This window comes from Vibrio cyclitrophicus (genome assembly GCA_023206055.1).
GTDB lineage: Bacteria > Pseudomonadota > Gammaproteobacteria > Enterobacterales > Vibrionaceae > Vibrio > Vibrio cyclitrophicus_A.
The window spans coordinates 1,614,801-1,672,471 of sequence record CP065366.1; the positions used below are offsets into that span (position 1 = coordinate 1,614,801).

A 57,671-nucleotide genomic window follows, 5' to 3' on the forward strand; every position below is an offset into this window, starting at 1 on the left:
ACTGGTCGACGTATCGTTCTGGCAACCAACGTGGCAGAAACCTCGTTAACCGTTCCGGGCATCAAGTATGTAATCGACCCGGGTACGGCGCGTATTAGCCGTTACAGCTACCGCACCAAAGTACAACGCCTACCGATCGAGCCAGTGTCTCAAGCGAGTGCCAACCAACGTAAAGGTCGTTGTGGTCGTGTTGCGGAAGGTATCTGTATTCGTCTGTATTCTGAGGAAGATTTCGAATCACGCCCAGAGTTTACTGACCCTGAGATCCTTCGTACTAACCTAGCATCTGTAATTCTTCAGATGACAGCGCTAGGCCTAGGCGACATTCAAGCATTCCCATTTGTTGAAGCGCCCGATAAGCGCAATATTCAAGATGGTGTAAGGCTGCTTGAAGAGCTTGGTGCGATCGCGACTGTCGAACCGTCTGCGAACAAAAACAAGAACCATGGCGACGACAAGAAGAAGCTAACGGCAATTGGTCGTAAGCTTGCTAAGCTGCCGATTGATCCACGTTTAGCGCGGATGGTGATTGAAGCGCCAAGCAACCGCTGTCTACACGAAGTGATGGTGATTGCGTCTGCATTGTCGATTCAAGATCCGCGTGAGCGTCCGTCAGACAAACAACAATCGTCTGATGATAAGCACAAGCGCTTCTTCGATAAAGAGTCAGATTTTATTACGTTTGTGAACCTATGGGATTACGTTAAGCAGCAGCAAAAAGCGCTGTCGAGTAACCAGTTCCGCAAACAGTGTAAGCAAGATTACCTGAACTACTTACGTATCCGTGAATGGCAAGATGTGTACTTCCAAATTCACCAAGCAATGCGTGAATTGGACACTAAGCTGAATACGGAACCGGGCAGCTACGATGGCATTCACATGTCTCTGCTATCAGGTCTGCTTTCACACATCGGTATGAAAGACCAAGAGAAGAATGAGTATCAAGGTGCCCGTAATGCGCGCTTCCATATCTTCCCTGCGTCTGGCCTATTTAAAAAACAGCCTAAGTGGATCATGTCTGCTGAGCTGGTGGAAACCTCAAAGCTTTGGGGCCGTGTTATCGCCAAGATTCAACCGGAATGGATTGAACCGCTAGCGAAACACCTGATTAAACGCAGCTACAGCGAACCACATTGGTCGAAGAAGCAAGCGGCAGTAATGGCACATGAAAAAGTGATGCTTTACGGAATCCCAATCGTACCTAAGCGCCTTGTGAACTACGGCGCGATCGATGCCACCGTCAGCCGTGAGTTGTTTGTACGCAGTGCATTAGTAGAAGGTGAGTGGGAAACGAAACACGCTTTCTTCAAGCAGAACCGTAAGCTTCTACAAGAAGTCGAAGAGCTAGAACATAAATCGCGTCGTCGCGACATCTTGATCGACGATGATGAACTGTTCGACTTCTATGACCAGCGTGTTGGCGAAGAGGCGGTTTCAGGCCGTCACTTCGATACATGGTGGAAGAAGACCAGCCAGAAAACACCTGAACTGCTTAACTTCGAAAAGTCGATGCTGTTCCGAGGTGATGCTAGTCACGTTACTGATTTGGATTACCCGAACTTCTGGCACCAAAATGGTATCAAGCTAAAGCTGAGCTACCAATTTGAGCCGGGCGACGACAACGATGGTGTAACGGTACACATTCCGCTGCCTATCTTGAACCAAATCGACCAGAACGGTTTTGATTGGCAGATCCCAGGCCTACGTCAGGAGCTGGTGATTAGCCTAATTAAGTCGCTCCCTAAAACGCTACGCCGTAACTTTGTGCCTGCGCCAAACTACGCGGATGCGTTCTTAGCTCGTGTGACACCGTTAGAAGCACCGTTGTTGGATTCTCTTGAGAAAGAACTGCGCCGCATGACAGGTGTTGAAGTGGTACGTGATGACTGGAAGTTAGACCAGATCCCTGAGCACTTAAAGGTAACATTCCGCGCTGTAGATCATCGTAAGCGTAAGCTGAAAGAACAGAAAGACTTACATGAACTGAAAGAAAGCCTGAAAGACAAGGTTCAAGAAACGCTTTCTAAGGTTGCAGACGATGATATCGAACAACAGAACCTGCATACGTGGAGCTTTGGTGAGTTACCAAAAGTCTACCAACAGAAGCGTGGCGGCTACGATGTTAAAGCGTTCCCAGCGTTGGTGGATTCTAAAGACAGCGTAGAGATCAAACTGTTCGAAACCGAGCAAGAGCAGATCTCAGCAATGAAATCGGGTCAGCGTCGTTTAATCTTGTTGAACGTACCATCGCCGATCAAATACTTGCACTCTAACTTGCCGAACAAATCGAAACTTGGCTTGTATTTCAACCCATACGGACAGGTACTCGACCTTATCGATGACTGTATCGCTTGTGGTATTGATAAGCTAATTGAAGAGAAGGGCGGTTTAGTTTGGGAGCCAGAGCAGTTTGAAGCACTGAAAGAACACGTGCGTGCAGAGTTGGGTGACAGCGTAGTTGAGATTGCTCAACAGGTTGAAACCATCTTAACCACGGCATTCAGCATCAGTAAAAAGCTGAAAGGACGTGTTGATCTTTCTATGGCATTTGCGCTTTCAGACATCAAAGCTCAGGTAGAAGGTTTGATTTTTAAGGGGTTTGCCACAGAATGCGGGTGGAAACGTCTGCCGGATATTCTACGCTATATGAAAGCCATTGAGCGTCGAATGGAAAAACTGCCGATTGACCCGAACAAAGATCGTCTTCATATGATCAAAGTTGAGTCAGTAATGAACGATTACAAAGAGCTGCTGAATAAGATTCAAAAAGGGATCGCGGTTCCAGAAAATGTAAAAGAGGTGCGTTGGATGATAGAAGAGCTTCGTGTAAGCTTCTTCGCACAGCAGCTCGGTACGCCTTACCCAGTTTCAGATAAGCGTGTTAAAAACGCTATTGATGCTTGCTAAAGGAATAAAGCTAGACGCAATGGCAAGGTTTGGGTATAAATCTTGCTTATTGCATTACTAATTAAATAGTTACTACAAAAAGGGCGACTTGGTGGCAATTTATTACCACGCAAGGCCTGCCACTAGGACGAAAAGGTCGAATATGAAAAAAACGTTATTGGCACTAGCACTGCTAGGTGCATCTTCAACAGCAATGGCTGATTCTTGGTTGTACGGCGGTGTAATGGGTGGTCAAAACTCATTAGGCAATAAAGAAGAGACAGCGATGGGTATCCACGTGGGTACAGGCATCCTGCCACTAATCGGTATTGAAGCGGGTTACTGGGATCTAGGTTCTTTCGACAGCGTTAAGTACGGCAACCGTGACCTAACAAACCTAGATGCAAGCACAGCTTACCTAGCAATCAAACCAAGCATCGACTTTGGCCCTCTTCATGTATACGCGAAGGCTGGTATTCACTCTTACGATCTTAAAGGCGACGGCTTCAAGCAATCAAGTGAAGATGTAATGTACGGTGTAGGCGCAGAATACTTCATCTTTGGTCCACTATCTGTAGGCGCTAGCTACCAAAACTTCAAAATGAAAGATGACGACTCTGGCGTATTCACGCTAAACGCAACTATCCACCTACTGTAATTAATCAGTAAGGCGATCGTAAATAACGGTCGGATAGCCGTTAAAGAGTTCGTAGAATTCATAAAAAATGCCAGCTTGATAGCTGGCATTTTTGTATCTGTTAACCGTGTAATCGCTACTCTGCTTTCTTGTGACAGATAGCGGGCAGACGGCTACTTTTTACTGTTTAGAATCTTCTGGATTCTTGGGTTAATCGCTTTGCCGTGTTGACTTTCGTACTCTTCACGTTTCAAATCATTCAAGTTCTTCACTGAGTTAGCGGCAAGCAGGAATTGCGGCAATTCCGTTTCTAACATGCCTTTCTCATCTAAACGCTTTGCTTCCAAGTAGTATTTCTTAAACAGGCCATCAAGCTTGTTTTCAGCCGTACGCTTTAAGTCGTACAGTTTGTTTTGGATTAACCACTTCTCAATCTTGTTCACGGCAGTGCGCGACAACACACGAATACGGCTATCTAGCAACTCTTCTTCAGTCAAAGAGTCTTTCAGGATCCAAAGCTCACCCATTTGTGGTGGCCAACTGTTGCCCAGTTGAATACGCTCATGACAGTGCATTAGCACACGGTTTAGGCCGTCTGAATCAACAGAGTGGGCAAATTCAATGAACTTACCACTTGGCTCACTACCGTATTGGTATTCCCACTGTGTTTCGTAAACGCTCAGGAAAGAACCGAACACATGGATACACCAATCGGTCAGTTCTAATTCAGCTGGATCTTGATCAACAACAGGCACTTGTTGAGACGCACCAGAGCCCGCAGCGTTTGGTGTCGCTACTTTTACTTCGGTACTTTGCGCTTCAATAACGTCAGGTACTACGGCATCTTTAGGCAGTACATCAGGAACAACAGGTGAAGCTGACTCAGAAGGTTGGCTTTTTGCCTTTCTGAATGAGCTGCTGCCTGAAGCGTTCAGATGGGCTAAGCTTTTGTCGATACCCATTTCCTTGAGCTTGTCCTGCATTTCCTGAATATTGAGAGGTCTTCTGCTGTTGTTGTCTTTCATTTTGCTTCTCGTTAACTAACCAGTACTGCAACTTAGATTCGATGCGTGATATTGGCATTAGTTCATTGGCTTTGGCTTTATACCAGAGGACAAATTTCTTCCATATTAAACTATGGTCACCAGCTAGGCCGGAGAATTTAAACGCACGTTCCGCCCATGTTGGAATGATCTCTTCATCCAAATCATGCGTTGAAACGGTGTTGCTGTTCATTGAGCCTCGGCCTTGTGGGCGAGGGGCCTGCTGCATGTGTTGCATTGGCGCCGGAGCAGGCTGAAACTTAGGTGCAGGTGCAGGTGCAGGTGCAGGTGCAGGTGCAGGTGCAGGTGCAGGTGCAGTAGAGTAGACCGGAATACTATTGGTCGGTTGAACCTCAACGTGCGGCGCAGCTTGCTCTTGCTCAATGAGCATTTTGAAAACGTGAATCTCTTTCTTATCTCGATAGTCTACTTTCACCTTATCGAGAAAACCTTGGTCGACTAAACACTTAAGGCAGTCGGCTAAACCAAACGTAGAGAGAGCACAAAGCTGACCTGCCGTTTGCAGGCATACATTGGTGTAACCGAGTTCATCAGCACCATCTGCAAGCATCAATAAAACCAGCTTTTCTGCTGGGCTAGAAGTATTCACTTGCCAAGCTAAATAAGAATATTTGGCGCTCAATATTGTGTTCTCAAAAAAGGTAAGTCGTTGTCACTATTGTAAGTCACCCCTTACCGAATTTATAGCAACTTAACAGAAAACGGCATTAGTAAGCCAAATATTGACCATAAGGAGAGGTCTGCTCCAGAAAGTAAGCCGACAGTCATTCATTCTTGTGGTTTACGCTAGGAATCATTGGGCATGAATACGCATAGCCGCTTAAAGTGACGACATTCTTTGTAAGGTTAAGAGTGACCAATTCGCTTTCACATTCTGTTGGTCAAATACAGGTCTTCTTTTAAGGTCGACTATTGATGATTGTCTAATCGACTCCCCATCCACTTATCTATCAATTCATAAACTGCATTTAATTTATAAAACACCTTGATATGATCAATATTTGCGCTATTATGACGATAAGTCAGAAATGACGAAGCGTCACAAAATGGTTAACTACATGAATTTACTATTCGTGTTAATATATTGGATAGGAGTGTTTTAAATACTGGCGAAGCTTAGATGATAGCTAAGCTAAAATACGGACTGAGAAATTATGTTTGGCTTTGGTTGTAAAGGCGATAAACAAGGTATCTTTGGTTGCAAAGGCGTGTTGTCTAAAAAGCAGCAGTCTATCGCAGACCGAGAAGTAGAGTTGATGTTGTTAGCAAAAGATCTGGTTCGAGAACAAGGGTTCGGAAACCTTACGATGGATAAGCTAACGGCCGCGAGCTCTTATTCGAAAGGTACAATATACAATCACTTTTGCAGCAAAGAAGACGTAGTTTTAGCCTTGTGTATTCACTCTTTAAAGGCCGAAGCATTAATGTTTGCTCGTTCTGGAGAGTTTGAAGGCAACTCACGCGAAAAGGTCGTTGCACTGCACGTTGCTTACCGAATCTATGTTCGCATGGAGCCGGTGCTATCAACCTGTGCGATCATGGCAAAAAGCCCGTGGGTACTAGAGAAAGCGTCTAGTGCACGCGTAGCCGAGATGAATGAACTGGAAGAATTGGTGATTGAACAAGCTGATTTAATGGTTAACCAAGCAGTTGATGCTGGTGACTTAAAGTTCCCTTTCGGTATGGGTTCAGACGCCATCGTGTTTGCAAACTGGTCAATCGCATTTGGTTCAAATGCCTTGTCACAGAACGCATCCAACAGTCATTGTATTAAGCGGTTACAAGACCCGTATTCAGTATTATACAACGCGAACATGCTACTAGACGGCCTCAACTGGCAGCCTCTTTCTACTGATTGGGACTACCGCAAAACTTGGCGTCGAGTAGAACAAGAACTGTTCAGCGAAGAGATTGCCTACTTAGAATCTGTAGGTCGATAGCTTCCATTAAGCCCACTCATGTGGGTTTATTAATAACCATTTATGACGATTCGTCACAAACTTAAGTTTAGCCGAATGTGGTTTAGGCTTTCTTGAGTATATGACTAAGAATTGTGTTTTTGTCAGCTTCGGCTGGCTTTTTAAGACACAACTATGACGAATCGTCACAAATGGAGACTGTGATGGAACATGACAGCCAGAAGCTCGCTTTCGATCACCAAAATCGAGATAACCGTAACGTCGATAGCGGGGATCTAAATAACAGTTGGCACTCAATACCGACCAAGCGTTCGTTTATCGTTCTGCTGGTGGTTTTTTCAATCATCATTCTCTCTGCATTAGGGGCAAAGAACCTCTACTTTAGAGGGGACTACAACATCTTCTTCGAAGGCACCAACAAACAGTTGATGGCGTTCGACGAAATTCAAACTACCTTTGCAAAAACCGATAACCTCGCGATTGTTGTCGCGCCTGAAGATGGCAATGTCTTCACCCCAGAAACCCTCACCCTAATTCAAAACCTCACGGTCGATGCGTGGCAGATCCCGTACTCAAGCCGTGTCGATTCGCTTGCCAATTATCAGCATACCGAAGCGGTTGAAGATGACCTCTTAGTGGAAGACTTGCTGTACGAAGAATACGAGCACACGCCAGAGCGGATCGCCAAAGTAAAACAGATCGCGCTCAACGAACCACTGCTTAAGAATGCTTTAGTATCGGCCTCTGGCGACGTGACCATTGTGAACGTGACCGTGCAATTGCCTGAAGTGGATAAAACCGCCGAAGTGCAAGAAGTCATTGCAGCAATCAACACCATGATCGCTAAGTATCAAGCCGATTATCCGAATGTCGAATTCCATAAAGCGGGCATCATTGCCATGAACAACGCGTTTATGATGTCGGCTCAAGAAGACAGTTCAACGCTGGTTCCGTTAATGCTGTTGGTGGTGTTGGTGTTCCTGACCTTTATGTTGCGCTCATTCTTTAGTGTGGTGGCTACCTTAGTTGTGATTATCTCGTCGATTGTCGCGACCATGGGTTTGTCTGGCTGGGCTGGGATGTTCCTCAGCACCGCGACGGTTAACGTTCCAACCTTAGTATTAACCCTTGCTGTTGCCGATTGTGTTCACGTGATTGTGACCATGAGACAAGCGATGCAACGCGGGATGGAGAAAGCACAAGCCATTCAATACAGCATCAAGCTTAATGCGATGCCGATCTTAATTACTTCTGTCACCACCGCGATTGGTTTCTTGATGATGAACATGTCGGATTCTCCCGTATTGCGAGACTTCGGTAACTTGTCGGCATTGGGCGTGATCATCGCGTGTTTTCTCTCTGTGACTATGCTTCCTGCGCTGTTAAAACTCTTGCCAGTTAAGAGCTTGCCAGCAAATCCATTAGCGGCAGATAAAGTGACCTTCATGGATAAGCTCGGTGACTTTGTCGTGACCAATCGTAAAGCATTGCTGCCTATTTCTACTCTTGTGATTGTGGGTGCTGCCGCGTTAATTCCACTCAACAAAGTGAATGATGAATCGGTGAAGTATTTCGATACATCAAGTGAGTTCAGACAAGCAGCCGATTTCATGGAAGAGACCGTAAGCGGCATGACCACCATCAGCATCGCAGTCAAAACCAACGAATCTCAAGCGATTGCTGATCCTGTGTTCTTACAAGCGATTGGCGACTTTACTGAGTGGCTACGCGTTCAACCAGAAACCGACCATGTGGCCACGCTTTCCGATGTTTACATGCGTTTGAATAAGAACATGCATGGCGATGATGACAGTTACTACCAACTGCCACTTAACCGTGAACTTGCCGCGCAATACCTACTGCTATATGAGATGTCTCTGCCTTATGGGTTGGACCTAAACAACCAGATCAACGTCGATAAGTCATCGATCAAAATGGTACTTACGGTAGACAACCTAGGCAGTGTGGAATTGGTGGAACTCGAAGAGCGCATCTACTCATGGTTTGCCGCTAATGCATCTCAGTATGAAGTGGTCGCGTCGAGCCCATCACTGATGTTTGCTCACATTGGCGAAACCAACATGGCGAGCATGCTATCGACACTGCCTATCACCTTAGTGCTTATTTCTGGCTTGATGATCTTTGCATTGCGCTCGGTTCGCTTAGGCATCATCAGCCTAGTGCCAAACATTGCCCCAGCGATTATCGGCTTTGGTTTATGGGCGTTTATTTCGGGCGAAATCAACTTGGGTTTGTCAGTCGTTGTCACCCTTACATTGGGTATCGTGGTCGATGATGCGGTGCATTTCTTGAGTAAATACCAACGCGCCAGAATGGAAGGTAAATCAGCAGAAGAAGCGGTTCGTTACGCCTTCCACACTGTTGGTCGCGCATTGTGGATCACCACTGTCGTACTTGTGGCTGGTTTCTCTGTACTGGCGATGTCGAGCTTCAGACTTAACTCCGACATGGGCTTACTCAGCGCGATCGTGATTTTCATTGCGCTGGTGGTCGACTTCATCTTGCTACCAAGTTTACTGATGATCTTCGACAAACAGACTCACTACTCAGATAAACCTCAGCACGAATCAAAGCCACTTAAAGCCGAGTTAACTACAGCAGAGCAATCTAGCCCAGCTGGCGAACTGTCTACTTCGACTAAATAAGGAATCGTCAGCCTGCTGCGGTGGGCTGACTCAAGGAGAAATTTATGAAAAGCGTTAAACCATCATTCGTTACTACATTATTTGCAGTGAGCACGTTAAGCATCAGCACATTCGCCGCTTTCCCTGCGTTAGCCGATCCAGCGAAAGGCCTAGAGATTGCCGAACAACGTAAAGCCGTTGATATGGGGTGGGGCGATTCTGTCGCGACCATGGAAATGCTACTTCGCAATAAACAAGGCGAAAGCAGCACACGCCTAATGCGATTGAAATCGTTAGAAGTGGATGACGATGGTGATAAAGGCCTAACTATTTTTGATGAGCCACGCGACGTAAAAGGCACGGCTTTCTTAAACCATTCACACATCACTAAGTCTGATGATCAATGGTTGTATCTGCCTGCATTGAAACGTGTAAAACGCATCTCTTCACGCAACAAATCTGGCCCGTTTATGGGCAGTGAATTTGCTTACGAAGACTTGAGCTCGTTCGAGTTAGGAAAGTACACCTTCAACTACATTGAAGACGCCAAAATTGAAGGCGTGGATACCTTTGTATTGGAGCAAGTTCCGACCGATAAAAACTCCGGCTACACCATGCAAAAAGTATGGCTAGACCAACAATATTACCGCCCAGTTCAAGTGGAGTTTTACGACCGTAAAGGCGCATTGCTCAAAACCCTATCGTTCCAAGATTACAAACAATACCTAAACCAATACTGGCGCGCGCACACTATGTCGATGCAAAACCACCAAACAGGCAAGAGTACGGTATTAACCACGACAGATTTAGCGTTCCAGACCGGTCTTAAGGACAAGGATTTTCAAAAAAACACACTTAAACGTGCAAAGTAAGGCAAGAATATGAAAAGGATTGTGTTAACAGGAACGCAGTTATCTTTAACTTTGGCAGCGACAGTTGGGCTTATGCAGGTGTCGTTGCCATGTGTGGCAGCAGGTTTTAGCTCTGAGTTCGTAGAACAGGTCACCCCACAGCTAGCAGGGCAGGTAAACCTTGAACACAGGCAGTTCTTTAGTGACGGCTTACAAGGGCAGGATAAAGGGCAAAGCTCACTGGTGTTGCAACCGGAGTTTTACTGGGAGCAACAAGAGGGCAATGGCAGCTTTACCTTCACGCCGTTTTATCGCCTAGACAGCGAAGACGATGAGCGAACCCATGGTGACGTTCGTGAAGCTTTGTATCTTACCTACTGGGATGATTACGAACTGCGAGCGGGTGTCGGCAAGGTGTTCTGGGGCGTGACCGAATCAGCGCACTTAGTGGACGTAGTAAACCAAACCGATGCTATTGAATCGGTCGATGGTGAATCCAAGTTAGGTCAGCCTATGGTGCACTTCACGTCGATCAAAGACTGGGGAACCATTGATGCCATGTTATTGCCGTATTTTCGTGAGCGTACCTTTGCAGGGGAAGACGGTCGATTAAGGCCGACTGTACCTGTATCGGACGATGCACTTTACGAATCTTCGAGAGAAGAAAAGCACGTCGATGTGGCATTGCGTTATAGCCAAATGTACGGCGATTGGGATGTGGGATTAAGCTACTTAGGCGGCACCAATCGCGACCCTTATTATCGTGTAGAAGGCAATCAGCTAAAGCCGTATTACGCGCAAATGCAGCACTTCGGACTCGATGTGCAAGGCATTATCGGCGACTGGTTATGGAAGCTTGAAAGCATTTATCGCGATAGCTACGACAACCACACTGGTGTCGCGACAGGCTTTGAATACACATGGGTTGGGGCGCTTGAATCATACTGGGACATCGGCTTCATTGCTGAATATCTGTATGACAGCCGAGGTAATAACGCCCAAACCATCGGTCAAAACGATGTGTTCCTCGGGGCGCGTTTCGCCTTGAACGATGAAGACGGGACCGAGGTGCTAACGGGCATTACTCAAGATTTAGATAACAGCGATGTCTACAGCGCAAAGCTCGAAGCATCTAGCCGTATTAACAATAACCTCAAGTGGCGACTGAACGCTTGGTTGTTTGAGAACGAAACCCCGGAGGATTTGTTGTTCTTTGCTCGCAAGGACGATTTTGTTGAGGTGGCGTTGGAGTATTACTTCTAAAGGCTCGATGTTTTAGCTTCAATTGTTAAGTTTTAAATTCAGATTATTCTACGAATAAACCAAAGAGCGGTGGTCTTAAACCTCGCTCCTTGGTTTCAATTCTCAATCTCAATCTCACTCTTCTACTGATCTCTTTCTAACACCACGCCTCAAACAAGGTTCTGTGAATGTAATCAAACTGTCTCACTTGGTGACGTTTTTGTATCGGTTTCTCTTTGATTTCATCGATTTCAATGAAATTCTGTTTTCTAACGTTAAATTTGCCGTGTTTTTAGTCAATAACTTGTTCTTTTAGCGATTCAATTTGGCATTGGTAGCGTGTTTGATTACTATGTGTAGCTATCTAAAAAAACTAATCATCCGATACGGACACTACCAACTGGTAGATGAGGAAATGATGCAACATCTAGAAGAGATCATTGCTAATGCAACGACTGCTATTGATACAGCAGATTCGTTAGTCGCACTTGATGAAGTGCGAGTTCAGTATTTAGGTAAGAAGGGTGAACTAACCCTTCAACTACAAAGCCTAGGTAAACTTCCACCTGAAGAGCGTCGCACTGCTGGTCAAGAGATCAACAAAGCGAAAGGTGCTGTTCAACAAGCGATCGCAGCTCGCAAAGACGCACTACAACGTGCAGAGCTTGAAGCGAAACTAGCTGAAGAAACTATCGATGTGAGCCTACCAGGTCGTCGCATTGAGAACGGTGGTATTCACCCAGTGACTCGTACAGTTGAGCGTATCGAACAGTTCTTTGGTGAGCTTGGCTTTAGCACTGAGTCTGGCCCTGAGATTGAAGATGCATTCCACAACTTTGATGCACTAAACATCGCAGACGATCACCCAGCTCGTACTGATCACGATACTTTCTTCTTCAACCCTGATCTAATGCTACGTACGCACACTTCTGGTGTTCAAATCCGTACGATGGAAAACGGCAAACCGCCATTCCGCTTCATTGCTCCGGGTCGTGTTTACCGTAACGACTACGATCAAACTCACACGCCAATGTTCCACCAAGTGGAAGGTATGTTAGTTGATGAGAACGTAAACTTCGCACAACTTAAAGGCATTCTTAACGATTTCCTTTGTAACTTCTTTGAAGAAGAAGTTGAAGTGCGTTTCCGTCCTTCATTCTTCCCGTTCACAGAGCCTTCAGCTGAAGTCGACGTGAAACGTAAAGATGGCAAATGGCTAGAAGTTCTAGGCTGTGGCATGGTTCACCCTAACGTACTTCGCTCTGTTGGCATCGACCCTGAGAAATACTCTGGTTTTGCATTCGGTATGGGTGTAGAGCGTCTAACGATGCTTCGTTACGGCGTAAATGACCTTCGTGCGTTCTTCGAGAACGACCTTCGTTTCCTTAAACAATTCAAGTAATCCGGGGCAGTCAAAACTATGAAATTCAGTGAATCTTGGCTACGCGAGTGGGTTAAACCTGCAATTAACAGCGAAGAGCTAGCTCACCAAATCACTATGGCTGGTTTGGAAGTTGACGATGTAGAACCTGTTGCTGGTGAATTCACCGGCGTTAAAGTAGGTAAAGTGGTTGAGTGCGGTCAGCACCCAGACGCAGACAAACTACAAGTTACAAAAATTGATATCGGCGAAGAAGAGCTGTTAGACATCGTTTGTGGTGCATCTAACTGTCGTCTTGGCCTAACTGTAGCAGTAGCAACAGTTGGCGCAGTACTTCCTGGTGACTTCAAAATCAAGAAAGCAAAACTACGTGGCGTTCCATCGCACGGCATGCTTTGTTCTTTCTCTGAACTAGGTATCGACGTAGAGTCTGACGGCATCCTTGAGCTGCCTGAAGGCACAACGCTAGGTATGGACGTACGTGAGCTTCTTGAGCTTAACGACGTAACTATCGACGTAGACCTAACAGCAAACCGCGCAGACTGCTTCAGCATCCGCGGCCTTGCTCGTGAAGTTGGCGTACTAAACCGCGCAGACGTTACAGAGCCAACAGTTGACGCTGTTGCAACAAGCATTGAAGACACAGTATCTGTTGAAATCAAAGCAACGGATGCTTGTCCACGTTACCTTGGCCGTGTGGTTAAGAACGTAAACGTGAAAGCGGAATCTCCAATCTGGATGCAAGAAAAACTGCGCCGTTGTGGTATCCGTTCTATCGACCCAGTTGTAGACATCACAAACTACGTGATGCTAGAGCAAGGCCAACCAATGCACGCATTTGATCTTGCTAAGATCGAAGGCGGTATCGTGGTTCGTCTAGCAGAGCAGGGCGAAAAACTAACACTTCTAGATGGCAACGAAGCTGAACTAAACAGCAACACACTTGTTATCGCAGACCAAAACAAAGCACTAGCAATCGCTGGTATCTTTGGCGGTCAAGATTCAGGTGTTACTACTGAAACGACTGACGTACTTCTTGAAGCTGCATTCTTCGCACCGGATCACATCCGTGGTCGCGCACGTGCTTACGGCCTTCACACAGATTCTTCTCTACGTTTCGAACGTGGTGTTGATTCAACGCTACAAGCAGCAGCAATGGAGCGTGCAACACAGCTTCTAGTTGAAATCTGCGGTGGTGAAGTTGCGCCAGTAAACGGCAGCGAATCTGAAGCTGATCTTCCTAAAGCAAACGTAGTTGCTCTACGTCGCGCTAAGCTAGACAGCCTACTAGGTCACGAAATCCCATCTACAGACGTAGTGGAAATTCTTACTCGCCTAGGTTGTACTGTTTCTGTTGTAGAAGATACGGAGACGACAGAAGCTGGTTGGACGGCAACGTCTCCATCTTGGCGTTTTGATATCGCAATCGAGCAAGACCTAATTGAAGAAGTAGGTCGTATCTACGGTTACGATAACATTCCAAACCAAGCGCCTAAAGCGGCACTTAAAATGAATGACCACAAAGAAGCTAACCAACCGCTTAAGCGCGTTCGTGACCTTCTTGTAGACCGTGGCTACCACGAAGCAATCACATACAGCTTCGTAGAACCAGAACAGCAAAAGCTTGTTGTACCTGGTGTTGAGCCGCTAATCCTGCCATTCCCAATCTCTGCGGACATGTCAGCAATGCGTCTTGGCCTAATCCAAGGTCTACTAAACACAGTTGTTCACAACCAGAAGCGTCAACAGTCTCGCGTTCGTCTATTCGAATCAGGCCTACGTTTCATCCCTGAAGCAACTGCTGAAAACGGCATGCGCCAAGAAATGATGCTTGCGGGCGTTATCTCTGGTACTCGTGGCGAAGAGCACTGGGACATTGCAACTAACACTGTAGATTTCTTCGATCTTAAAGGTGACTTAGAAGCCGTTCTTGAGCTTTCTGCAAACGAAATCGCATACAGCTTCAAATCTGCTAAGCACCCAGCACTTCACCCAGGTCAAACTGCGGCTATCGTAGTAGACGGCAAAGAAGTGGGTATCATTGGTACTGTTCACCCAGAACTAGAGCGTAAGTTTGGTCTTAACGGCCGTACTATTGTATTCGAAATCGAATGGGCAGCTATCAACACTCGCGTGCTTCCAGAAGCAGTAGCAGTATCTAAGTTCCCTGCAAACCGTCGTGATATCGCAGTAGTTGTTGACGAAGCAGTAGCTTCTGGCGACATCGTTGAAGCGTGTATCGCTGCTGGTGGCGAATTCCTAACAGGCGCTAAACTGTTCGACGTATACGTTGGCCAAGGCGTTGAAGAAGGTAAGAAGAGCCTAGCAATCGCACTTAGCCTACAGTCTGTAGAGCGCACACTTGAAGATGCAGACATCGCTGGTTCAGTAGATGCTATCGTAGCTTCAATCTCAGAGAAATTCGGCGCAGCACTTCGCGACTAATCTCTTCTGATAGATAGAAAATCAAAGGCCTCGCAATTGCGAGGCCTTTTTGTTTTGGCAAAAATTGAAGGTTCGATAGTTGTAAGTTAGAAGACACATGTGTATCTAATGTTGTAAATTAGATACACATAATAATTTCAGTTTGAATTTTACTTATCTGCTAACTCTAATATTCTGTTAAACGGCTTACAATGTTCCTCAGATTTAGTACCGCAGGTTAAAAAGCTAAACGATTTCTTTGGAAGGGATTGGTACCTAGCAACAACGTTCATCTTATTGACTTCATTTTCATCTTTATACTTAGTATATGTACCTGCGTGGGATAAATGATCGTACAGGTCAGATAAAGCGAATTCATCAAGCAGCAAATTTGTGAAAATTGACTTCTCATGTTGATTTATCTTAGTTGTACTACCAAAAAACGCATTGTCACCAATGTCTCTTCCGTTTTCGACATTTACTTTTATTTGAGTCCCGAGGATTCCTTGTAGTGTCTCTTGTATTTTTATGATTGCTTGTTCGGTATAAAGAACAGTGCAAATATTAAGCACTTCAAGCTTCGAGAATATACTAAATAGGTTAGTATGATCTTCTTCAGTAAATTCAAAATAGTTGTCGTTCGGCCTGCTACCTTTGCCTTTTAAATAGAACTCCAACGCTCTCTTCACCTGAGAACCTGTTAGGACAAGATCTGTAATAAGGGTAGCTTGTTTTGAGTCGTTGGTAAGTGAACGTGGGGTAAATGTAGCAACCCCTCTGCCAATATCTTTATCGCGATATAGGATCCTGTGTGTACCGTTGTAATCGGCTACTTCTTTGATCAAAAAGAGGTTGCTGTTTGGTGTATCTAGTTCTTTTACTTTGTGAATGAATTTTTGTATTTCACTTTCTAGCATGCATTCATGTGAACTAATCAAAGTAATTAATGGTTGATGGAACTTCTGAGGTAGGTGGTGTAGCCATTTTGTTAGTAGATTTTCTGCTTCTGATATCGAGATACCATTGTGATGTTTCACGACAACTGAAGCGTCATCAAAACCATTTAATGAGGTTATATCACTTGCTGACAATGTAATAATAGGGTAACTATATTTAAGTTTCTGCTTTTCAATTAGAATGTTATAACGCTCTCGAAGAGTTGAGTACATAACACTTAAACAGTTAGCTAGTGAAATAATATATACAGTTTCGCCATTTTGATAAGAATAAATATGTTCAGAACCATTAATCAAGGCGAGATGTTTCATTTCAAATGAAACGACTTCTTTGAGCTTAGGGTTTACTATCAGTACATCGTTGAACGCATAACTTTTGTTATCAATTCTTACTGTTCTCGATGTCAAGAAAGCGTTGACTTGAGATATCTTAAAGTCTTTGAGCGTAATATTGTCTTTTTCAAGCTGACTACTAGAAATTTGTTCTTCAATTATTTTTATGTAAGTTAAAATATCCTCATGAAGATGAAAAGGAATTGTAACTAAAAGATTTTTATTAATTTTAGAAAGTGAGTTTTGGATGCAAAATAATACTGAATGAAGGTTAGAGTCGTCGATGTTCATATCATCTTCAACAATGAAAATATCCTGATTACTCACTTCGTTGTGAAAAATTGAGTATTGTTTTGAAAACCTTTCCAGACGTGTTATTGAATCAAGATTTGAAAGGTATATATAGAGAGAGGTTGCCATCGCGATATCAAAGAAAAAATCAGAATTATCACATGATTCATTTGTTATTTGTGAATAGAATTTAATAAGGAACTGAACCTTATCAATATCCATATCCAAATTATTAATATACTTTTCCTTCAATTTCTTCGTAGTTGGGTCACTTTCAGAAATATAAGATAAAAATGAGTTTATGAAGCTATCTACTGAGTTCTCATATGAAGAAACATTTCCTACTTCATCATGTGAAATGATCTTTGAATGATAACAAAACTCTTTAGAAAAAACCGAAACGGCATCTGGTGTTATTACTCTCTCAGGACAAAATACACTAGGGATATTTTCTCCTTCTTGTATATTCTTAAGAAATATTGTTAGAAGCTTAAATCTTGCTCTTATGTCAATATCATCTATATGGCGGCGGAATGTTGTCAGCCTTTCTCTATTATATTCGACTATAATTTCAGAAAATCCATTGCTGTGCTCTAAGTCCTTCTTGTTAGAAGTAAATAATGAGCTAGGTTTTCTGATGAGAATTTCATTGCCTTTACGTAGAGTTGTTGTACCGTTTTCTATTATATTTCTTTCAAACCATTTCTTATTATTTTGGGGGAAAATAGAAACACCTTCGTTTACTATAAGCCAATCATAGAAAGTTGATTTAGTCTTTAATTCATTGAGTTTGCTCGTAATTGTATCTTTGTTCCAATTTCTATTATCTATTGATAAATATACTAATAATGCATTGTGGTACTGCTCGAATATCTTTTTGTCATCAGGAAGTCCTCTAAAAAGGTTTCCATCTACAATTGAAGATATTACCCAATTTGCAGTAGCATTATCAATTTCAACTTTATCTAACTTTTCCAACCAGTTAGGAGCAAAGAAATTACCATTGTAATTAGAAAGAGAGTTAAATAAAAATACACAATATTTCCACATAGATTCGATTAAATCGGTAGAAAGAATCGATTTAGATACAGAGAACAGACAAAGAAGGTAATAAAACTTCTTAGTTGTAATCGGATCTAAAGTAGAAATATCAATATCTGATAAAGAGAAAGTATTATATTTTTCCTCTACTGACATTTTGGCAAAGAACAAAGATGCGATTTTACTTAGATCAACTTCGTTATCATTAAAACAGAAGATATAAATAACCTTAATGACATTCTTAAAAGATTTTATATCATTTATATAGATGTCTAAATGTGCTATCAATTCATCTACCGCATTTACCTTACTATAATCAGATATGGATGTTAATGCTGAAATATAATGCTCTGGTTCAATCTTAGTTATTTCTATATTTATACTAAAGCTTGTGATTAAGTAAGCTATATGTTCACAAACAATTCTTGAGTATGTGAGTTTAGGTTCGACAGCTTCAATGATTTTTTTTAGCGTCTCTCTATTATCTTTATTTGTTTCAATAGCGTTTATTATGCATGAAGTCAATACTTCAGACTGTAAAGTATCAAACTTGTCAATTGTATAAATTACTTCCCATCCGTCGTTTAGCTCAAACAGGAAATTAAACAAATTCTTGAACAAGCTTCCTCTCCCTATAGCTCTTTCAAGAGCAGGAAGAATCTGTTCTGTCTTTATTGCATTTAGCTCTGGAACTCCATCGAGATGTGAGAAGATGAAAGATAGATCATCTTGACAAGAATCAGACTGAACAAGCGTTACGAACTCATTGATAGCATTGTTTTTTTGTTTTTCACTTGATGTAACAAATGTTTTTGATACCTGATCTACCGCATATTTCGACTGAGATCTATATTTATCGAATTTATTATGAAAAGACGATATTTTAGAAACTACGGTTTTATCGCTATTAAGAGTTAGGTTTAAAAGCCCTAGGTTATTGCTAATCTCATTTAAAAGATTATCAGCCTCGTCTTTTGATTTTGTTACAAAAAATATATCATCAACATATCTTTCATATAAAAGTATATCACTGTTCGATAACTTGTTTTTAAAACTTATGTCAATCTCAGATAAGTATAACTCTGCAAAGAAACGAGCATATGCAGGCCCTTGAGGTAAACCTTTGCTGCCACCAACAATTTCCTGTGTCATATTGAATATAGAATTAAGACATTTTTTGTATCTATTGCTTGTTTCGTTTCTCATTGACTCTACTTTATACTTTATTGCAGAGTCACCATCACCTAGTAATAATCTTTTAAGTCTGTCATGCGAAATGTTATCATAGAAGCCGCTTATATCTGTCTTAACAATATAAAAATCTTTGTATGCTTCATTTTCAATAGCATCTGTGATATTCGAAATAAACTTAAGCCACAAGTAGAGCCATGGTTTGAAAATATATCCACCGTCAAAACCTTTGTTTATCTGATAACCGTGAGAATTGTTATCAGACTTAATGTCAAGGTAGTAAGCGATTTGCTTAAGAATACAAGAAGTCATAACTCTAGTGCTTGAGTTTAATGTAACAAGCTCTCGTGTTTTATCTTCTTCATTCCTTACATGTTTATAATAGCCCCAGTTATTTGATCCATTTATAAACGCTTCCAATTCCGCTAAAAATTCACGATTATCTTTTGAAGAAAGCTCTTCAATTACTATCTTAGACTGAACCTCATCGTTCATAAATAAGTAATTCAACTCGGCAGCTCGTGTGATCTCTATGTCTTTATTTGAGAACTCAAAATTGGCCTCTGTATATTCAAGGAAGTTTGGAATACAGAGTTTTATTAGCTCTTCAACGGAGAGTGAATCATCAAATTTGCAAGATAGTGTACTTTCTATCTTATCTTGAATAGGGAAATTGAAATTTTTTAGAGCTTGTACCGCTGATTCAGTAACCTTTTCATCATAATTATCTAGCTTACTAAAAATTTCGTGTAAGATAATGTTGCTTAAATTAGGTTCATCTTTACATTCCAAATTACACAATAAACCTACTATTAATACACGCTCTTGATGCGTTAAACTCTCTCCAAACTCAATTTTTTGAGCTAGTTTCTTAAGAGGTTTAACATCACTCCATAAATCCAGCAGAGCTTGTAGATTGAATGGCTTTCTTTGAACCTTGATGCTTTTTATTCTGTTGTACTGGACATTCTCTGATTCATAGCTCTCAAAAAATGTACCGAGACACTTCTCTAATGCAGATCTGTTGGTTGAGGTATGATTTTCTAAAATATTTATATTTTCGGATAACATTGCATCAGATAGGGTATCGATTTTCTGAACTTTTTCGACTTCTTTCCTGTTGGGTAATAGGTAAGAATAACATCCCGACTTTTTGTGCTTCGATAACGGTATTTTTACGCCCAGACCAACTCCTCCTGTTGGTGTTGCGGAGTGAGGAAATAAATCAATACCAATTAAACTACTATCAAAATTTAGATTAACATCTTGTAAGATTGCCTGCTGTATATCAAACCCAGATCTGTAATTTAATGCTTCGTCAAAAGTAATCCATACATGGAAACCACGGTTTCCTGAGTACTCAAGTAAAAATGGGATCTCATTTTGTTCAAGAGTGTTGCAAAAGACATCAATTGTTTTCTTTAGTTCTTTCTCTCCTCGGGCAACTAAGCCGGAATCGATACATGATTTTAAAATATCAAAATCAAAGCATATCCATTTTATCGTTAAGTCACTGTTTTTTTGATATATTGCTATTGATTTTTGGTTGAGAAGAACTTGTTTGATTAGTTCAGAGTTGACCACGCCAGCTTTTTTTCTGTATGTACCATCATCTTGCTGGTCAACATAGTGGCTTTGGTCAGTAGCCAATAAATTAGTAATTAACTTGCCATATTTTCTGTACACTTTTGTCGGCTCCGTCGATTAAAAGCATTGTTTGATCGGGATGGTGATGCTCTGTTCTAGAGTATGGTATCCGATGCGCAAATAATATCATACACATACGTTACTTCCATCGAAAGATAAATAGGGTCAATTTCTATTGTCCAAAAGATTCACTCTATAATGTTGAATTCAGGAAGTTGAGTAACACTTTTTTTATGTTCTTGGTGCTTCAATATCAACTCTATTACTCTGCGACCCCTGACCAGTCTACAACTTCGATCTTTTTGTTGGTAATGGAAAGGGGAGGAACTGAATACCGATCGCTACATGTGCTGCTATATGTTCAGCGGCAAAGAATGTTCTCCCCCTCATTCATATATCTCAAGAGATCGAGTCACTCCATTCGAGGGGGAGCTAGAGGGGGAGGCTTTAGTCTACTAGCACCATTCACACAATGATGATGAAAGCCGTGGAGTCAGTGAAGTAGGGCGCTGTAATCGTTGATAGATAAAACTAAGGCCTCGTGTGTGCGAGGCCTTTTTGTGAGTTGGAGGTTTTGCTAGCTACATTCATTTCAATTTGCGAGTGATGATCGCATCGTTCACTCGTTTATGGTCCTTAAACGACGGCCTCATAGTTATATAAATGCTCTATCAACCACTCCTAGATACGTAAGTAGCACCACTGTTATTAGTAGGGGCTGACCGAATCTAGGAGGTGCTTTCTACTGATAATAATTTTAACTATGTGTTTAGGACGTCCTGCTATGGCTAAGAAAATAATATTCATTCACGGTCGCGCTCAAAAGCCCGATAAAGATTCCCTTCAATCACTTTGGTACGAGGCTATAGAACATGGCTTGCAGCGAGATTGTGGAGACTCAAGTTCATTACAAGCCTTTAAAGATGTCGATAAACGCTTTGTTTATTACGGTGAACTATCAAACACATTGTTAGACAAACCAACGGAAGACCCTGCAAGTCGACAGCAAGCGCTGTCTGAACTCAAAAAGTACAAGACAAGCCAGTTCAATAAAACAACGTATAACAAGGTATCTAAAATTGGTTTTCTAAAAGAGGCGTTAGCAGATACTTTTTCATCGCTATTTGGAAAGCTAGGAGTGGCTGAGACACTCATAACGAAGGTCGCGCCGGATATGGCGCACTATTGGAATGAAGATACCTATTTTGGTAGCGATGTCAGGCACAGGCTAATGGTTGAACTGAAGGAAGCGCTTGATAATCAAGATGATGTGATGATTGTATCGCACAGTCTCGGGTCGATAATTAGCTATGACGTGTTATGGAAGTTGTCTCATTACGGAGAGTATAGACACGACTATGGTGCGGATAAGAAGGTCAACTTATTGCTCACGCTCGGGTCACCGTTAGGCGATGAAAACGTAAAAGATAGGCTAAAGGGCAGCCGCTTGAAAGATGAGAAGAAGTACCCGTTAAACATTCAGCAATGGATAAACATATCGGCAGAAGATGATTTTATCTCTCATGACAGCAAAATTAAAAATGACTTTAAAGATATGCTCGAACTGGATCTGATACCCGGCGGAATGAAAGACATCCACCCGATTTATAACCTCAATATTCGCAACGGGAAAAGCAATCCCCATGCTTCCATCGGTTATCTCATCAACCCTAAATTCATCAAAGTGTTGGATGAATGGCTCTCTAGTTGATTTGGTTTACCATCTCAAATTGCTTCGCTGCTTGTTCGTTGGAACACAGATAAAACAAGGCCTCGCGATTGCGAAGCCTTTTTTGTTCTGTAGTTTGAGTGAATCGACTTGGGCGGATGCATGTGAGAATCCGCTACAAATCCCCTCCTAGCCTCCCCTTGGTTTACATCTCCAATCCCTTGTTGGTAACGGGAAAGGGGAGGAACTGAATACCGCTCGTGACAAGTGCAGTTATACGTACAGCGGCAAAGAATGTTCTCCCCCTCGATCGTTCATCTAAAGAGATCGGTGAACTCCATTTGAGGGGAGTGTTGTATGCTTCATACAAACCAAGTACCTAACATACGAAATATTTATATCTTCATCGTTAAATATACAACAGGTGTCACACTTGTCTGTAAATGGCTAATCTAACCTGTAATGACCTCTTTACTGATAAAAATAATTTTAACAGCACCTTTCATCATGTGGGGAGGCTTTAAACTCAACGTCAGATAAAGAGATTTCTTATGTATAAGTATCTAACACTAATCGTTTTATTACTCGCTGGATGTGTGTCTACAAACGAAGTTGCAGACAAATCTTGGTGCCAACCTTACAACGACCAACTTACTGAAGTTTTTAGCAACGAACTTACGTTAGGCGCGAGAGCCCTAGATACCGTTATCGGGTGTGCTCCAAGGCCTTTACCTAAATTTGTACAAGGAGACGTGCTAACTAACTCAACACTTATGTCCGATTTTCAAGTGAAACAAGTCACTGATATTAAAGAAGTGTACGCCAACACCAAGCCTAATGCGGACGATATCATCAACTTTGTTATTTCACCGCAAGCAAAACAATTAGCATTGAGCAGGGCATTGCGCCTCAATGAGCTTTCATACTCAATTATTGCGCAATCGCAGAAAGACAAATCTAAACTAATAAAAAACAATACCTTTGAATTACTTAATGGATTTACGAAAGGTAATATTGATAAGCTCAACGAGGCCGTAGAAGAAACCAGTTACGATAGGTATCAGAAACAGGTGCATCGTATTCAGCGTGATTACTATGACATTTTGTATCAAATTACTCTCGGTGGGGCTGATAAGGATGGACTACAGTCAATAGCATATGACCCGAAAGATATCGCAAAGCTGCTCACTAAGGCTGTTAAGGTCTATGCTGATCAACAGGCTATTAGGTCAAACTTTTTATTAATGCGCGATCAGTATTTCGCAACTATCAACAGTAATTCACTTCCATCTTTTGATCAGCAGTGGGATAACCAGATAACAGACATTAAAGAGCAATGTAAGCTTGCTGCAAAAGGGCTTGGTTTAGATGAAACCAAGTGTGATGTTATATCGAAGTAAATATATCTCTAATGAACTAAGGCCTCGCGTGTGCGAGGCCTTTTTGCGTTCTTATTAAAACTAAATATTAATCGAGCTTAACGAAAGCTCGGGATAATCGCCGGAATCCCCGGTAGAAGGCCAACCAGCGCCATTACACCACTTAGCACAATAAACATAATGCCAGGCAACACCCAACGGCTCATTTTACTCAGTTCACTACTACGCTCTTTACAACCGACTAAGCCTAAGTTATCCAACAGCATGGTGAGAGCCCAACCAAATGCTGGGTTAACCAGTGCTGAAGAAAATACAACAATCGCTGCTGATTGTGTGGTTTTTCCTTCACGAGTCATTTCCATTCCCGCTTCTAGCAATGGAACAAATACCCCAACAATAAGCGCAACGCACAATACAGGTTGCCAGATAGCTAGATCCATCGGGTAACCCCAAACCGCGGCGATAATACAGAATAGAGCTGTGAGCAAAGCGCCAGCAGGAATAGGGCGCTTAGCTATCGCCGCCGGCACGATGTAAGTACCCCATGAAGATGTAAAGTTAGTACCACCAAGCAGAGAACCGAACGTTTGACGAATTGAAGCCGTGGTCATGGTGTCGTCAATGTTCATGTGTACTTTTTCGGTACGTTCTGGGTAGCTGATCTTTTGAAATACTTGATGCCCTAAGAAATCTGGTGACCACATTGCTACGGCTAGAATCGCAAACGGCAATACCACCATGAAGTGTTCAATCGTTGGTAGGCCTAGCATCCAACCTGTATCTTCTCCCCACCAATACATAGGGTTCATGTTGGGCAAGCCTGGCTCTGTGTGGAAAGCAAATGGGGCACCCATGGCAAATGCAATCGTACCACCCAGTAAACAACTAAGAGGTACGGCTAGCCAGCGCTTACGGAAATGTTCTAATAACGCGTACAAAATGATGGTGCAGAAGATCACGACAAACGCGATGTGGCTCATGCCGATTCCTTCAGCCCAAGCGAACAGTTTCTTAACTTGAGAGGCGGTTCCAACAAAGCCAAGGTAGAGCAACAAGCCGCCACACACGCCTTTACTGGTGAGGTTAGCCAACATGCTGCCACCTTTACTGATGGCTAAGATGAGGCCAAAAGCGCCAATCAGCAATCCAAACGCCATAGGGTGACCGCCTGCTGCAACGACAATCGGAATTAAAGGGATGAGTGGGCCGTGTGTACCTGCGAGGTTCGCGGTCGGCAATAAAAAGCCAGAGAAAATAATGATGAAAACAGAGGCGATGAGGAGTTCATAACGAACGTTTTCTAGAATGAAGTCTTCATTTAATCCGAGAGCCCCTGCAAAGGTGGCAGCAATCGCGCCTACCATCACAACTTTACCAATGGTCGCTGCCATCGCTGGGATGGTGTCTTCTATCTCGAATCGATAATCTTTAAACGGCAAATTGGGACGCCAGCGCTTAGGCGACATGATTTGTAATTCATGTTCTAAATATTGTTCGCGGGAATCAAATTCCGATCTTGGTTTGTGTTGTTGTTCATAAGTGAGTTCATCCTCATTGGCTTGAGGCTTATCTGCTTGTATATGTACGGACTCTAAAGTACTGCTCATTTTGATTCCTTTCGTTCACACTCTAAGGCGTGTTATTCCAACAAACGTTATTGACTCACGCAGAAGCGTAAACAATGCGTCAACTTATCATTAAAGATTCATTAACATTTAGTTGTTAGTACCTTATACCAAACCAAAAAAAACAAATAGTCTCAGGTAGTTAGACATTAGTCGTAGAGTTCGAAGGCTAATATGAAAGACGGTAAACAGTATGAACTAGCTTGTTTGTAGGTGATGAATTTATGGGTAATAAACGACTATCTAACAAGAAATGCTTGGCGCTCAAGCATCAGATAACGTCCATCGACGAGTGCTTTCTGGGGTAACGTTTTTGGTTAAAAACTATTGATAATAATTCTCATTACGATATTTTATGGGCTCAAACACACTCATTGTTGCGGAGACCAACATGGAACACTCGGATATTACTCAACTGCTTATTCCAAAGAGCGATTGGGCATCGCCTGATCTCTTTCTCTATGAAGGGGAAGACAAACTTCATCTGAGCTTAGAAGGCGCTATTCAATACAGTGGATTGAACAGCATTGGTGGCGTGGTTCTGGGCTTTAGGATGATCCAACATGCGGTGCAACTCGCGGCGGGTGATCAGTCTTTGCAACGTGATGGCATCAGTGTTTATACCGCGTTCCCTGGACGTGGTGCTCAAGATGCTTTTGAGTACACATGCCGTGCACTGCGTGATAGGCGCTATTGCTGTGATACCACATTACACCACCCAGCAGCGCAAACCGGACAACGTGGTCAGTTCTTATTTACGCTTCGCTTGAATGAACAGTCTATGGTGATGACGCCAGCAGACGGACTTCCAAGAAAAAGCTATTTTGAGGCCGACCGACACTCACAAGACGGCCGAGAAGCAGCATTGAGATGGCGCGATGAGAAGATAAACTTCGCCAATACGCTCTTGAGCTTATCGCCAGAAGAGTGCTTACGCGTGTTGTAACTCTTTGTTCTCACTTACTGGATGAGCTCGAAAACACAATGAATAACAAGAGGTCGCTCGCTTTCAAGTGGGCGACCTTTTTTGTATCAAGCGCTCACGGAAACCAGATTCCTAGTTGCGCTTAGGCTTGCTGGAATGACTCACTTTTAGTTTAGTGCGGTAGTCTAAAGTCTATGAGTTTCAGCAATCAACTTAAGCTGCCCGATCTCAATCCGCGACACATTTAGGCACGCAGGTGGTGCAGTTTTCAAAGCATTACACAGCTTACGGTTAAACTAAGTGATATGATTTTGCTGAAAGAACTAAAAAGCTAATGAATTAAAGGATGAGTACGATGGAAAAAACGATCTCATTGGTACTGGGTAGTGGTGGCGCAAGAGGCTTGGTTCATGTTGGAATCATCCGTTGGCTCATTGAGCATGGCTATCAGATAAAATCTATCTCTGGTTGTTCAATTGGTGCACTTATCGGTGGTGTTTACGCTGCGGGTAAGTTGGATGAATTTGAAGAGTGGGTCACCAGTATTGACCAATCGGATATGGCGATGATGTTGGACTTTTCATGGCAATCGAGTGGTATCTTCAAAGGGGACAAGATCATCGACACACTGCGTGGATTGATCGGCGAGATTTCAATTGAGGATCTGCCTATCCCTTATACCGCGGTTGCTGCTAACGTCGCCGATGAAAAGGAGGTTTGGCTGCAATCAGGCTCTCTGTTTGATGCCATTCGCGCTTCTATCTCCTTGCCATTGTTCTTTACGCCTCATGTTATTAATGGCGAAGCGTTGATTGATGGCGGGGTACTCAACCCTGTGCCAATTGCGCCTACCTTTGGTGACAAGACAGACTTTACTCTAGCTGTGAACTTAGGGGGTGAACCTGAAATACTTCAACAAGAAGTGATACCGGTTTCTCTACCAACGAAAGAGAGTAACCTGCATGAGAAGGTGGTTCATTTTATCGATAATCTCGGTAGCAGTGTAAAAAGCAAAATGAGCTTCAATTTTGCGGCCTACGACATTGCCAACCAAGCGTTTGATGCGATGCAATCGACTATTGCTCGCCAAAAGCTGGCCGCTTACCCTGCCGATATTACGCTTGAGCTCCCACGCAATGCCTGTGGCACCTTAGAGTTTGATCGCTCACAAGAGATGATAGACAGAGGCTACCATTTGGCGCAGGCTAAATTAGGCAACCGCCTTTAATGTATTTGCTGCTGAATGAGAGTACTTTATGGAAACTGAACTAAAAGAGCTTGAACTCCACGAGCTTATGGCAACAAAAGATGTCATCGTGCTCACTAGCTCAGAAGTGGCTGCCGTGTCTTGGCTGATAGATTGTTATCAAGGCAACGCGGATATCCAGATTATCGAGAACGCACACCAGTTAGAGACTGAAGCGATTTTGGCGCAATGCCGAATCAGCCTAAGTGAAAGTCAAAAGGTCATACTTACTGCGCAGTTTCGCAGCCAGCTGCCTATCATCAATATCGCTTCACTATGTAATGAGAAGCGCACATCATTGATCAATATTGAGTTGTCCGGCTGGGACGATGAAAATCGCCTTCCTCATTCTTTTAGCTGTTTCTAGGTTATAGCAGTTTCTAGGTCATAAGAGTTTCTAGCTTATAGCGGTTTCTTGGTAACAGCAGTCGCTAGTTTTCTGTGTTTCTATGCTGAGTAAGCCCACGATACATGGGCTTCACTTCAAATGTCTGCCGCCATCAAGGTGCAAGGTTCTTCCTGTCATGTAGTGACTGGCTAATACAAACTTGATGCCATCTATTATTTCCTCAAAGCCCGCTTCTGCGGGGATCAAAGCTTTTTGTAGCGCTTTGGTTTTGTATGCCTCGTCGTCATGATCATTGAACTTAATCATGGCTGGAGAGAGGGTATTTACTTTCACCTTGGGAGCCAGCATTGCTGAGAACGACAGCGTAAGGTTGTTGAGCGCCGCTTTACTGGCTGCATAAGCGATGTGTTTTTTACTGCCTTTTTCCGCAACGTAATCACTGATGTGGATGATGTCTGAAGTTTGATCGCCGGACATCAGTTGATCTTTGAGTGTTAAGTTGAATAGGTAAGGCACAGTAGCGTGAATCGTCATCATCTGGTGCATGATGTGTGAGGCATTTTCACTAGGATCTTTCTTGTTCTCAGGTTTCCAGTCGGAAGCGTTGTGTATGACGGCTCTGAGTATCTTATATTCTTGACCAACATAATGAAGAAAGTCGTCTAGGCTGCTTTGTTGATAAAAGTCGACTTGCTGCAAATCGGCTCCACTGTCGCGCAACAGTTGCAGTTGAGGATAGTCGCTGCGGTAGGTGCCAACCACGTTGTATCCATCCGCTAAAAGTTGTTGCGCCAGTGCGAAGCCAAGTCGCTTTCCCACGCCGGTTATTAGTATCGTTTCACTCATCGTAAAAACTCAGCTCTGGTTTGAGGGTTAGTTTTGAAAATACCACCGAGCGCGGTTGTTGAGGTTTCAGAGTTTGCATCCATGACGCCTCTGGATTTAACACAATAGTGAGTTGCTTTAATCGTCACGGCTACGTTTTCTGTTTCAACGAGAGTCTGTATCGCAACCAAGATTTGCTGGGTAAGGCGTTCTTGTACCTGAGGACGCTGAGCAAAGAATCGAACAATACGGTTTATTTTAGACAGCCCAAGAATCTTGTTTTCAGGGATGTAGGCGACTTCCGCTAAACCATCGATGGTGATGAAGTGATGTTCGCACGTCGATGTTAAGTTGATGTCCGATACCTTGACCATTTCATCGACTGACATTTTGTTGTCGATAACGCTGATCTTTGGAAAGTTGTTGTAATCGAGCCCTGAAAAAATCTCATGTACGTACATCTTCGCAATGCGATGAGGTGTTTCAGCAAGGCTGTCATCAGTTAAATCCAGCCCAAGCGTACTGACCACTTCCGTTAACAGACCTTTGATGCGGTTGTATTTTTGGTCAGGGTTCATTTCGCTCGCTGTCATTGGGGTTTCAAGTCCTTTTGCGAGCAAAGCTTCTCTTACTTTTTCGGCTTCTGTATTCAGCATGACTCTCTCCTTAAGAATTATTGTCGCTGTCTGCTTCATAACTCAGGGTGAGCGAAACAGAGTCGGCAAAACGTAGCGCATGAGGCTTGTCAATTCTCACTTGAGCGTATCGCACCCACGGATGATCGATACAGATGCCGAGTACATCGCTGGTCAATTTTTCTAAAAGCAGAAACCTTCCAGATTCGACGTGTTGAATGATCTTCTTGCAGATGTTTTTGTAGTTGAGCGCGTTGTCTACATCATCAGAGAGGCAAAGGTTGTTAGCGGGGTAGTGGATCTCTGCATTGATGACGATGTCTTGCTGCTTAGACTTTTCTTCTTCGTTGAAACCGATGAAGGTTCTGAGTCTCAGGTTTGTGATGGTGATGATGGCGTTGTGATTCATAACAGTGTCCATTCCTTAGAAAGTGAAGTCAGTTACGTGCTTGTTTCAAGAAAAGATCAGTAAAGTTCAGGCGTTCGTCCCGCATTAATGTGAAGGCTAAATAAAATTAAGCTCGAACGGGATGGGTTCGGTTTTCTGGCTCAACTGGTCGAAGTTTTCCCAGAGCTGTTGATATGAGATATCTAGAGTGGGGTGGCGTTCTTGTGCGGCAATATCAACTAACGGCCTGAGCACAAATGCGTACTCGGTGATTTCGCCTCTCGGTAGTTCTATACCATCGATAACGCCCACTTGATTACCATAAAGAAGGATGTCGATGTCCATAGTGCGTGAAGCGTAGGCTTTGGTTTGGCGCTTGCGATCGTTCTCTGATTCGATTTGATGTAGAACCTTAACCAGCTTTGCGACAGTTAGGTCACATTCAAACCCAACGACTAGGTTAAGGAAGTTATCCCCTTCGAAACCGACAGGCTCGCAATCGTAGAAATTAGAAATGTGCAGCGGTGCAAAGCGGTCATTCAATGCTTTGAGAGATTGTGAGATGTGGTGTTCGCGGTTAATGTTGCTTCCGATGCTGACGTAGACGTTGGCCATAGTATTTCCTTTGTGTTTAAAAAACCTATACGTCCAACTCGTAATGAAGATCAGCTATGCATCCGATTAAAGGCAACAAGGTAAAAGAAAATCCGGCTTTGCCGCAAATCTTGCCCGTTTTTGAGTTTGGATAAGAGCGCTTTGGATCTAGAAAGTATCACGAGTAAAAACTCAGCCGATCAAGGTTGAGAGCAAAAACGTGTTTAAAGTCGATCGGGTGAATGCCCGAAATATCTCAGGATTACAGTATTGGGTAATTCAATTTCTACAACGTTCCATCTTTGATAGTGATAGAATCCCCGCATCAGAATTATCGAGAATCTAGGTATTTATAAACAATGTTTATCCATCACGTTAACGGCATCGACTGGCTGGTGATTACAGCTTTTGAAGAACTAAAACCGATGTTTATCGAAGATGCTGGTCCAATTCCATCTTACTTCTCGACCGCCAGTGAATTGAGCCTGATCGACCAAGCCAAGCGCAGCTATGGTTTTTTGCCGACACTCCGCGGTGTGGTCACAGACACCGGCACGTATCAAAGTAAAGATCTCGAAGAAGATTTGAACCCACAGCTTGCGTGTATCGTTGAAGGGCGTGGCCGAGTGTTTATCTACCACGGCGACTACGTGGCTTTCGTGGATGACGAGCAAACCTTCATTACTCGAATGAATTAAACATTATTCAGTGGATTTAGAGCGGTTAATTGATTAATTAGCTAATGGGTTAATTAGTTATGGATAAGCTGCTTTGTAGATAAAACAAGGCCTCGCGTGTGCGAGGCCTTTTTGTCTGTATCGAGCCAGGAGAAAAGCTCTTGAGGTGTTACTTTTCCAAATTGTGCTGAATGATTTTTTCCACCACACCATCCATCGTTCTGCAGCTAATCTCGGGCTTCAAATACAAGGGATGATATTCAATTCCAGTGCGGTCTATATAGGCTGCTTGTAAGCCAGCAGACAATGCACCATGAGTGTCCCAATCGTGAGTAGCCACAAGGCGAAGGTTTTCAACAGGCTCTTTTAAAGTGTCTGCTGCAAATTTATACACGTCTGAGTTTGGTTTGAAACTGCCTGTTTCTTCAACGGAAATGACGGTGTCGAAATAGTCTTCTAAGCCCGAATTCTTGATTTGAGAAGTGATTAGGTCGAGGGATGAGTTAGAAAAAGCGACGGTTTTAAAACCGTTGTTACGCAATTTAAGCAAAGACTCTTTGATATCAGTGTGCGGTGGTAGGGTGGCAAAAGAAGTTAACAAGGCACCTTTGCTTTCCGCCGTTAAATCACACTTGTACCGTTGTGCAATAGCGTCGAGCGCTGCATTGGCTAATTCAGAAAAAGTAGACTTTACGTTTGTTGCGATGTAAACCGTTGAAGAATGCAAAAGCTTTGAGAACCAAAGCGATAGTGCGTCCTCACTGCCAAATGTCGCTTTAAATTTAGGCTGTAATGACTCCAAATTTAAAACCGTTTCGTTTATATCAAACAGTATCACTTCTTTCTTCATGCCAAGAACCCAGACTTAATTGAATTTCGTACTCACATAATCCGCTCAGGTGATGCAGTTTTCAACCTCGATTTAAGTCACTTAAGCTTTGCTCTCTAATTAGAAAAGAGGGTTGGAATGAGTCATCGATGAACACGTCACTCAAATCTGGCGTTGCTTACTGAGTTGCAGGCAACGCCAAATCTGAAATGATTTATTTAGCTTAATTTGCAGCTTCTATGGTGCCTTTGAAAGTGCTGTCTAAAAAGTCATTGATCTCTTGTGAGTGGTAAATTGAGATGATCTTTTTATACGTTTCATTGTTTTTGTCTTCTTCTCGCGCTGCCACAACCATCACAGCTAAAGGTGCGTCTTTTTTCTCTAAGTAAATGCCTTGTTTCTTAGGATCGAGTCCAGCCGACATGACATAGTTCATGGTGATTGCTGCTGCATCTACATCGTCAAGAGAGCGGGGTAGCTGAGCGGCATCCACTTCAACAAATCGAATGTTCTTCGGGTTATCAACAATATCGTTTAATGAAGCGTTGAAACCAGCGTTGTCTTTTAATGAAATCAGCCCAGCATCTTCAAGTAGTAACAGTCCGCGCCCGCCATTCGTTGGGTCGTTTGGAATCGCGATTCGTGCGTTATCTGGGATAGAGTCAAGCGAAGTGTACTTGTTCGAGTAAATGCCCATACGCATCAAAATTGAGCGTCCGATAGAAACTAACTGGCTATCGTGATTGGCATTAAAGTTATCGAGAAATGGCTGATGCTGGTAACTGTTCAGTTGGATACTTCCATCGTCCAGTGCTGCGTTAGGGGTGATGTAATCTGAGAATTCGACGAGTTCAATGTTAATCCCTTGCTTTGCTGCTTCCTTAGCGACTGCCTGTACAACTTGTGCATGTGGGCCAACTGTCGCCCCAATCTTGATGATAGCCTCGTCTTTTTTCCCACATCCTGTCACGCCGAATACGAATGCTAATGCCAATAGGGATGCGGTGATTTTTTTGTAGCGGTTCATAATAACTCCATTTAATTAACCAAAAGACGTTTAGGTGTCTGGATGTCTATACTATCTATTTATAAAGTTGGGTCAATAGGTTTGTTAGAAGCAAAGTTAGATAGCGAAAACAAAAGGCCTCGCATGTACGAGGCCTTTGGGGTTTTGTTGAGTAAGGAATAGGGCAGTCACTCGGAATTTAAAGAAAACGAGTTAGGTTAAGCTGCCTGTTAAGAAAGCTTTTGATTAAAGAACTCAAGTGTACGTTTCCAAGCTAACTCTGCTTCTTCTTCAGCATAGCGACCTGTTGAATCGTTATGGAAGCCATGGTTCACGCCGTCATAGATGTAAGCTGTGTAGTCTGCTTCGTTCGCTTTGAGTTCAGCTTCATAGTCTGGCCAAGTCGCGTTCACACGTTTATCGATTCCAGCGAATTGGATCAGTAATGGCCCTTTAACGTTCTTTCTTAAATCAGGGGCGGCAGGAGTACCATAAAAGGGAACGCCCGCGTCCAGTTGCTCTGGCATGACAGCTGCTAACATATTCACGATGTAGCCACCAAAGCAAAAACCGACTGCGCCTAGCTTACCGGTGCTTTTTTCATGAGATTTCAAAAAGTTTGCAGCGGCGATAAAGTCTTCTTCGATTTTCTCTTTGGATAATGACTTTTGCATTGCTCGACCTTCATCATCATTACCTGGATACCCGCCAAGCGAATAGAGTGCATCAGGTGCAAACGCAATAAACCCAGCGGCCGCGAGTCGTCTTGCCACATCCTTAACGTATGGATTTAAGCCTCTATTTTCATGAATGACCAATACAACAGGTGCATTACCCTCTAACTCTTTGGGTACCACCAAGTAACCATAGCCTTCGCCGTGTCCTTTAGGCGAAGGAAACTTCTCGTAGGTTGCTTTGATGGAAGGATCATTGAAAGAGACTTGCTCTGCCTGCGCATAATTAGGAATCAATGCAGAAGTTAATGTTGTCATGGTTAAACCAAGTACAGCCAACCCGGATAGGCGAGCCATAAATTCCCTGCGATCAATCAGACCGTGTGCATATTCGTCATACCAATCAAATGCTTCTTGGGGGATAGATCGAGTTGGATCTGATTGAGATTCGGTACTTTTATTCATAACTTTTCCTTGTTGCGAGTTGTTTGACCAATCAACTATAGTGGAAATTTCAACATATTTGAACGATCGCTCAATATCTTTTCGGCTATTTGTTATATCAAAGTACAAAAATTAGATGACAGTCAGATAAAACGGTTGGCGTAGGTCAGCGCTTGGGTCTCATAGCACCGAAGTAACAGCGCCCATTCACCTCACGGGCAACTTGGTCTTTGTTTTTACCTGACCGAAGGCGAAGCTGGATTCAATCGAAGCTATATTGGGTAGGCGAGTTAGTTGCTTGCGGATAAACTGCTCGTAGCTTTTGAGCGATTCACTGACCACGTGCAATAGGTAGTCGTGGTTACCTGTCATCAAAAAACACTCCAATACTTCATCTATCACTTCAATATGCTGCTCGAAGTCTCGCATGTTATCTTCCGTCGGCTTTTCAAGCTTCACCAACACAAATACATTCACAGGTAAGCCACACGCCTCTTGGTCAACACTGGCGTGATAGCCACGTATAATCCCTTGTTTCTCCAGTGCTCGAACTCGACGCAAGCAAGGAGAGGGCGACAGCGATACTCTATCGGTTTGGAAGATCCTCGAATGTTCATCGCTCATGTTATCGAGGCGGCCAAATTGTCGATTGACCGCAAACACGCAGACTTCTCATCGAGCTTCCCTAGTGGTGACAATATCGATGAAATCTATATGCAAACTTATATGGATGTACACCAGAGGTTGTGAAGAGTTTGCCGAAGTTTAGTCAACTTACGCAGTAACTCTGGTTAGTAAGGAAATCTGGTCAGTCAGTTAAAAGGCAGTAAATAAAAAAGCACCCTGCTGACTCAATAGTCGGTAGGGTGCCTTTCGATATATAGAACCTAGTGACCATATTGGTTTACCAAGTCACTTGTTATTTAGGCTGGTGGCCAGTCTTCTTCGCAAGTTCTTGCATAGCCTCGGCAAACGTTGTTGTTCCGCCCTTCGCTTTAACCTGAACCACCTTATATCCTTGGCTTTCCAGTGCTTGGCGCTCTGCTAAAACCGCTTTATCCTCAGGTTGACTGCCTTGCACAGGCTGATGAATGTAACACCCTTCAAGTTGACCATCTTCGACCAGTTGGTGGTGTTTCAGTGCATTGATATCAAAATTCATAGTCAGTCTTTTCGCTTTAAATGGAGAGTCTCTGTGGCAAAGGCCGCAAGTCATTATAATTTTATGGTTTGTACAATAGGCATTTTAACTATAAGAAGCTAGTGCAAATTCAGTAATCCAATGGAATGCAGTAGGGTTCTTCTTACTTATTCGTTCTTTAAGAACCCTAAATCTTGGACTGAAAAATTGACTAAGTTTGGAAAAATATAATCCATTGCATTGTTATTGCTAACCCCCATCCATTTCGCAATAGTTGCACCAATTTGTTCAACGGAAGTGGTCGGAATCATTCGCCCTTTATTGAAATCATTCTCTCCATCTAAGATTAACGATGGCCATTGTCCGTACAATTGTCCTCCGTTGAGTGCACCACCCATCACGAAGTGATTGCTTGCCCAACCATGGTCGGTACCTGTGCCATTACTGGCTAATCGTCGTCCAAAATCAGACATGGTCATCGTCGTCACTTTATCACCCAACCCTGATGTTTCCATTGACTGATTGAACGCTGCAAGTGATTGGCTTAAAACTGTCATTAACTCAGCATGGTCACTTAATTGGTTAGCGTGGGTGTCAAACCCACCGAAGCCAACAAAATACACTTGTCTTTGATGGCCTAACTGATCACTCGACTTAATCAACCGTGCTACCGTATGAAGTTGCTGACTCAAAGAGCTATCGGGGAAATGCCCCTCTTCTGGTACCGAATCGATAGCTGTTGCCAGTGTATCTCGTATTGAAATCGAATCCCCTTTCACACGATCAAACTCTCTTCCAAATGCTGTTAAGGGAGATAAGCTCATCACCTGGTCAAAACTCTTACGACGCTGAGTATTGTTAATCGCATTTACTTGAGGTAGTGACGATGCATTGATGAGATTAGCACTATGCATGCTGCTATTGAGTAGCTGACTATACCCATTAAGACTGAAAGTTGGGCTAATCTCATCTGCAGCACTGCTAAGTACGTCCATCATTCGTCCTGCCCAACCGAGCGTAGTAGTACTGCCAGACCAACCGCGTTGCCACTCCGTTTGTTGTGAATTATGGGAAAATAAAAAAGGTGGCATTAAGTGGGTACCACTCTCTAAACCTTCTTTTGTAGAAGGCTCAATCAAGACTCCGCTATTTGCAATTGGAACCATTTTGCCATTGTTAATCAGGTTTTGAGCATCAATCATTGATGGATGTAAGCCCAATGTCAGATCTGATCCGGTATTCAGGGCCAAAGGCAACAATGAGGCTTGTGGGATGGCGATATCTGGACGAGCAGTTGTATATTCATCGTAGTGTGCATTATTGTAAGGCACCACCATGTTAAAACCATCATTGCCGCCAAACAGAAACACACAAACCAGTGCTTTGTAGTCATTGTTTGGCAACGCGTGTGCTGAGCCAGTTCCCATCATCGAGACAATGGGAGTTGAGGCCATAGCTGCTAACAGTTGACGACGTGAAATCATTCGGCTAACTCCTCAATATGGAACTCTTGACTGGTCACAACAATATAGAGAGCATTGCGAACCTTTAAACTCTGTTGGGTATCGCGAAGGTCTTCTAATGCTTCTAGTACGATGGCCTTAAGCGGCTCGCTCATTCTTTGAGAAAGCAGGCGCCTTTCAATCTCTTCGATCAATGCCGGGTGATCATTGGCTAGCATTTCCAATGGCGCAGTATTAATGACTATACGATTGGGGTTCTCTTCGCCGTCGTAATTCGTTCTGCCTGTGGCTGACCAAAGTTGATTATTGGTCAGAATGAAATTATTCCAACTCAATATTTCAAACTCAGGCGCAACATCGTTCGCCGCAGAGATCTCGCCATTCGGAGCATAATCAGGAGAGAAAAAGTTAAACACACTTGGAGAACCAAGTGGCGATTGTCCATATGCCCCAAATGTATTAATGGAATTATGGAATCGCCCAGTAGGATCGGCTGATTTGGCTTCTAGTGCACGGAAAAAGTTAGCCATTGCTACCAATGGCTCTTTCATCTTAACCGGAGAGCGATCTCCACCATTAAGCGCTTCGACATCTGTTAAGATTCCACGGATAACCACTTTAAGATCCCCTCGGACTCCTTCGCCGTTGTCAGCGAATAGTGCGCTTACTCGAGCGACGTAAGCTGGGGACGGGTTGGATGTCACCAACCTTTGAATTAGATGTTTACTGATCAACGGTGCAGTATTTGGGTGGTTAAGCAACATATCCATCGCTTGCGCCATATCTTGCTCTGCGGTTTGTCCTTGTACAAAGATCTCATCCATCACGACCTTTTGCTCATCGTCATGATAATCAGGGTAAGCGATCATTGGCAAAAACCAATTGCCGTCTTTAGAGCCCCATGATGGATTGTTTTTTTCAGCAATGTGCCAGCCAGTAAACACACGCGCGAGGTTTTCAATATCATCTTGAGAATAAGTTGGAATCAGTTGTCCTTGAGTATCCAGTTTATCGCTGCCGTCTTGGTTCAATTCATAAAGGCCGATGCTAAATAATTGCATCACTTCACGTGCATAGTTCTCATCTGGGTAGCGATTGCGGTCTGGGTCAGCCTTTTGATTGGCCATCATTGATAGGTAATCCCCCATCGCAGGGTGAAGCGTCACTGATTCAATAAGGTCTCGATAATTGCCAAAAGCATGTGTGATAAGCATGTCGTAGTAGTTGGCCATTTCTAGTGCACGACCATTCAGGCTTGCGCCATAGCGTGAAATTACGAAAATTTCACTTAACGCAAAGGCGACACGCTGTCGCAGTTGATCCGGAGCATTCAAACTGACATCCCACCATACGGCCACACGATCCGATTGATTGTAGCTGTCTGCATCACCAACCAACGGATACTCTTTTAGGCGCGTAAAATGCAAACTCGGGGGCAAAGAAAACTGCCTATCTAACCAAGCTTCATAGCCAATATTGGCCAACTCTTGATAGGACCCAGGCTCAGGACCAAATGTGGAACGATAGAGAAGATCGTATCGTTGATCTTGTGTTAGGTAGTTCGGTTCGGGAGTCGTGCCGCCTCCCGAATCGCCATCACCGCCACCACATGCAGATAGCAGTGATAAACTTACGAAGCATAAACTCAATTTGAAGCGATGACGCTTTAGCATAGGAAACAACTCAGATACCTTAATTCCGCACGTAATTTGGCCGCACACTAGCGAAGATCATTACGTACGGCAATTAAGCCTGATACAAACTGTGCGACGGGTTCATAATTGACAATGAGTCATCAGAATAAATCAAGATAAACCACGAAATACGAGACTTACCTAGCCTATAAAATAGAAAAGTCCTGAACGATGCATTGACCTTTAGCGTATCAAACGCGAGTTGATACATAGCGTCAGAATAACCAGCTTGCGCAGAATGGGTAAGTGGCGGGAAGTTCTAGAGTTGCTTTTAAGGGATGACGCCAACATGCTTTTCTATGGAAGAATATTTACACAGTTTTACTGCTCTGGTTAACGATCAACGATGCAATCGCGGCCTTGAGATTTTGCTTCATATAGTGCGTTATCCGCTCGTTTAATTAATGAATTCCAGTCATCATTTATGAGAGCTTGAGTTACTCCGATGCTAACGGTATACCTTCCAGAAGAGAGCTTTTCATTGGAGTTGTGTTTTGCGTTGTTTCTTATTCTTTCAGCTATCTGCATTGCTTGAACTTTATTAACTCTAGGTAAAATGACAACAAACTCTTCTCCACCATAGCGAAAACAGAAATCGCTTGCGCGGCATGTATCTAGAAGCGTTTTTCCAAAGTGCTGAATCACATCATCCCCTTTGTCATGACCATAAGTATCATTAATTTTTTTGAAATGATCTAGGTCGACCATCAGTACAGAGATACTACTCTCTCGACCTTGTTGAACAAGCTTGGGTATCAGCTCAGCTAGACCTCTACGATTATAAAGGCCTGTTTGTTCATCAGTGATCGAAGAACGATAGGTTTGCTTTAATAAACGATCAGTTAAGATCCAAAACACTGAAAATGCGACGCCAATAATCGTGATTGTCATGAGAACGAAAGACAGTTTATGAATATCTGATATCAGGTAATAGTTCGAGTTCGTTCCTTTGGTATGAGCAAGTACACCCCTAATTACCATATAGAGAATGTTGATAAACAGGATCAGATTCAACAGACACTTTGCTTCTCTGTTGTCGTGTTCTTCCCCTGAATAGTTCGCATAGAGGGCCAAGATACATATCGTCACAACGAGAATACTTCGAGCTTCGATCCTAGAAGTAACAGAAGGCGCAACTAGGGCGCTATAAAGAAAGAAGCTAATGCCAAGGAAGCTAATGATGAATGATATTACGAGAAAAGATCGACTTGCTCCTCGTAACACGCTTATTCCAACGAGCAACAACCCAAAAGCCGTTGCGTATGCACTATTGGAAAGAAAAACTATCGATTCTGAAGATTGAGTAAAACCGAGTGAAAGTGGTGTAACACTGGCTCCTAACAGCAAAGCAGCATAAGCAATATAATTAACCCCTAACGTGGTTCCAGCGAGTATATATTTATGAGTTAACAACATAGCACTCGCAACCGTGGCTGTTAATAAAGAGGTATATATAGCTAAGGTGTGTACATCCATGAAATCACCAACAACGTAGAAAATGAACTCTCTCATCTCAGTATTGCGCAATTTGTATTATGAATGCTTAATGGTTAAACATTATTAAACCATATGCTGATGCAGATCAATTTATGCTCAGGTGCGCTGGCAAGCGTTGGGCAATGCGCGAGTTATTCCAGAGCCCAACCTTGGCTTTGTTATACCTTATTTTAAATTCTCCAAGCCCGATGTATCGACGCCTTTTAAGGTGTCCTTTGCTACTTTATCTAAATCCGTCGTTGTTGATTCTTGAGGGTAACTACCAGCGGCACCTTTACCTATCGCTGTTGCTTCGGCTTGTAGCTTTTTCCCTTCAGATTCACCCGCGATCCAGCCTTGCTTGTAGTCATTATCTGACTCAAAACGCTTTCCATCTTTTATATAGTTTTCAAAACTGTTGCCGCTTTCTTGCATGCCGCTATGTCTACCGTCATGAAAGCCCTGTATGTAAGATGTGTTGTGACCGCTCTCAATCAAAGCGCTGTCACTTGTTCCACATCCGGACAAAATAAAAACCAATAAAATTAAAAACAGTTTATTCATGCTAAAAGCCTCGGACATTAGTAGCCTAAATGATAAGAATAGACCAAGATTTATCGCAAAGGGATAACACCTCTAAACCGAGAATCAGCACTATGGCACTGGTGGCGCGGAGCCCAAGGTTAATGGAAGGGGGAAGTACCAGACTTTACGCAAAATGGCAGGAGAAAACGTCATAGACACTCTTAATTTGTTCGAACTTACCGAGTGCAACGCCAAACCACTTCAAGTGCTGTCTTCAATCACAAATTGATAAATTGAAGCTAAACGGACTAAAGTAGCAAGATTAGAAATAAACAGCTTGGTAGTCGATGGAATCAAGAGAGAACGAGATTCGACTTAATCCGACCTTCTCGCTGCGATTGTATTCATTGATAAAGTGGTCAAAACCATAGGCTGTCGACGGGGCCATATATTGAGTTATGCCTTGTTGTGTTGCTGTTATTCCATCATGGCCATGACCGCAGATCACATCACGAACGCGATATTTTCGAAGCACGCTCATCACATCAGCGTCGTTCTCTAGGCGAATCGCTTTCATCCAATCGGCACCGACTGGAATGACAGGGTGGTGAACAACCACGATAGGGTCATTGGTTTTTCTTAACTGTTGTTTTAGCTGAGCCATGCCGCGGTTATCAATACGACCTGAACCAAGTGGGTGTTGGTTATCAAGCGGCTTGAAGCTTGAGTCTAGGAACACAAACTCTCGTTGACCGATGGTGGCTTTGTCGGTGACACAAATCGTCGAGCCTTTTAGTTCTGTGCGCATTAAGGAAGAGTCATCATGATTGCCTGCAATCGCGTAAATGGATTGGTCGTTAATGTGCTGCCTAATGAACGTCTCTAATCGAATGTAGTCACCCGGTTTGGGATTACAACAGATATCACCAGTCAGAAAGATGGTCTTGCATATTGTGTCTTTGCTGACGTATTCCAGTGCTCTACGCAGGTTTTCATAGCTGGATTCATCGGAAAGGTGACAATCACTGATTTGGTACACGGTATTCATTGTTGTTGCCCGGTCATTCCATACATAGAATTAAAGGTGGTACAAAAATGCCTGCTAAATCAGCAGGCATTTATTGGTGTTATTTCGATTTTGATGCGGTGTGATGTTCAATCATGAACGCAATGGCTTCATCGCTTAAACAAGATTTACTCACATATTGGCGCTGTTTACCGATATGCAGGATAAAACCAAGGTCGGTCTGCTCAAGTTGGTCGATGTCACTCCACGCGATAGTGTTGGTCGCTTTGTGGTTTTTGTAACTCACACCGTTTGCATCACCTTGAAAGACGATTTTACTGCCTGCACCAGAGCTGATTCTTTGTCGCCATAACCACCATGTTCTCTTGCAGTACACACTGAATGCTTCAATCACACTCAAAACAATAAAGAACCAGCCAACATAACCGTTAGGTAATAGTTCAAACTCCAGTAGAACCACACCAAAAATAAGAAACAGTATTCCTTTTAAGTAGGCTTTTGGAAATTGAGTCGGAAGGCTAGTTTGATCATAACACTCCGCGAAAAACGTCTTGTCGAGTTTATATTCTGTAGTGAAACCGGGTTCTTTAGACATGTAAGGCTACTTTAATGTTTCTTGTTAGTGGGTTTTCTTTGAATTGGAATTTCATGCTGCGATCTCGCAACTCGAGCATTGTATCGCTTCTCGGTACTTTTCTTTAACGGTTTTATTTCTCTTTTGTAAATCAATAATACCGTCAGGGTGTCTACTCTTTGCGTAGTCCACTTGTTACCGGGATTGATTCAAATGGTGACTAAAACTAAGGCCTCGCGATTACGAGGCTCAGATGTATACGGTTCGAGTGAAAATATCCTGAGTTTAATTGCTACTCGACTGTGCGCTACATAGTGAAAACATGGGACATGCCGCTGTCTTGGCCATTCATTAATAACAAGCCAATCAACACAAGCAAAATGCCGCCAAAGAGTTGCAAATAGTGACCTGCGGTTTTCAATGAGGCGTTGCTGTTTTTGTTACCAGCTGCCAAGTAGCGCTTCACTAAGTGCTTGCCTGTTAGCGTCATCATTGCAATTAATGAGGTTGTCAATGCTGTACCTACGGCCATCGCAAAGGCACTCAGTACGCCCATCCAATATAGACCAACCATGTTTGCGAAAAGCAGAACCATGATTGCTCCGGTGCACGGTCTTACGCCAATCGTCACTATGATTCCCGCATATTCTCGGAGCGTTGAAGCTTTGTTTATTGCGTCTGCATCGGCTACATGCTGGTGGCCGCAACCACAATCGGCTTGAGAATGATCTGCATGAGAGTGTTCTGTAGGTTGTAATGCGTTAGATGGATTCAACATCATTGAGCCAGCAGATACTGATGAGCGAAACGCCATTGGTGATTGGACTGAAATTGGTGAAGACGTATCAGTAACTAATGTAGTGATGGTTTTCACTTTCAGCTTAGGCTTACGCATCGTGGTGTAGATGTTTTTTAAAGCTTTCCAGCATATAAGTGCGCCGACGACCGCCACTAAGGCAAAGCTTAATGAGACGAACATATTCGCTTTGTCATTCACGACTCGCATGGAAGCACTAAAGCCCCAGATCAAGACGCTTACCAATACGATTGCGACCAGTGCTTGTAAAAAAGCAGAGACGATCGTAAGCACTAAACTCGCTTTGGCTTTGGTTGGGTGAGTTGCTAAGTAAGTAGACACGATAACTTTGCCGTGACCAGGCCCTAGAGAATGAAGCATGCCATAGATAAAGCTGAATCCGATAAGGTAACTGCCTGCGCCCCAAGGATTCGATTTAGCTTCATAGAGTAAATCTGCAAGCTCTGAATTGACTTCTCTTTGCCATTGGATGCTAGAGATAACTAACGATGGCCACATAGACCACAATTGATATGCCCCAACAGCAATAAGCACGAAAGCACCGGCACCAATGAGATAGTGATTGAGTTTTGATTGATTTTTCTTCATTTAACAATAACCTATATCTGAAATCTTTCTGTTAGTTAGCTGCAATGCTTAATCAGCTAGACGCTTACTTAATGGCTGAAATGAAACACTGCGACTAAGAAGCGGGAACCGCAGCACAGTGAAGCTCAACCGATTGTGTAAACAGTTGGCCTAGCGTGTTATCTGGATCAGCATCGACAGGTAAAGACATCGCATAACTCATCTGTTCTGGAGTTGGGTTAGGCTCGATTAACTCTAACTGGCATTGTCTCGCGAGTTCAGGTGACAAGGTCACGTCGCTATTGGATAGCCATGACATGTCGACAAAGTAACTAGGGTCAAAAATCAATACGCGAAGCGAGTCTCGTGTCACTGGTTTTGGTTTAGAAAGTGGTAGGTCAAATGTTAGAACCATCTTGGCTTTATCACGCTCAAATTTTGCGTTCTCGACCACCTGATATTTGATGGGCTCTTCTCCATCATAAAAGTACGTAAAGTAGTGCTCGTACATCATGTTTTCAATAACAGACGCAGCGAGCTTTTTGAATGTCTCAGCTTCTGTATCGGCAGATACGTCTTCTCCATCCAACATGTACATAGATGTCATTGCGTCAAAAGACCATTCCATAGAAAGACCCGTGATCATGCCATTCTCTCCCTCAATATGAGTTTTCATCTCTATCCAAGAGTGAGGGTGGGCATATAGATTTGGCGCAAAAAACAATACTGCTAGGCCAAGAGTCAAGCTCTTGATAGAGCAAAAGCATGTCGCGAAACGGCTTACATAGTGTGAGGAGAGGCGATTGATGACATCGATTAGAATAAATAGCTGTTTCATGAGAGATGATGGTTATTTAGTGTGATGTTATATTATAACAATTCGTGTTTTTTTACATTAAATTTGTGTCATGTTTTCCCTTTTGTTCTATCGGTTCTAAGCTTGAAATTTCAACGCTTAAAACTCTCAACTCTCAACTCTCAACTCTCAATTCTCAGTCGCTAAAAGGCATTTTGTGAGCCCATTCTTTTGCACAATAAACAGGGTTCTCTATAGTTAAAGTTACAACTATTAAAGCTAGGGCAGTATTGAATTCATTATCCACCTTTTAGTTTCCTGAGCACGCTTGAATGCATTCATTGGAGCGAGCTTTCTCGAACTCGATTCAATTCATCACTGCCTTTTTTCGGAGGACTGCTGATGCCAAAATTCTTCAAATCGACATTTCAATATTGTGCTCTATCAATCGTTTTCCTTTTTCCATTCTTCAGTAGTTATGCATCTTCCAACCCGCTTAAAGTCGGCGTTTATCCATGTCCTCCTTTTGTCATCAGTTCTATGGAAGACGAGTGGAGTGGCCTGAGTGTCGAGCTCTGGGAGCAGATCGCCAAAGAGATGGACGTTGAGTACACGCTAGAGACCCACCGCTTAGATGACTTACTCAACTCGATCGAAACCGAGCAAATTGATGTGGGTGTATCTTGTATTTCAATCACTCCAGAGCGAGAGTTGTTTGCCGACTTTTCTCATTCTTTTTACGAAACTCACCTCGCTATTGCTGTTAAGAAACAGGGCTACCTGCAAACTTTACACGCCATTTTCTTCAATCCCGCGTTGTGGCTGATCATTGGCGCCGTCGTTTTTGTCGCTGGTTTAATAGGCGCGTTTTTTTACCTATTGGAGCATGGCGAGAATGAAAAGCTCTACTCGATGAAAAGCCGAACGGGACGTTTGTTGGAAAGCTTTATCATGGGCTTGCTTTTCATCACTCGAGGTCCATTCAATTACTTTGAGTTTAAGAGCTTAACTGGACGAATTGCCACGGTATTCATTGGCGTGTTTAGTATGCTTTTCATAGCAAGTATTACCGCTGTATTAGCCAGTAAACTGACGCTCAGCCAAGGCGCTTCCCATATTGAAGGTGTGAATGATCTTGCGAATGTGGAGGTGGGTGCAAAGGTTGCCACGACGTCTTCTTTGATGCTCACAAGCTTCGGTATTCGGCACAAGAGTTATGTTGATATGCCTAGGCTTCTAGCAGCTTTAGAGGAAGGCGAAGTTGAAGCGATTGTCGCCGATGATGTGGTGCTCAAATATATGATCGGTAATGGCAGAGTAAACGGGCAGTTTGAAGATCTGGAAGTGTTGCCTTATCAGCTAGAGAAGCAGAATTATGGCTTTATCATCACTGAAAATAACGTGTACGAAGAAGAGATTAACCGTGCGCTGTTGAAGATTCGTGAATCACGAAAGTGGCGTAAAATCTTGGTCGATTATTTTGCCGACCAGTAATCGAAATTAAAGGCCTATTCAAAAGCTTTTGGACTTTCGCCGTTACAGTTGATCTGAACCTGAGGCCTTGGTCTTTTTGAAGTATTTGAATGCACTCCAAACCGCATAAGCCGCAACACCTACAATCAATGCCGAACGAAGGAGAATAGGTGCATCATGCTCAAGTTGACCAACATGCGGCACAATACTGGCAAACAATCGACTGGTAAAAAGCAGCCCCATTACTAACATAACAATTTTATTCATGTGACCTGCCATTCAACTGAGTACGTTGCACAGAATGAGTTATGGGGCGATTACACGGTTAACACGCTAAACAACTATTCTGCTCGAAATAAAATCATGCGCTTCTCAAACGTAACCGTCAACGCGATATCGGTGTTAAGCCAGTAAGATAAAATTTCGTTTTTGGAAAGGGAGAGGGGAATTGATGCAATGGGGTTATTCTAAAACCAAAAAATGCCACTACAGATCTGCAGTGGCATTAAAACGATAACAAACTATCACTTTGTTCAAACTGTATTTTTACCGAAACTATAATTCTAACAGTTTGGCCAATTCACGCTCTTCGAGAAGCTCTTCAATGCGTTGACGAGTTTTAGGCGTTTCGGCTTGCGCTTTAGTCGACTTGCCTGCTTTTTTGCTTCGACTCGTTTTCGCTTTTTCCTTAGTCGTCATCGTAACCTTCCTTGTATTTTTATATTACAGGTTGCACGTCTCTTTCAGTGCTTTACCTGCTTTAAATGCTAGCGTTTTTGACGCTGCAATTTGAATCTCTTCTCCGGTACGCGGGTTGCGACCAGTTCGAGCGGCGCGAGAGTTAACTTTAAAGCTACCAAATCCAAGGATCGATACGTCATCACCGTTAGCAAGCGAAGTAGAGATACCTTCAACAAGCGCATTGAGCGCCATGCCTGCCTGGTCTTTTGAGATGTCTGCAGAAGTCGCGATGTGTTCAACTAATTGAGATTTGTTCACAATCTATATTCCTTATTGAGTACGGCTGGCGTCTACCTTTAGCACCTAGCTTATGCGATCTTATCAACGGCAACTGAAATATTGTCAGTGGTTGGGTAGAGCTTTGTAAAGTAACCAACAGAATTGACTATAAAAGCATCTGTCGGCTCAATCAATGGAATTCATTGATTATTATGGATTTAAATCGATCTCGTGAGATCTATGGCCAAAAATGTCTTGGTTGTATGGAAGGACAATCAAAGGTAATGCCGTTGGACTTGCGAAGTGGAGATTATAAACAAAAAAGCTCAGCGGCAATGCTGAGCTTTTGGTATCGATGCAATCTAGTATTTGAAGCGGCTCTCTATTTAAAAGCTAAAGCCACGAAAACTACTTAGTAATAAAGATTTGTTCTGTCTCTAGCGAAGTCATGTCGCGAACTTGACGCCAGATGTAGTAGAAGATACCCAGCATCATTAGAAGGCTTGGGATGGCGATAGCAGGGTAACTGTATAGTGTCAGCTTACCTAATTCTTCATTGAAGGCTACCGTGCCCGCTGGGCTAGTCACAATCCAAGTCGCAAGGAAGTAGTTCATCGCAGAAGAGAAAGCGAAGGTACTGGCGAATAGGTAGTTCGATGTCATTAGGCAACGATCAAACTTTGCTTGGTTACCGAACTGCTTTAGGCGCTCTTCAATAAGAGAGATGTTTAACAGAGCCGGTGTGAAGATAACTTTTTGGATAAACGGGTAGCGGGTGAAGGTTGAGCCAAGAACCGCCAAACCAATTAGGCCAGGGATTAATGCTTCTTTTAGTGCTAACCAACGAGTGTCTAGTTCGAAGAAACCAATACCGCCCGTTAATAGCACGCTGACAAAGCCAAGCGCCGCGATGAAGTTGAACTTCTTATTGCGGATTAACTCCATACCACCGTAAGCGATAGGGAAGGCAAGGGCGACAAGTAGTGCTAAGCCTGTTCCAAGGTGCTCCTCTCCACTGAACTTCATTAAGATGAATGAAGGAAGAAAGACGTTAAACACGACTTCGAAAAGAGGATTCGATTTTTTGTTTTCTGTGCTACTCATAATTTCTAAATACATTATGTTATGGATTTATTCTCTGGGATTGTTGTTTACCTCGCCCAAGATGTAAAGCCTTAAGGCGTCATGCTGTGTAACGACATGTGACATCAACGACATCTCTGAGCCTATCTCACGCTCAATTCAATACTTTGTGAGGGATGTTTATCCGATCGGCTTGGGGGAAATTGAGTGGAAGTTTTGGTCGAGTTTATTCAAACCTAAGTCCGAAGCGACGAGGTTATTGTAATGTTGGGTACTCTCACTCACATTCACCGCTCTAAACGATTGATGAATGTGAAATGAGGTGGGTTTAAAGAAGAGTTATAAATCCTTTACTGGTCGAAAAGTAGGTTAAAGCTTAAAGGGATCTTGTCGGAAATCGCTAATCCCCCCACGGTTGCCGAAAGTTTGTTTAGATTCTCTGTCGATATCCCAAAATCGGCACCGTTGACGATAATTGTCGAGGCTGAGCTAACCATGACAAATTCTGAGGATGGAACCACCACAACAGGAAAATCGATCGTTTTGGTTACGCCGTGTAAAGTAACTTCCGCCGCGATGGTTGTTCTCTTCGGGTCTCCGGATAGCATTGACGGTTCAACCTTCCCAGATATCTTCACTTCAGGAAAAGTCATTGATTCAAAGTAAAGCTCATTGAGCCTCTGGTCGCGGATAGCGACACCGGTGCTGACGCTTTTCAAGTCCAATACTATTGAAAACTGCCCCTCTTCGGTAAGCCCTCCAGACATGGGTTTGATGGATGCAGGCTCAACAACAAACTGCTTTTTAATGGTCGCGAATGTAATGTTCGATAGCTCGGGATCTAATGTGTAGCCCGATTCTGCAAAAGATTGAGCGGAGATAACGGTACATAAGAGGCCGAATGTAGAAATTAGTTTTTTCATAAGTTGTCACCGGATTGATGAATTCACAAGTTTAAGTTCTGAGTCGTGCGTCTTTAAAATGGCTTTTGGGAAAGAGTGATTGATAGAAGCTTAGTTCAGCATTCGAAAAATTACCGCAGGCAAAGAAGGGCGTCGCTGTATTACTGGAATCATGAGCGGGTATGTGACTTGCTTATTTTTAGTTATGTTATAACATAACTAAAAATCGCTCTTACTTAGAATCGTTATTGTGTTGGTAGGAGGGAAGCGATAAGCATGTATCAAGGAGACGACGTAATGAATGCGGTGTTAACCAAGCCTTTGGCAAGTAATAATAACCAGACACTCAACATTAGTTCAGTTGTGAATATCAAGGATCAGGCGAATCACAAGTCAGGTTTTAGCGTTTCTGATCAGCCGACGGTATTAACGGATATCTACCAAAGCGATATTAATATGGCGGTATGGCAGCGACAGTTTGATGAAGGTATAACGGCGGCAATCATTGAATTTATCGCCTTGAATCCAAACTTTAGTAAGTCTGTTAACGTGTCACCTGAAAATGCTTTCGATAAATTGGAATTTGCCACTGATGGCACCGCTTCTAAAGCGCTATTAGAAAACATGGCGGAGCTGGTGGATATGTTCTGTTGTTTGTTCGAGCTCGAAGACGTCGGATTGCGTTTAGCCGTTCTGAATAAAGCGATGTGCCCACGTTTCCATTTTGATCAAGTGCCTTGCCGCTTGGTGACCACTTATCATGGTGTTGCCACTCAATGGTTGCCAAACGACTTAGTCGACCGTTCTAAGCTAGGGCGAGGATCAAACGGACAGGCAGATTCAGCATCAGGCTTATACAATCATGAGTCAGATATCCAAAAGCTCTTGAGTGGTGATGTAGCATTACTAAAAGGGGAGCGCTGGAGTGGCAACGAAAATGCAGGTCTTGTGCATCGTTCACCAGTCACTTCATCTGACGAGACACGATTGCTGTTAACGTTGGACTTTGGCTGATCAACTTTTGACTATTTAGTTTGCTATCTGTTTCTTTTCAGGTGTTCAACACATTAAAATACCTATCTAAATGAGCTAACGGCATAGCGCGATCTGTGCCGTTATTATTCCCAAATAAAGACACCCATCAGCCGACCTTAATTAGCGTGTTAATTCAAGATTTAGAGTTTACCATTCTTTAAATCAATGGGTTACGATGAGTGCACTTGCTCACATATATCAATAATTCAGTCCCTCATCGGTTTATTAATTTATTTTAAAGCGTAAAATATATCCCGCTTGCAAACCGATTTGGCAACCAATTTGTTCGCCACGGTCTTTTTACTTCCAAATTATAGGTTTCCTATGTTCAAGAAACTCTCGCTTAAAAATAAACTGGCGATTTCAGCCAGTATGGCCATTATCCTGGGGGGGATTTTGGTCGAGGCATTGTCTTTTCGTGCTTCACTGCAACGGTTGGATACTGAAGTTGAACAGCGCTTAGAGGGCGCATCGGCTTCGTACAATCAATATGTATCGGATTGGATCTTATCCAAAGAGCGTGCGCTTACTTCTCTTTCGAAAGAATCCAAACAAGAAAGCTTGGAGACTCACCTAAAACAGGTTCGTGATTCTGCGTCTTTTGATAATGTCTTCTTGGCGTTTCCTGACGGTTCGCAAAAGAACGCGAACGGAGTCGTACTTCCGCCGGGCAATGATGATCCTCGTTTGTGGGGCTGGTACACCAATGCGGTTGCGAACCCAAGTAAGGTGTTCATGGATAATCCAACGGTTGCAGCTGCAACTGGGGCGAATGTTGTGTCGCTAGGTACTGCCATGCAATTACATGGTCAGCAGGTTGTGTTAGGTGCGGATGTTGAAATTACCGACATTCTTAATAGCCTAGAGCAAGTGATTCTTCCGGGTGAAGGTTACATGTTCATCGCGACCAATAAAGGCACGGTTTATACGCACCCTGACACCAAGTTACTGAACAAAAACATCAGCTCTCTTGGGTTAGATTTTGCGGATGTACAAAAGGCATTAGCGAGTGGTAAAGATACGGCTATTGACCTGAATGGTAGCGACTATGTTCTGTACGCACGTGCGATTGATGGAACGAGCCTGATTACTGTGAGCGTGGTTAACCATGACTCATTGGTTGCGCCACTATTTGATGCAGTGATTGGTCAAGTGTTGGTGACGCTACTTGTGGTGATCGTATGTACCATATTGTTTAACTTGCTGTGTACGATTCTATTCCGCCCGTTGAACCACGTTTCTCAAGCACTGGCGCAAATCGCGAATGGTAGCGGTGATTTAACTCAACGCATTCATATTGAAAACCAAGATGAAGTGGGTGAACTGGCTCATAACTTCAATACCTTTGTTGGGAGTTTACAGCAGTTGATTGGCCATATCCGTGGGCAGTCAGAACAGCTAAACAGTCAGTCAGAGCAAAGTGCTCAGCGTGCGAACCGTTCGGTGGATGAACTTAATCATCAACAGCAAGAAATCACCATGGTCGCGACGGCTGTAACGGAAATGGCGAGCGCAACGCAAGAGATTGCATCGCATGCCGAGCAAACAGCAAAAGCGGCGCAAGATTCAGCGACAAGCACTAACAGCGGTCACGCTCTGGTTTTGGATACCAAAGGTTCAATCAATAACCTAGCCAATGAAGTGAACGAAGCGGGTAGTGTGATTAGCGAACTTAACAAGCATGCTCAAGAGATCTCGACCGTACTCGCAACGATTCAAGGTATCGCAGAGCAAACCAACTTGCTTGCTTTAAATGCTGCGATTGAAGCGGCTCGTGCTGGTGAACAAGGTCGTGGTTTTGCTGTGGTTGCTGATGAAGTACGTGTGCTTTCGCAGCGTACTCACTCTTCAACGGAAGAGATCAAATCAACGATTGATATCCTACAGCGCACGACAGCTCAAGCGGTTGATTTGATGCAGAGCAGTTCTAAACTGGCGGTACATTCAGTAGAAGATGCCGACAGAGCTTCGCATGCGCTTGAAGAGATCAACTCGGCGGTGGCTTTGATTAGTGATATGGCGACTCAAATTGCGACGGCTGCTGAAGAGCAAACACACGTGACGGGTGAAATTACCCAAAATATTACGACCATTAAAGATGTTACTGACCACTTAGTTGTGGGCGCACAGGACAGCTTAACTGAGTCGAACGAACTTAAGAGTCAAGCCGCTGGCTTAAGTGACAAAGTGGCGACTTTTAAGCTTGCTTAACTGGTTCACTCACTGATGCCTGATCAGTGATTGCGCGGTAAGCAATAAGCAAAGCGACGTAGATTACGTCGCTTTTTTTGTATTTGTGAGTAATCGAACTCTTAATTAGTCAGTTTCTGAAAACTCTTTCAGCGCACTCATTGCAGCTTCTGCTTTGTCTGTTTGAACGAAGATGTGGTCGTGATAGTAACCTGCAACAACGTTAGCGCTAATGCCGTATGAGCCAAGTTTTGTCGCAAATGCAGCCGTTAATCCAACGGCTTCAAGACTTGAGTGTACCGATAAAGTGATAAGGCTAAACACAGCGTCGAAGTCTAGCTGAGCTTTGCTCGCAACGTCTTCTTCAAGAACTAGCGTTAAACCTTCTTTCTCACGAAAAGTCGAGATTGGATTGAGCTGAACATAGTCTGCTAACGCTCCGTCGACAGTACAAAAAACATAATTCCCGTCGATTAATTCTGGTGACATGGATTTCAGTAGGACGTCTAGGTCGGTAATGGCAGTCATAGTCAGTTTCCCTGCGTTAATAAGCTTATTGAAGATGTATGCAGTCACGATAGAAGTAACTGGTAGTTAAGTAAAATTAATAATTTTAATTCTGCATCAGTTTTGCTAATGATAAGTTTTCCTCTTTATTGATGGCATTGTATTTCTACCAACTTGTCGAATGTTCCATCTCGTCAGATAAATGGTCGATAAAGGCTCTTAACAACGGTGTGACTTGTTTGCGCGTTCCGTAAACCGCGTGTACACCCAGCGTTTTAGGTTTCCATTCGGAGAGCAGAGGCACCAATAATCCGTTTTCTATTAAGCCTTCCACTGAAGGAAAGGGTAGTAAGCAGATCCCGTTACCTTTCAAGGTGGCAGAAAGCAGAACCTCTGAGGTATTCGCACTGATATTCCCTTTAATTGGAACCGATTCGAGTCCATTGGGGCCATTGAACGTCCAAGCGGTTTTGCCAAAGTAACTGAACGATAAACAGTTGTGGTGCGCCAGATCTTGCACGCTTTGTGGCGTTCCTTTCGCTTTTAGGTATTGGGGCGATGCGCATATTACTGAGCGACAATCACCTAACTGCTTGGCAACAATGTTAGGCGTGAGTTCGTTTGTTATGCGAATGGCCAAATCAATGCGTGACTCAACCAGATTGACGGTTTGATCAGTCGAGATAATGTCGATAGAAACCTCTGGCCATTTGGTGATGAAGCGACTGATCACTTCCATCAAGAAACTGTCGACAATCGAATAACTCGCGGTAATACGCAGTTGGCCTTTTAAGTGCTCGCGGCTTTGATTTCTGATACCTGCTAACGACGCCTCAAGGGCAAGCAGCTCTCGCGCGACTTCAAGCGTCTCTTTCCCCGCATTGGTTAAACTCAAGCTTCGTGTTGTTCTGTGAAGCAAGCGTGTGTCCATCCATGTTTCTAACTCACCTAAATAGCGAGTAACCTTGGTTCGTGAGAGATCAAGGTGCTCTGCCGCTGCGCTCAAACTGCCACGTTCCACGATGGTGACAAAGACATTCATTGCCTCGAGTTTATCCATTGTTTTATTGCCTAGAGAGTCAAACAGACCTCAGTATATGTCCGAAAACCGCAATAGTTAAAGTCAATTTGATGTCTATTTCATCTAAAAACAATCAAATAAGATGTTTGGACATTCAGCGAGTTGGCAGGTGTTCAACTCCAAATATCGGAATAAAGCCATGAATACGTTATCGAAAAAACTGTTATCAAAAAGCATGCTTTTAGGAACCATCAGCCTAGGAACGGTACTGGTATCAAGTGTTGCTTTAGCTGCAGACCTGAATATCACTCACTATAACCCAGGCGAGAACGCGATATTCCCGGCAAGCTCGGTATTGGTCTCAGGTAAGAAAGAAGTGATTCTATTTGACGCGCAATTCAGTGTGGCTGATGGGCAAAAGTTGGTGGATAAAATTAAAGCCACAGGCAAAAAATTATCGATGGTTTACATCAGTAGCGGCGACCCAGATTTCTACTTTGGCTTAGAACCGATTGTTGCGGCATTTCCAAACGTTGAGGTCGTTGCCAGTGAAGCGATCGTTGCCCACATCAAGCGTACTAAAGATGCAAAGCTAGAGTACTGGGGCCCAATCTTAGAAGACAACGCCCCGTCTAAAGTCATTGTCCCAACCGTGCTTAACGACACCACGTTGAACATCGAAGGTGAAACCATCGAAGTGAAAGAGATAAACACACACCAAGCTTACCTATGGGTTCCGTCTGAAAAAACCGTATTTGGTGGCGTGTCGGTGTATAGCGGTGTGCATGTATGGATGGCAGATACCGCATCGAAAGAGATTCGTAGCCAGTGGTCACAATCTTTAGAACGCATGAAAGCACTTGAGCCTGAGGTGGTGATTCCGGGTCACTACTTAGGTGAAATGCCAACGGGTACAAGTGGCGTTCAATTTACATTGGATTACGTTGCTGACATCGAAGATGCGCTGGTAAGTACAAGTAAGCCAGCGTCTGTTGATATCAGTGATTACATGAAGAAAGCATACCCACAATTCAAGGCGACGGAAGGCGACCTAGAACTGGGTGCCAAAGTGCTGAGCGGTGAGATGGAATGGCACTAAGTTGATAATCTCGGTTGTGTCGCAGAACAGTTTGAAGATTGTATGCTAAATTTATTGGTGATACACAACTGGAGATATCGATGATCTGGCTTTCAGTGAAAGTACTACAGATTGGACTTGTCTATGGATACAGGAAGTATCAAAAAACAAAAAGAGCTCCAGCTTAGGGGCTCTTTTTTTGTTTCGGAGAAGAGATTTTCTATTTCAAGTGGGAAAGAAAATCTGCATTTTCCCGGTTTACTCGTTAGTAGTCAGATTTGCTTAATAGCCAAATCAGCCCCGCAACTCAATATCACCAAAAAGCGAAAGTATGTTGAAAATAGAACCCATTACTCCTCACATCGGCGCTCGCATCTACGGATTAGGTCTTGCGGCCTGCGGCGCTGATGAACTCGATAAGGTGTATCAGGCACTTATTACCCATCAAGTGATCTTTCTAGACGGGCAGACTTTGTCTCCAGAACAACACTTGGAGATTGCAGAACGTTTTGGAACGTTAGAGCCTGTACATCCTTTCTTCCCTCATGTGGAAAGTGCGCCTCAGGTGAGCCTGATTGAAACAACCCGAGGCAATGCGCCAATGGAAAGTTATTGGCATACCGACTTAACGTGGCGCAGCTTGCCGTCGAAAGCTTCCCTGTTACATGCTCAACACATTCCAAGCGTCGGTGGTGATACGATCTGGTGTTCTATGACGGCGGTTTTTGAATCTCTAAATGAAGATATGAAAACAAAACTGAGAGGCTTATCAGCGACTCACTCGCTGGTGGCTTTTGAAGGTATAGAGCCAGATCAAATTGAGCTTGATTGGCACAAATCCTTAATTAAAACAGCACAGGAGAATCCGCCAGTGGTTCACCCCGTTGTTCAAATTCATCCTGAAACAGGCAAGGAAACGCTTTATATCAATGAGCAGTTTACTCGCTATATCAACGAACTGCCTCGTCAAGAAAGTGATGAGTTGCTCCGCCAACTGTTTGAAATTGCACGACGCCCCGAGTTTCAAGTTCGTTTTAAATGGTGCAAAGGCTCAATGGCGATATGGGACAATAGAGTCACTCAACATTATGCGGTGATTGATTACGGCGATACCCCAAGAAAGATGCATCGCGTTACAGTGACATAATGGTAAGTAAGAGGAAACGCTCGCGGACAAATCTTAGGAACTCAGGTTTGGTGTCTGAATTTGAATATAAAACTGAGACTTCATTCATCTTGTCAATAATTAAAACAAAAGCGTTGATACATATTTGATTGAAACCTCACTGCTCGGAGGTGATGTGTAATATAATCGGCGCCAAATTATAAGTATAAAAACTAAATCATAGAATTGATAAACGTCAGGGCTTAGAGAACAAAGTAATTCGTATGAACGCGATTCGTAAAGTTTACCAGTACGCAGAACCAAACCTTACCCTAGTGGGTTGGATGGGCTTTGTCGGCTTTCCCATTTACTACATTGTGTGGGAATTTTTGTTCCCTCAACCTTATGAAAACCTACCGCTGCGTCTAGCGTGTTCGGTACTGTTCTTAGGCATCATTTTCCGTAATCGTGTCCCATTTGAATGGCGCAAATACCTTCCTGCTTATTACCAAGTCGCGGTAACCCTCTGCTTGCCGTGTTTCTTCTTTTACATGCTGCTGATGAACAATTGGTCCAACGTTTGGGTCATGTCGTTCATGTCAGCTATATTCCTGCATATTTTGTTGGTGCACGTCACTAAAGTTATGTTCGCTCAAACTTTTGCCGGAATCGGAATTGCGACGTTATGTGCTTGGGTGGCACAAGGTTTCTACCTAGAGCTCACAATGGATTGGACGCATGTGCCAATCTTTTTGTTTATCTACTTATTCGGTAATTTATTCTACTTCCGTAATCAGATGGAACATGAAAATAAGGTGTCACTGGCGAAGTCTTTTGGTGCCGGTATTGCCCATGAGATGCGAAACCCGTTAAGTGGTTTGTTGACCTCGATAGATGTCATACAATCCATACTGCCGAACCCTAAAAGTGGCGACCATAAAGGGCAATATGCGCTGAGCAATGAAGACGTTATCCAGTTGCGAGAAGTGGGTGATGAAGCGATGGAGATCATTCATTCCGGTAACGAAACGATTGATCTGCTACTGACTTCAATTGATGAAAACCGTGTATCTCGCTCGACCTTTAAAAAACATTCGGCGCAAGCGGTCGTTGAGGATTCGATTGTCAGCTTTAACTACAAGCGCGCAGCCGATAAATCTGCAATCTCTTTAGACGTACAAAGCGACTTTGACTTCTTAGGCAGCGATACCTTGTTGAAGTATGTGATGTATAACCTGTTCAAGAACGCATTCCATCATCGCAGCCCTGAAGATTTCCATATTCATGTCACGATGTGCAGTGATGAAGTAACCAATCAAATCATGGTGACGGATAACGGATCTGGCATATCAAGCGATGTGATTCGCCGCATCTTCCAAGATTTCTACACCACAGGCCAATCGGGTAATTACGGTTTAGGTTTACCCTTCTGTCAGAAGGTCATGCGCTCATTTGGTGGCGAAATTAAATGTCAGTCGGAAGTGGAACAATGGACGCAGTTCACGATGACGTTCCCATCTCTGACATCCAATTCAGTGGAAGAAATTAAGAGCGAACTGACTAAGTTAAAGACTGTAGTGATGATCAGTGACCAGAAGGTTCTGGCCAGTAAAATGACCGAGATGTCGCGTTTTATGGGCTTTGACGTCACTATTATGGATGTCGCCTCTGCGCTTAAAAATAAGGAATATCAGTTCGAATTTGATTTGGTATTCGTGGATATGGAGAGCTTGGATCTACGAGTTAGCTGTTTGGAGAGAATTGAGTCACTGCTTTCGTTTACTGAAGCTCGAATCATTTACCTCTATGAGCATCATCCGATTAGGCGTGTACGTAACGTTTCTTTCGAGCCTATTTGGGTGGAAACACAAGTTTGGCTACTCAATACCAAAGCGACCATCGATCGTTTACTGTTTGATTCCAATTATGTGATGCCGTCTGTGCCGGTAAAACCGCTAGAGGCTGCGAATAAGCGTACGATCATGGTGGTGGATGACAACGAATCTCTACGCCGATTTACTGCGATGTTATTGGAAAAACAGGGGTTTGATGTTGTGCAGAAAGAGGATGGCCAACAAGCCTTAGACGCTTTGGATAGTGATGATATTGACTTGATTCTCATGGATATCGAAATGCCTATCATGGATGGTGTGGAAGCTTCTCGCCGAATTCGAAGTGCTAACAAGGCTTACTCTTCTGTTCCGATTATTGCCCATACCGGTGACAGTTCGCCCGTCACTTTGGAGAAAATGGAATCATCAGGTATGTCTGATTTCATCGTCAAACCCGCAGATAAAAACCGACTGTTCGATAAAATAGCTCACTGGATTTAGTGGATGTAACAGTCTGAAGTACAGGGGTATTGGGTAGACATGGATTCAAGAAAGAGCTCAGCGAATTGCTGGGCTCTTTTTGTATCGCGACATGATAGCGTCCATTCAGTCCTGCCGTTAGTTATAGAATT

47 protein-coding genes and 2 pseudogenes (1 of these 49 only partly in view) are annotated in these 57,671 nt (G+C 43.3%); 21 read left to right on the plus strand and 28 right to left on the minus strand.

What is annotated here, in order from left to right; translation table 11 throughout:
- Window positions 1-2,907, plus strand: the 3' portion of a protein-coding gene (hrpA, locus tag ITG09_07260) for an ATP-dependent RNA helicase HrpA (protein UPR53414.1). Its footprint begins 1,194 nt before the window's first position; the window shows 2,907 of its 4,101 coding nt (coding positions 1,195-4,101); the start codon falls outside the window, past its left edge; its stop codon occupies window positions 2,905-2,907.
- Between the two features lie 142 nt (window positions 2,908-3,049).
- Window positions 3,050-3,544: an outer membrane beta-barrel protein gene (locus ITG09_07265; GenBank protein UPR53415.1), complete on the plus strand. Its 495-nt coding sequence runs from the start codon at window positions 3,050-3,052 to the stop codon at window positions 3,542-3,544.
- Between the two features lie 152 nt (window positions 3,545-3,696).
- On the opposite strand, the gene ITG09_07270 is transcribed toward ITG09_07265, so the two are convergent.
- Together ITG09_07270 and ITG09_07275 are read right to left on the minus strand one after the other, a co-directional pair.
- Window positions 3,697-4,485, minus strand: coding sequence for a hypothetical protein (locus tag ITG09_07270; protein ID UPR53602.1), 789 nt, complete (start codon window positions 4,483-4,485; stop codon window positions 3,697-3,699).
- Complete coding sequence (locus tag ITG09_07275; GenBank protein ID UPR53416.1) at window positions 4,406-5,209, minus strand: hypothetical protein; 804 nt, start codon at window positions 5,207-5,209, stop codon at window positions 4,406-4,408. Before ITG09_07275 ends, ITG09_07270 begins: the two co-directional genes overlap by 80 nt.
- Before the next feature lie 532 nt (window positions 5,210-5,741).
- On the opposite strand from ITG09_07275, the gene ITG09_07280 reads away from it, so the two are divergent.
- The 6 genes from ITG09_07280 (at window position 5,742) to pheT (ending at window position 15,070) form a co-directional block, all read left to right on the plus strand.
- Window positions 5,742-6,527 carry a TetR/AcrR family transcriptional regulator gene (locus tag ITG09_07280; GenBank protein UPR53417.1) on the plus strand — a complete coding sequence of 262 codons (786 nt, stop codon included), beginning with the start codon at window positions 5,742-5,744 and terminating at the stop codon, window positions 6,525-6,527.
- Between the two features lie 119 nt (window positions 6,528-6,646).
- Window positions 6,647-9,172, plus strand: a complete 2,526-nt coding sequence (locus ITG09_07285; protein ID UPR53418.1) for an MMPL family transporter — start codon at window positions 6,647-6,649, stop codon at window positions 9,170-9,172.
- 44 nt (window positions 9,173-9,216) lie between these two features.
- Window positions 9,217-10,023 carry an outer membrane lipoprotein-sorting protein gene (locus tag ITG09_07290; GenBank protein ID UPR53419.1) on the plus strand — a complete coding sequence of 269 codons (807 nt, stop codon included), beginning with the start codon at window positions 9,217-9,219 and terminating at the stop codon, window positions 10,021-10,023.
- A 9-nt stretch (window positions 10,024-10,032) separates the two neighbouring features.
- Window positions 10,033-11,265, plus strand: coding sequence for a hypothetical protein (locus ITG09_07295; protein ID UPR53420.1), 1,233 nt, complete (start codon window positions 10,033-10,035; stop codon window positions 11,263-11,265).
- Between the two features lie 397 nt (window positions 11,266-11,662).
- The gene (pheS, locus tag ITG09_07300; GenBank protein UPR53603.1) at window positions 11,663-12,646 is read left to right on the plus strand and encodes a phenylalanine--tRNA ligase subunit alpha; all 984 of its coding nucleotides are present in this window, start codon (window positions 11,663-11,665) and stop codon (window positions 12,644-12,646) included.
- Between the two features lie 18 nt (window positions 12,647-12,664).
- The gene (gene pheT, locus ITG09_07305) at window positions 12,665-15,070 is read left to right on the plus strand and encodes a phenylalanine--tRNA ligase subunit beta (GenBank protein UPR53421.1); all 2,406 of its coding nucleotides are present in this window, start codon (window positions 12,665-12,667) and stop codon (window positions 15,068-15,070) included.
- 149 nt (window positions 15,071-15,219) lie between these two features.
- On the opposite strand, the gene ITG09_07310 is transcribed toward pheT, so the two are convergent.
- Window positions 15,220-20,547, minus strand: coding sequence for a hypothetical protein (locus ITG09_07310; GenBank protein UPR53422.1), 5,328 nt, complete (start codon window positions 20,545-20,547; stop codon window positions 15,220-15,222).
- Window positions 20,548-21,292: 745 nt separating this feature from the next.
- Here ITG09_07310 and ITG09_07315 point away from each other — a divergent pair.
- Both ITG09_07315 and ITG09_07320 read left to right on the plus strand, forming a co-directional pair.
- Window positions 21,293-22,219, plus strand: a complete 927-nt coding sequence (locus ITG09_07315) for a hypothetical protein (protein ID UPR53423.1) — start codon at window positions 21,293-21,295, stop codon at window positions 22,217-22,219.
- A 509-nt stretch (window positions 22,220-22,728) separates the two neighbouring features.
- A complete protein-coding gene (locus ITG09_07320; protein ID UPR53424.1) occupies window positions 22,729-23,577 on the plus strand; it encodes a hypothetical protein in 849 nt (282 codons plus the stop codon).
- Between the two features lie 77 nt (window positions 23,578-23,654).
- On the opposite strand, the gene ITG09_07325 is transcribed toward ITG09_07320, so the two are convergent.
- Window positions 23,655-25,163 (minus strand): DUF3360 domain-containing protein, encoded by a 1,509-nt coding sequence (locus ITG09_07325; GenBank protein UPR53425.1) that lies wholly within the window; start codon window positions 25,161-25,163, stop codon window positions 23,655-23,657.
- A 409-nt stretch (window positions 25,164-25,572) separates the two neighbouring features.
- Between ITG09_07325 and ITG09_07330 the strand changes: the two genes are divergently transcribed.
- The 3 genes from ITG09_07330 to ITG09_07340 all read left to right on the plus strand — a co-directional run bounded on the left by ITG09_07330 (window position 25,573) and on the right by ITG09_07340 (window position 27,719).
- Window positions 25,573-26,127, plus strand: a complete 555-nt coding sequence (locus tag ITG09_07330; protein ID UPR53426.1) for a hypothetical protein — start codon at window positions 25,573-25,575, stop codon at window positions 26,125-26,127.
- A 334-nt stretch (window positions 26,128-26,461) separates the two neighbouring features.
- Window positions 26,462-27,334: a patatin-like phospholipase family protein gene (locus tag ITG09_07335; GenBank protein UPR53427.1), complete on the plus strand. Its 873-nt coding sequence runs from the start codon at window positions 26,462-26,464 to the stop codon at window positions 27,332-27,334.
- A gap of 28 nt (window positions 27,335-27,362) precedes the next feature.
- The gene (locus tag ITG09_07340) at window positions 27,363-27,719 is read left to right on the plus strand and encodes a hypothetical protein (GenBank protein UPR53428.1); all 357 of its coding nucleotides are present in this window, start codon (window positions 27,363-27,365) and stop codon (window positions 27,717-27,719) included.
- A gap of 111 nt (window positions 27,720-27,830) precedes the next feature.
- Here ITG09_07340 and folM read toward each other — a convergent pair whose 3' ends face one another.
- From folM to folK, 4 genes are all read right to left on the minus strand, one after another.
- Window positions 27,831-28,547: a dihydromonapterin reductase gene (folM, locus tag ITG09_07345; GenBank protein UPR53429.1), complete on the minus strand. Its 717-nt coding sequence runs from the start codon at window positions 28,545-28,547 to the stop codon at window positions 27,831-27,833.
- A complete protein-coding gene (folE, locus tag ITG09_07350; GenBank protein UPR53430.1) occupies window positions 28,544-29,182 on the minus strand; it encodes a GTP cyclohydrolase I FolE in 639 nt (212 codons plus the stop codon). The genes folM and folE overlap by 4 nt, the downstream gene beginning before the upstream one ends.
- 10 nt (window positions 29,183-29,192) lie before the next feature.
- Window positions 29,193-29,570 (minus strand): dihydroneopterin triphosphate 2'-epimerase, encoded by a 378-nt coding sequence (gene folX / locus ITG09_07355; protein UPR53431.1) that lies wholly within the window; start codon window positions 29,568-29,570, stop codon window positions 29,193-29,195.
- 96 nt (window positions 29,571-29,666) lie between these two features.
- Entirely contained in the window at window positions 29,667-30,164 is a 498-nt protein-coding gene (folK, locus tag ITG09_07360) for a 2-amino-4-hydroxy-6-hydroxymethyldihydropteridine diphosphokinase (GenBank protein ID UPR53432.1), read from the minus strand.
- A gap of 338 nt (window positions 30,165-30,502) precedes the next feature.
- On the opposite strand from folK, the gene ITG09_07365 reads away from it, so the two are divergent.
- Entirely contained in the window at window positions 30,503-30,841 is a 339-nt protein-coding gene (locus ITG09_07365) for a cytosolic protein (GenBank protein UPR53433.1), read from the plus strand.
- A 148-nt stretch (window positions 30,842-30,989) separates the two neighbouring features.
- Here ITG09_07365 and ITG09_07370 read toward each other — a convergent pair whose 3' ends face one another.
- The 4 genes and pseudogenes from ITG09_07370 to ITG09_07385 form a co-directional block, all read right to left on the minus strand.
- Complete coding sequence (locus ITG09_07370; GenBank protein ID UPR53434.1) at window positions 30,990-31,670, minus strand: haloacid dehalogenase type II; 681 nt, start codon at window positions 31,668-31,670, stop codon at window positions 30,990-30,992.
- Between the two features lie 202 nt (window positions 31,671-31,872).
- Window positions 31,873-32,676, minus strand: coding sequence for a MetQ/NlpA family ABC transporter substrate-binding protein (locus ITG09_07375; GenBank protein ID UPR53435.1), 804 nt, complete (start codon window positions 32,674-32,676; stop codon window positions 31,873-31,875).
- A 209-nt stretch (window positions 32,677-32,885) separates the two neighbouring features.
- Window positions 32,886-33,794, minus strand: a complete 909-nt coding sequence (locus ITG09_07380; GenBank protein ID UPR53436.1) for a dienelactone hydrolase family protein — start codon at window positions 33,792-33,794, stop codon at window positions 32,886-32,888.
- 186 nt (window positions 33,795-33,980) lie between these two features.
- Window positions 33,981-34,358 (minus strand): annotated as a pseudogene (locus tag ITG09_07385) (Lrp/AsnC family transcriptional regulator).
- Between ITG09_07385 and ITG09_07390 the strand changes: the two are divergent.
- A pseudogene (locus ITG09_07390) lies at window positions 34,359-34,558 on the plus strand (Cys/Met metabolism pyridoxal-phosphate-dependent enzyme).
- A 134-nt stretch (window positions 34,559-34,692) separates the two neighbouring features.
- On the opposite strand, the gene ITG09_07395 reads toward ITG09_07390, so the two are convergent.
- The 9 genes from ITG09_07395 to ITG09_07435 all read right to left on the minus strand — a co-directional run bounded on the left by ITG09_07395 (window position 34,693) and on the right by ITG09_07435 (window position 43,895).
- Entirely contained in the window at window positions 34,693-34,935 is a 243-nt protein-coding gene (locus ITG09_07395; GenBank protein ID UPR53437.1) for a hypothetical protein, read from the minus strand.
- 146 nt (window positions 34,936-35,081) lie between these two features.
- Window positions 35,082-36,398, minus strand: a complete 1,317-nt coding sequence (locus ITG09_07400) for a DUF1501 domain-containing protein (protein ID UPR53438.1) — start codon at window positions 36,396-36,398, stop codon at window positions 35,082-35,084.
- Window positions 36,395-38,050: a DUF1800 domain-containing protein gene (locus ITG09_07405; GenBank protein ID UPR53439.1), complete on the minus strand. Its 1,656-nt coding sequence runs from the start codon at window positions 38,048-38,050 to the stop codon at window positions 36,395-36,397. The genes ITG09_07400 and ITG09_07405 overlap by 4 nt, the downstream gene beginning before the upstream one ends.
- A gap of 354 nt (window positions 38,051-38,404) precedes the next feature.
- Window positions 38,405-39,547, minus strand: a complete 1,143-nt coding sequence (locus ITG09_07410) for a GGDEF domain-containing protein (protein UPR53440.1) — start codon at window positions 39,545-39,547, stop codon at window positions 38,405-38,407.
- 186 nt (window positions 39,548-39,733) lie between these two features.
- Window positions 39,734-39,982, minus strand: a complete 249-nt coding sequence (locus ITG09_07415; protein ID UPR53604.1) for a hypothetical protein — start codon at window positions 39,980-39,982, stop codon at window positions 39,734-39,736.
- 412 nt (window positions 39,983-40,394) lie between these two features.
- A complete protein-coding gene (locus tag ITG09_07420; GenBank protein UPR53441.1) occupies window positions 40,395-41,120 on the minus strand; it encodes a metallophosphoesterase in 726 nt (241 codons plus the stop codon).
- A 79-nt stretch (window positions 41,121-41,199) separates the two neighbouring features.
- Window positions 41,200-41,694, minus strand: coding sequence for a YcxB family protein (locus ITG09_07425; GenBank protein ID UPR53442.1), 495 nt, complete (start codon window positions 41,692-41,694; stop codon window positions 41,200-41,202).
- 286 nt (window positions 41,695-41,980) lie between these two features.
- Window positions 41,981-43,078 (minus strand): nickel/cobalt transporter, encoded by a 1,098-nt coding sequence (locus ITG09_07430; protein ID UPR53443.1) that lies wholly within the window; start codon window positions 43,076-43,078, stop codon window positions 41,981-41,983.
- A 94-nt stretch (window positions 43,079-43,172) separates the two neighbouring features.
- Complete coding sequence (locus tag ITG09_07435; protein UPR53444.1) at window positions 43,173-43,895, minus strand: DUF1007 family protein; 723 nt, start codon at window positions 43,893-43,895, stop codon at window positions 43,173-43,175.
- A 360-nt stretch (window positions 43,896-44,255) separates the two neighbouring features.
- On the opposite strand from ITG09_07435, the gene ITG09_07440 reads away from it, so the two are divergent.
- Complete coding sequence (locus tag ITG09_07440; GenBank protein ID UPR53445.1) at window positions 44,256-45,347, plus strand: transporter substrate-binding domain-containing protein; 1,092 nt, start codon at window positions 44,256-44,258, stop codon at window positions 45,345-45,347.
- Between the two features lie 42 nt (window positions 45,348-45,389).
- On the opposite strand, the gene ITG09_07445 is transcribed toward ITG09_07440, so the two are convergent.
- The 5 genes from ITG09_07445 to ITG09_07465 all read right to left on the minus strand — a co-directional run bounded on the left by ITG09_07445 (window position 45,390) and on the right by ITG09_07465 (window position 48,292).
- Window positions 45,390-45,593: a hypothetical protein gene (locus tag ITG09_07445; protein UPR53446.1), complete on the minus strand. Its 204-nt coding sequence runs from the start codon at window positions 45,591-45,593 to the stop codon at window positions 45,390-45,392.
- 288 nt (window positions 45,594-45,881) lie between these two features.
- Window positions 45,882-46,025 (minus strand): hypothetical protein, encoded by a 144-nt coding sequence (locus tag ITG09_07450; GenBank protein UPR53447.1) that lies wholly within the window; start codon window positions 46,023-46,025, stop codon window positions 45,882-45,884.
- Between the two features lie 24 nt (window positions 46,026-46,049).
- The gene (locus ITG09_07455; protein UPR53448.1) at window positions 46,050-46,325 is read right to left on the minus strand and encodes an HU family DNA-binding protein; all 276 of its coding nucleotides are present in this window, start codon (window positions 46,323-46,325) and stop codon (window positions 46,050-46,052) included.
- A 369-nt stretch (window positions 46,326-46,694) separates the two neighbouring features.
- Window positions 46,695-47,390 carry an MFS transporter gene (locus tag ITG09_07460; protein ID UPR53449.1) on the minus strand — a complete coding sequence of 232 codons (696 nt, stop codon included), beginning with the start codon at window positions 47,388-47,390 and terminating at the stop codon, window positions 46,695-46,697.
- A gap of 329 nt (window positions 47,391-47,719) precedes the next feature.
- Window positions 47,720-48,292 (minus strand): YceI family protein, encoded by a 573-nt coding sequence (locus ITG09_07465; GenBank protein ID UPR53450.1) that lies wholly within the window; start codon window positions 48,290-48,292, stop codon window positions 47,720-47,722.
- 276 nt (window positions 48,293-48,568) lie between these two features.
- On the opposite strand from ITG09_07465, the gene ITG09_07470 reads away from it, so the two are divergent.
- Both ITG09_07470 and ITG09_07475 read left to right on the plus strand, forming a co-directional pair.
- Window positions 48,569-49,285 (plus strand): DUF1826 domain-containing protein, encoded by a 717-nt coding sequence (locus ITG09_07470; protein ID UPR53605.1) that lies wholly within the window; start codon window positions 48,569-48,571, stop codon window positions 49,283-49,285.
- 345 nt (window positions 49,286-49,630) lie between these two features.
- Entirely contained in the window at window positions 49,631-51,517 is a 1,887-nt protein-coding gene (locus tag ITG09_07475; GenBank protein ID UPR53451.1) for a methyl-accepting chemotaxis protein, read from the plus strand.
- Between the two features lie 105 nt (window positions 51,518-51,622).
- Here the strand turns inward: ITG09_07475 and ITG09_07480 are convergent, their stop codons facing one another.
- Together ITG09_07480 and ITG09_07485 are read right to left on the minus strand one after the other, a co-directional pair.
- Window positions 51,623-52,024, minus strand: a complete 402-nt coding sequence (locus ITG09_07480) for an ACT domain-containing protein (GenBank protein UPR53452.1) — start codon at window positions 52,022-52,024, stop codon at window positions 51,623-51,625.
- 145 nt (window positions 52,025-52,169) lie between these two features.
- Window positions 52,170-53,063: a LysR family transcriptional regulator gene (locus ITG09_07485; GenBank protein ID UPR53453.1), complete on the minus strand. Its 894-nt coding sequence runs from the start codon at window positions 53,061-53,063 to the stop codon at window positions 52,170-52,172.
- 160 nt (window positions 53,064-53,223) lie between these two features.
- Here ITG09_07485 and ITG09_07490 point away from each other — a divergent pair, with 160 nt between their 5' ends.
- From ITG09_07490 to ITG09_07500, 3 genes are all read left to right on the plus strand, one after another.
- The gene (locus ITG09_07490; GenBank protein UPR53454.1) at window positions 53,224-54,123 is read left to right on the plus strand and encodes an MBL fold metallo-hydrolase; all 900 of its coding nucleotides are present in this window, start codon (window positions 53,224-53,226) and stop codon (window positions 54,121-54,123) included.
- A gap of 310 nt (window positions 54,124-54,433) precedes the next feature.
- Window positions 54,434-55,249 carry a TauD/TfdA family dioxygenase gene (locus tag ITG09_07495; protein UPR53455.1) on the plus strand — a complete coding sequence of 272 codons (816 nt, stop codon included), beginning with the start codon at window positions 54,434-54,436 and terminating at the stop codon, window positions 55,247-55,249.
- Window positions 55,250-55,491: 242 nt separating this feature from the next.
- Entirely contained in the window at window positions 55,492-57,540 is a 2,049-nt protein-coding gene (locus tag ITG09_07500) for a response regulator (protein ID UPR53456.1), read from the plus strand.
- Window positions 57,541-57,671: the final 131 nt, after the last annotated feature.

Bases quoted from the DNA above. Each gene is read 5' to 3' on its own strand.
- ITG09_07380 (UPR53436.1), bottom strand. From the start codon at position 33,794: ATGAATAAAAGTACCGAATCTCAATCAGATCCAACTCGATCTATCCCC.
- ITG09_07450 (UPR53447.1), bottom strand. From the start codon at position 46,025: ATGACGACTAAGGAAAAAGCGAAAACGAGTCGAAGCAAAAAAGCAGGC.
- ITG09_07415 (UPR53604.1), bottom strand. From the start codon at position 39,982: ATGCAAGAAAGCGGCAACAGTTTTGAAAACTATATAAAAGATGGAAAG.
- pheT (UPR53421.1), top strand. From the start codon at position 12,665: ATGAAATTCAGTGAATCTTGGCTACGCGAGTGGGTTAAACCTGCAATT.
- folE (UPR53430.1), bottom strand. From the start codon at position 29,182: ATGCTGAATACAGAAGCCGAAAAAGTAAGAGAAGCTTTGCTCGCAAAA.
- ITG09_07325 (UPR53425.1), bottom strand. From the start codon at position 25,163: ATGAGCAGTACTTTAGAGTCCGTACATATACAAGCAGATAAGCCTCAA.
- ITG09_07480 (UPR53452.1), bottom strand. From the start codon at position 52,024: ATGACTGCCATTACCGACCTAGACGTCCTACTGAAATCCATGTCACCA.
- ITG09_07445 (UPR53446.1), bottom strand. From the start codon at position 45,593: ATGAATAAAATTGTTATGTTAGTAATGGGGCTGCTTTTTACCAGTCGA.
- ITG09_07320 (UPR53424.1), top strand. From the start codon at position 22,729: ATGTATAAGTATCTAACACTAATCGTTTTATTACTCGCTGGATGTGTG.
- ITG09_07265 (UPR53415.1), top strand. From the start codon at position 3,050: ATGAAAAAAACGTTATTGGCACTAGCACTGCTAGGTGCATCTTCAACA.
- ITG09_07395 (UPR53437.1), bottom strand. From the start codon at position 34,935: ATGAATTTTGATATCAATGCACTGAAACACCACCAACTGGTCGAAGAT.
- ITG09_07295 (UPR53420.1), top strand. From the start codon at position 10,033: ATGAAAAGGATTGTGTTAACAGGAACGCAGTTATCTTTAACTTTGGCA.
- folM (UPR53429.1), bottom strand. From the start codon at position 28,547: ATGAGTGAAACGATACTAATAACCGGCGTGGGAAAGCGACTTGGCTTC.
- ITG09_07270 (UPR53602.1), bottom strand. From the start codon at position 4,485: ATGGGTATCGACAAAAGCTTAGCCCATCTGAACGCTTCAGGCAGCAGC.
- ITG09_07475 (UPR53451.1), top strand. From the start codon at position 49,631: ATGTTCAAGAAACTCTCGCTTAAAAATAAACTGGCGATTTCAGCCAGT.
- ITG09_07440 (UPR53445.1), top strand. From the start codon at position 44,256: ATGCCAAAATTCTTCAAATCGACATTTCAATATTGTGCTCTATCAATC.
- ITG09_07410 (UPR53440.1), bottom strand. From the start codon at position 39,547: ATGGATGTACACACCTTAGCTATATATACCTCTTTATTAACAGCCACG.
- pheS (UPR53603.1), top strand. From the start codon at position 11,663: ATGCAACATCTAGAAGAGATCATTGCTAATGCAACGACTGCTATTGAT.
- ITG09_07460 (UPR53449.1), bottom strand. From the start codon at position 47,390: ATGAGTAGCACAGAAAACAAAAAATCGAATCCTCTTTTCGAAGTCGTG.
- ITG09_07470 (UPR53605.1), top strand. From the start codon at position 48,569: ATGAATGCGGTGTTAACCAAGCCTTTGGCAAGTAATAATAACCAGACA.
- ITG09_07290 (UPR53419.1), top strand. From the start codon at position 9,217: ATGAAAAGCGTTAAACCATCATTCGTTACTACATTATTTGCAGTGAGC.
- ITG09_07330 (UPR53426.1), top strand. From the start codon at position 25,573: ATGGAACACTCGGATATTACTCAACTGCTTATTCCAAAGAGCGATTGG.
- ITG09_07340 (UPR53428.1), top strand. From the start codon at position 27,363: ATGGAAACTGAACTAAAAGAGCTTGAACTCCACGAGCTTATGGCAACA.
- ITG09_07465 (UPR53450.1), bottom strand. From the start codon at position 48,292: ATGAAAAAACTAATTTCTACATTCGGCCTCTTATGTACCGTTATCTCC.
- ITG09_07280 (UPR53417.1), top strand. From the start codon at position 5,742: ATGTTTGGCTTTGGTTGTAAAGGCGATAAACAAGGTATCTTTGGTTGC.
- ITG09_07365 (UPR53433.1), top strand. From the start codon at position 30,503: ATGTTTATCCATCACGTTAACGGCATCGACTGGCTGGTGATTACAGCT.
- folK (UPR53432.1), bottom strand. From the start codon at position 30,164: ATGGCCAACGTCTACGTCAGCATCGGAAGCAACATTAACCGCGAACAC.
- ITG09_07495 (UPR53455.1), top strand. From the start codon at position 54,434: ATGTTGAAAATAGAACCCATTACTCCTCACATCGGCGCTCGCATCTAC.
- ITG09_07405 (UPR53439.1), bottom strand. From the start codon at position 38,050: ATGCTAAAGCGTCATCGCTTCAAATTGAGTTTATGCTTCGTAAGTTTA.
- ITG09_07370 (UPR53434.1), bottom strand. From the start codon at position 31,670: ATGAAGAAAGAAGTGATACTGTTTGATATAAACGAAACGGTTTTAAAT.
- ITG09_07335 (UPR53427.1), top strand. From the start codon at position 26,462: ATGGAAAAAACGATCTCATTGGTACTGGGTAGTGGTGGCGCAAGAGGC.
- ITG09_07420 (UPR53441.1), bottom strand. From the start codon at position 41,120: ATGAATACCGTGTACCAAATCAGTGATTGTCACCTTTCCGATGAATCC.
- ITG09_07435 (UPR53444.1), bottom strand. From the start codon at position 43,895: ATGAAACAGCTATTTATTCTAATCGATGTCATCAATCGCCTCTCCTCA.
- ITG09_07400 (UPR53438.1), bottom strand. From the start codon at position 36,398: ATGATTTCACGTCGTCAACTGTTAGCAGCTATGGCCTCAACTCCCATT.
- ITG09_07430 (UPR53443.1), bottom strand. From the start codon at position 43,078: ATGAAGAAAAATCAATCAAAACTCAATCACTATCTCATTGGTGCCGGT.
- ITG09_07315 (UPR53423.1), top strand. From the start codon at position 21,293: ATGGCTAAGAAAATAATATTCATTCACGGTCGCGCTCAAAAGCCCGAT.
- ITG09_07485 (UPR53453.1), bottom strand. From the start codon at position 53,063: ATGGATAAACTCGAGGCAATGAATGTCTTTGTCACCATCGTGGAACGT.
- ITG09_07490 (UPR53454.1), top strand. From the start codon at position 53,224: ATGAATACGTTATCGAAAAAACTGTTATCAAAAAGCATGCTTTTAGGA.
- ITG09_07375 (UPR53435.1), bottom strand. From the start codon at position 32,676: ATGAACCGCTACAAAAAAATCACCGCATCCCTATTGGCATTAGCATTC.
- ITG09_07500 (UPR53456.1), top strand. From the start codon at position 55,492: ATGAACGCGATTCGTAAAGTTTACCAGTACGCAGAACCAAACCTTACC.
- folX (UPR53431.1), bottom strand. From the start codon at position 29,570: ATGAATCACAACGCCATCATCACCATCACAAACCTGAGACTCAGAACC.
- ITG09_07425 (UPR53442.1), bottom strand. From the start codon at position 41,694: ATGTCTAAAGAACCCGGTTTCACTACAGAATATAAACTCGACAAGACG.